This window comes from Micromonospora avicenniae, assembly GCF_900156065.1.
Lineage (GTDB): Bacteria > Actinomycetota > Actinomycetes > Mycobacteriales > Micromonosporaceae > Micromonospora > Micromonospora avicenniae.
Window position 1 is genome coordinate 400087 of record NZ_FTNF01000001.1, and the last position, 54678, is coordinate 454764.

The following is a 54678-nucleotide window of genomic DNA, read 5'->3' on the forward strand; positions in this document are numbered from 1 at the left end:
CCTTCTGCCGCACTACATCGACGCGCCACGTGGCGTCTGAGTCGTCTACCGTTGTGGGCGTGAACTTCGACGCGTACGCCCGGACCGGCGTTGACCTCGTCAACGCCCGCCTGGACGACCTCGACGACCTGCGGGCCCTCTTCCCCGAGACCAGCGCATGGATGCGCGAAGAGGTCGCGGAACGGGACCTGGCGATCTTCCGACGGGCGCAGAAGCGCCTACGTGACGTCTTCGACTACGGCACCTCCGGGCGGGACACCGACGCCGTGGCCGAACTCAACGCACTGCTCGAGGCCTTCCCCGTGCAACCACGCATCTCGGGCCACGACTCCAGCGACTGGCACATGCACGTGACCAGCCGGGGCGCCTCGGTGAGTTCCGAGTACCTGGCCGGCGCGGTCTGGGGTCTGTCGGTCTGGCTGTGCGAGTACGGCAGCGCGCGATTCGGGGTCTGCGCCGACCAGCGCTGCGGCAATGTCTACCTGGACACCTCGTCGAACTGCTGCCGGCGGTTCTGCTCCGAGCGCTGCGCCACCCGTTCACACGTGGCCGCGCACCGGGCCCGCAAGCGGGCCGCGATCGGCGAGCAGACCACCGTCGCCGCTCAGCCGGTACCGGCCGACTCACTGACGCCCGTCAGCTGACGTCACCGCCGTCCGCCCGGGCGCAGCGTCGCCGACGGTGCCCCGCGCGGACGGGTCAGGCGTCGACCGGGGACGGCGTGATCAGGTGCTGACGGGCGAAGTCCAACGCGGCGCGCAGGTCGGCCTCGCGTACCGCCCTGCTGCGCGCCCCGCGGGTCGACACCTCCACCGCCACCGAGCCGGTGAAGCCCCGCCCCGCCAGTGACCGCAGCACCTCGGCGCAGGGCTGGGTGCCCCGCCCCGGTACCAGGTGCTCGTCGCGCCCCTCGCCGGTGCCGTCGCCGAGGTGCACGTGCGCCAGCGCGTCGCCCATCCGGTCGGCCATCTCCAACGAGTCGGTGTGTGACGCGGCGCAGTGCGACAGGTCGAGGGTGTACGCGGGGTAGCCGGTCTCCGTCGGATCCCAGCCCGGCACGTACGGAACGAACTGCCGGCCGGCCATCCGGACCGGGTACATGTTCTCCAACGCGAAGCGCAGATCCGGATAGCGGTCGGCGATCTCGCCGAGCCCGTCGCGGAAGTTGCGGGCGTAGTCGCGCTGCCAGGTGAAGGGCGGATGCACCACCACCGTCGGCGCCTCCAGCGCCTCGGCCAGCTCGGCCGACCGGCGCAGCCGCTCCCACGGGTCGGGGCTCCACACCCGCTGGGTCACCAGCAGGCAGGGGGCGTGCACGGAGAGCACCGGCACCCCGTAGTGCTGGGCGAGGCCGCGCAAGGCGCCGGAGTCCTGGCTGACGGCGTCAGTCCAGACCATCACCTCGATCCCGTCGTAGCCGAGGGCCGCGGCCATCTGGAAGGCCGCCGCCGTCCGCTCCGGGAAGACCGAGGAGCTGGAGAGGAGCACCGGGACTCGGGACGTCACTCAGCCAGGGTAGCCCCGCGGCGCGCGCGACACATGGTGACGAGCGAGCACAAAGCGGCCGTACGGGTCCGGGTGGCGCTCAGTGCGGACCGAGCTGGTCGAGCCGGCGCAGGATGACCCCCTCCCGCAGCGCCCACGGGCAGATCGTCAGCTTCTCGACGTCCAGCTTGCGCATCACCGTCTCGGCCACGACCGCGCCGGCGAGCAGCTGGTGCGCCCGGCCGATGCTCACCCCTTCCAGTTCGGCGAGCTGCCCGGGCGGGATGTGCCGGATGAAGCCGATCACCTGGCGCAGCCCGGTACGGGTGAGGCTGCGCTTCGTCCAGACGCCCGCTCCGGAGGGCGCCGCTCCGGCCAGCCGGGCCAGTGTGCGGAACGTCTTCGACGTACCGACCGGCCGTTCCCAACCCACGTCGACGATCTCCTTGACCACGGGGTCAAGCTGACCGTCGACGTACTCCCGCAGCTCCTCCACCGCCTGGGCCGACGGCGGCGCCAGGTCCTCCGGCGACAACCGCAGCCGCTCCCGGGTCAGCCGGCCCGCGCCCAGCGGCAGCGAGACCGCGGCCGTCGGGTCCTCGTCGATCCCGGCGGCGATCTCCAGCGACCCGCCGCCGATGTCCAACAGCAGCAGCCGCCCCGCCGACCAGCCGAACCAGCGTCGGACCGCGAGGAACGTCATCCGCGCCTCGTCGGCGCCGGGGAGCACCTCCAGGCGTACGCCGGTCTCGTCACGGACCCGGGCCAGCACCTCGGCCGCGTTGGTGGCGTCCCGCACGGCGGAGGTGGCGAACGCGATCAGGTCGTCGGTGTTCAGGCCGGCGGCGGCCGCCTTGGCCATGCTCACCGCCCTGATCAGCATGTCGGCGCCGACCTCGGTCAGCGCGCCGTCGGGCCCGATCTGCTCGGCCAGCCGCAGCACCACCTTCTCGGAGTGCGCCGGCCAGGGGTGCGCGCCATGGTGCGCGTCCACCACCAGCAGGTGGACCGTGTTGGAACCGACGTCGAGGACCCCCAGTCGCATGGTTCGACCCTAGGGCAAGAGGTTTACGCGGCTCCCGGGCCCGGACGCCTGACCACGCGTACGCTGGTCCGGGTGACGATGGAGCTCCGCGTACTGGTGGACGACCCGGGCGACCCGCGCAGCCGCGAGGTGCCGCTGGACTTCCCCCGGGAATGGATCGAGTTCGCCGACCCCGCCGACGAGAGCCACCTGATCCGGGCCGACCTCACCTGGCTGCTCTCCCGCTGGACCTGCATCTTCGGCCAGGGCTGTCACGGCATCATCGCCGGTCGGGCCGCCGACGGCTGCTGCTCGCACGGCGCCTTCTTCACCGACTCCGACGACGAGACGCGGGTACGCGCGGCGGTCAAGCGGCTCACGCCGGAGACCTGGCAGTACTTCCGTCGCGGGTTCAAGAAGTGGACCGAGAACGACACTGTCGACGGCAAGACCCCGGCCCGTCGGACCGCCACCCGCGACACGGACGCGCCCTGCGTCTTCCTCAACGACCCGGACTTCCCGGGCGGAGGCGGCTGTGCACTCCACGCCCAGGCGCTGCGCGACGGGGTGCACCCGTTGGAGTACAAGCCGGACGTGTGCTGGCAACTTCCGATCCGCCGGGACCAGGACTGGGTCAAGCGGCCGGACAACACGAAGGTGCTGGTGTCCACCCTGTCGGAGTTCGACCGGCGCGGCTGGGGCGCCGGCGGGCACGACCTGGACTGGTGGTGCACCTCCTCGACGGACGCGCACGTCGGCACCGACCCGATGTACGTCTCCTACGGGCCGGAACTCACCGCGCTGATCGGCGCCCCGGCGTACGCGAAGCTGGCCGAACTCTGCGCGACCCGGTCCCGCCAGGGTCTGGTCGCCCCGCACCCGGCCGACCAGTCCTGATCACCCCGGTGCCCCGCCGGGGCCGTAGCCGCACCCCGCACGGTGGCCGCACCCCTCACGAGGCGTGATTCGTCAGGCCACCGGTTCCACCTTCTCCGCCATCCTTTGCTCTGCATACCTATACGCGCCACTCACGCTCCGCATCCGCTTCGGGCGTTCGGCGTGACCGGGGAAAGCACTGAGCGCCAGCTCAGGGCGGTGGTGCGTATATGGGTGCAGAGCAAAGGACATTGAACGGCACAGGGAGGCCCGCCGGCCCGACACACACGGTCACGCCGGGCGACCCGGAGCCTCACTTACTGAACGTGATGGCCCGCAGGCGGGCGAGCCGCCGCCCGCACCCCCGCCGCCCGCCGGTCACCGATCGCCGGTCACACCAGTCGCCGGCCGCCCGATCACGGCTCGAACTTGTAGCCCAGGCCGCGCACGGTGACGATGTAGCGCGGCGCGGACGGCTCCGGCTCGACCTTGGAGCGGAGCCGCTTGACGTGCACGTCCAGGGTCTTGGTGTCGCCGACGTAGTCGGCGCCCCAGACCCGGTCGATGAGCTGGCCCCGGGTGAGCACCCGTCCGGCGTTGCGCAGCAGCAGCTCCAGCAGCTCGAACTCCTTGAGCGGAAGCTGCACGGCGCCGCCGTCGACGGTCACCACGTGACGCTCGATGTCCATCCGGACCGGGCCGGCCGCCAGCGTCGGGGTACCCGACTCGGCCGCCTCGGGAGTCTGCCGGCGCAGCACGGCGCGGATCCGGGCCACCAGCTCGCGCGGCGAGTACGGCTTCGTGACGTAGTCGTCAGCCCCGATCTCCAGGCCGACGACCTTGTCGATCTCACTGTCCCGCGCGGTCACCATGATGATCGGCACGTGTGAACGTTGCCGGAGCTGACGGCAGACCTCGGTACCCGACATTTCGGGCAGCATCAGGTCGAGCAGCACGATGTCAGCCCCGGTCCGGTCGAACTCGGTCAGGGCCGACGGACCCGTCGCGGCGACCGAGACCTCGAAACCCTCCTTGCGGAGCATGTACGACAGGGCGTCGGAGAACGACTCCTCGTCCTCGACCACCAGAACGCGGCTCAACGGGTTTTCCTTTCCATTGCTGTCAGACCTGCCGAAGCTCGGCTGAACCGGGCTCGATCCCAGCGCCTGGCAGTGTCGTCAGGAGGTCTTCCGGGGGGCGAGCGGGCAACCGGAGGGTGAACGTCGACCCACCACCAAGAGTGCTCGACACATCGACCCGTCCGCCATGGTTGCTCGCGATGTGTTTCACGATGGCCAGCCCCAACCCCGTACCCCCGGTGGATCGGGAACGCGCCTGGTCGGCTCGGTAGAACCGCTCGAAGATCCGGTCGACGTCGGTGGGGGCGATGCCGATGCCCTGATCGGTGACCGCGATCTCGACGTGCTCCTCGCCACTACGGGCGGTGATCCGTACCTTCGTGCCATCGGCCGAGTAGTTGACGGCATTCTCGACCAGGTTGGCCACGGCGGTGGCGAGCTGACTGTCACTGCCGTAGACGGTCAGGCCACGCTGCCCCTCGACCACCACCTCGATCTCGCGGGCGGAAGCCGTGGTGCGCGTACGGTCGACCACCTCGGCGACCACCCAGTCCACCGAGACCGGCTCGGGAGCCGGTTGCGGCTCGGCCCCCTGCAGGCGGGTCAGTTCGAGCAGTTCCTGCACCAGCCGGCCCAGCCGGGTGGATTCGTGCTGTATGCGCTCGGCGAAACGACGGGCGGCGACCATGTCCTCGGACAGGTCCGGCGCGGCGTCGGTGGCCGGCTCCGTGGCGTCCAGCAGCGCTTCGGCCAGCAGTTGCAGGGCACCGATCGGCGTCTTCAGCTCGTGGCTCACATTTGCCACGAAGTCGCGCCGCACCCGGGCGAGCCGGTGCGACTCGGTCACGTCGGCGGCTTCCACGGCGATGTAGCCGGCACCCACGCCCATCGCCCTCAGGTGCACGCCGAGCGGATTGTCCCCGGCGTTGTCGCGGCCCCGGGGCAGGTCCAGCTCGATCTCGCGCCGGATGCCCGTGCGCCGCACCTGACCGGCGAGGGTACGGATCAGCGGGTGCGCCGCTATCGAGCCCGGGCTAGCACCGGTGCGCAGCAGACCCATCGCCCGGGCGGCGGGATTGACCAGGACGGGAACGTCGTCCGGATCCAGCACGACGACGCCGGCTCGGAGGGAGTCGATCGTACGGCGGCCGAGCCCAGCCTGCGGATCCTCGGCTATGGCGGGCCTCCCCCTGTTCACGTGGGAACTGCCGCTCCCCGTCGACTTGTCACGGCGGGCCCACCTCGACCGGATTCCGGGTAGCAGGATCCCGGCGACCAATCCGGCCACCAGCGCCACGGCCACTGCGACCGCCACCGCCCATTCCACCTGGCGATCGTAGGGTCATTGTTAACCTGGCTACCGCCCAGAAAGGGATGAAACCGGCTCGCTTCCCGCAAAATTAACGTAACCGTCGGGCGTCGTTCACCGTGATTCATTTCGGGTCCGCCCGTGCGCCCTACCGTGGTCGGCACACCGCTCAATCCTGCGCCGGCTCCGGCCGGCCACGACCCCCAACAGGACGTGACAATGCGCGACGAGTTCCGGGCCGATCTACACCTTGTGAGCCAACTGCTGGTGGACATGGCCGAGGGAGTCCGGTCCGCCATGCGGCAGGCTACTCGGGCCCTGCTCACCGCCGACCGGCAGGCCGCCGAGACGGTCATCGAGCGGGACGCCGAGATCGACGACCTCTACCGGCACGTCGAGGAGCGGGTCTGCGACCTGCTGGCGCGGCAGGCGCCGGTCGCCTCCGACCTGCGTGCCATGATCACCGCCCTGCACGTCGCGGCGGACCTCGAGCGGATGGGCGACCTGGCCGACCACGTGGCGAAGACCGCGCTGCGCAGGCACCCCTCGCCCGCCGTGCCGGCCGAGCTGCGCCAGATCTTCACCGACATGGCCGCGATCGCCGACCGGATGGCCGAGAAGATCGCCTCGGTGCTGGCCAAGCCCGACGCCGACATCGCCGCCGAGCTCGACCGCGACGACGACGCGATGGACGAGCTGCACAAGCACCTCTTCGGCGTGCTGCTCGGCGAGGACTGGCCGTACGGGGTGGAGACCGCGATCGACGCCACCCTCCTGGGCCGCTTCTACGAGCGCTTCGCCGACCACGCGGTGAACGCCGGCGAGCACGTGGTCTACCTGATCACCGGCGAACAGGCGCCGACGGCCGGCTGAGCCGCGCGCCTGAACTCCGCAGGGCCCTCGCCGCTTGCGCAGCGGGGGCCCTGCGCGGCGCCGGGAAGTGGCTCAGCGGCCCTGGTTGGCGACCGCGGCGGCAGCCGCCTTGGCAGCCTCCGGGTCGAGGTACGTCCCGCCGAGGACCTGCGGACGCAGGCTCGGGTCCAGGTCGTAACGCAGCGGGATGCCGGTCGGGATGTTCAGCTTGGCGATCGCCTCGTCGGAGATCTGGTCGAGGTGCTTGACCAAGGCACGCAGCGAGTTCCCGTGCGCGGCCACCAGCACCGTACGGCCGGCGAGGATGTCCGGCACGATCGAGTCGTACCAGTAGGGGAGCATCCGCTCCACCACGTCCTTGAGGCACTCGGTACGCGGCATCAGCTCGGTGGGCAGCAGCGCGTACCGGGGGTCGCCGCCCTGGGACCACTCGTCGTTGTCGTCGATGGGCGGCGGCGGGGTGTCGTACGAGCGCCGCCAGAGCATGAACTGCTCCTCGCCGTACTCGTCGAGGGTCTGCTTCTTGTTCTTGCCCTGCAGGGCACCGTAATGCCGCTCGTTGAGCCGCCACGACCGGCGCACCGCGATCCAGTGCCGGTCGGCGGCGCTCAGCGCCAGCTCCGCGGTGCGGATCGCGCGCCGCAGCACGCTCGTGTGCACCACGTCCGGCAGCAGGTTGTGTTCGCGGAGCAGCTCACCGCCGCGCCGCGCCTCGGCCTCCCCCTTGGCGGTCAGATCGACGTCCACCCAGCCGGTGAAGAGGTTCTTGGCGTTCCAGTCGCTCTCGCCGTGCCGCAACAGGACCAGCGTCCCGACGGTGGGCCCCTCACTCGCAGTCATGCGGATCATCCTGCCGTACGTCGTGGCCGGACATGCCGCGACCCGTCGTGACGACCACCACGTGGAAAAGCTGGTGACCGACCCTTCGGACGCCGACTAGTTTGTAAGGCGCTTCAGATACACCGGTCATTACAAAACGGGGGCGGTCGCGGATGCGGACGGTGCAGAGCTGGTTTCGGGACACGGCAGGCGGACTGCCGGCGCGGTTCTGGTACCTCTGGACCGGCACCCTGATCAACCGGCTCGGCTCGTTCGTGCTGGTGTTCCTCGCGATCTACCTCACCCAGGAGCGAGGCTTCTCGGCCTCCCAGGCGGGCCTGGTCATCGGCCTCTGGGGCGTCGGCGGCGCGGTCGGCACCACCATCGGCGGCACGCTCGCCGACCGCTGGGGCCGGCGGCCCACTCTGCTCACCGCCCAGCTCGGCGGGGCGGTCATGATGGTGGGACTCGGCCTGGCCCGGCCGCTCTGGGCGGTCGCGCTGGGCGCCCTGCTGCTCGGCGCGTTCGCCGAGGCGGCCCGCCCCGCGTTCGGCGCCATGATGATCGACGTGGTGCCGGAGAAGGACCGGTTGCGGGCCTTCTCCCTGAACTACTGGGCGATCAACCTCGGCTTCGCCTGCGCGGCCGTGCTGGCCGGTTTCGCCGCACAGGCCGGTTACCTGCTGCTCTTCGTGATCGACGCGGCGACCACGCTGATCACCGCATTGATCATCTTCACCCGGGTGGGCGAGACCCGGCGGGCCCGTCCGGTCAGCAAGGGCGCGGCCGCTCCGGCGGGCGCGCTGCGCACCATCCTCAGCGACCGGATCTTCCTCGGCTTCGTGGCGTTGAACCTCTTCGCCGCGCTGATCTTCCTCCAGCACATCTCGATGCTGCCGATCGCGATGGGCGACTCCGGCCTGAGCCCCGCGACGTACGGCTCGGTGATCGCGCTCAACGGCGTGCTGATCGTGGTGGGCCAGCTCTTCGTGCCACGGCTGATCCGAGGACGGAGCCGGTCCCACGTACTCGCACTGGCCGCCCTGGTGACCGGCGTCGGCTTCGGCCTCACCGCGTTCGCCCACGCCGCCTGGTTCTACGGGCTCACCGTGCTGATCTGGACGCTCGGCGAGATGCTCAACTCCCCGTCCAACGCGACCCTCATCGCCGAGCTGTCCCCCGCCGAACTCCGCGGTCGCTACCAGGGCGTCTTCTCGCTCTCCTGGCAGATCGCCGGTGCCGCCGCGCCGATCTTCGGCGGCCTGGTCCGCGAGCACGCCGGCAACAGCGCACTCTGGGTCGGCTGCGCGGTCCTCGGCGGGGTGATGGCCGTGGCCCACCTGCTCTCCGGCCCGGCCCGGGAACGGCGCGCCGTCGCGCTGCGGCGCACCGCCGCGCCGGCGATCACCGAACCGGCGACACCGCAGGTCGCCCCCGCGGTCGCTCCGGCCGCCGCGAACTGATCGGCCCGGGCCGGCCGGAGCGGACGACCCGCCGAGCGTCGTCCGGCCGGCTCCGCGGCCCGGGGTAACCGGGCCGACCGCGGGTCCGAGCTGCCGCCGGGACGCGCGTCGGGACGACTGTCGGTGTTCCGATACGGTCAGGCAGGAACGGTTAACAAACCGAACTGTCTGGAGGACGGGTGCGCGCCCTGCGGCGCTGGTGGCACGACACCGCGGGCGATCTCCCCGCCACCTTCTGGTACCTCTGGGCCGGCATCCTGATCAACCGGGCCGGCGCGTTCGCGATGCTCTTCCTGTCGCTCTACCTCACCGAGGCGCGGGGTGCCAGCGAGGCGCTCGCCGGCGCGGTGGTCGGGGCGTACGGCGCGGGCGGGGCGGTCGGCGTGCTGCTCGGCGGGGTCCTGGCCGACCGCTGGGGGCGACGCGCCACCCTGCTCACCGCCCACCTGGTCACCGCCGGCCTGATGGTCGCGCTGGCCCTGAGCCGGCACCTGCTGCTCATCGCGGTGCTCTCCGCGCTGGTCGGCGTGGTGCACTCGATGCCCAGCCCGGCGTTCGTGGCGTCGATCGTCGACATGGTCCCGGAGCAGCGCCGGTCACGCGCGTTCAACCTTCAGTTCTGGGCGTTCAACCTCGGCATGGCCGTCGCCTCACTCCTGGCCGGCGTACTCGCCGAGGCGAGCTACCTGGCGCTGTTCCTGGTCGACGCCGGGGCCACGCTCGCCACCGCCCTGGTGATCGCATGGAAGGTGCCCGAGACGCTACGCCGGCCCGCCCGGACGCCTCGGGGCGTTCCCCGGATCGGTTCGACGGCCCGCAGCGCCCGACGCCCCGGCCTGCTCACCGCGCTCACCGACCGGATCTTCCTGACCTTCGTCGGGCTCACCTTCGTGCTGGCCGTACTGACCATGCAGACGTCGACGATCATGCCGTTGGCCATGCGCGCGGACGGGCTCGAACCATCTGCGTACGGCCTGGTGGTGGCGCTCGGCGGCGCGCTGATCGTGCTCGGCCAACTCTTCGTACCCAGGCTGATCGACCGCCGCCGGAAGGGCTTCGTCCTCGCGACCTCCACCGGGCTGATGGCGGTCGGGTTCGGCGCGCTGGCCGTCGCCGACGAACTGGCGGTCTACCTGGGCGCCGCCGTGATCTGGACGGTCGGCTCGATGCTCGCGGCCCCACCGAACGCGCAGATCAACGCCGATCTGGCCCCGCCCGAACTGCGCGCCCGCTATCAGTCGGTCTTCTACCTGACCTTCCCCGCCGCGTCGTTCGTCGCGCCCACACTGGGCGGGGTGAGTCTGCAGTACCTGGGTTCCGCCCACTGGCTCGTCGTCGGCGGGCTCGGCCTGCTCGCCGCCGTCGGCCATCTCCTCGCCGGACCAGCCCGGGAACGCCGCGTCGCAGCACTGCTGCGGGGCACGAGAAACGGACGGCCGGCTACTTCGGCAAGCGGGCCGATGCCGGCCGGCGGACCGGAGGTGGCCACCGACCCGGTCAGGACCTGACGCCGGTCACTGATGTCACAGCAGACGCAGAGTGCCCACCACGCCCTCTGGCAGCGGTGGGCACTCGCGCACTGGTGGGGCCGGCGGCGGCGGGCAACACTCACCCCCGTAAGCGTCGCCCGCTCGCGCCGCCGGTCCAAACAGGTGGGCACCGTCCCCCAACGGTTGAACCACCCGTCCCCTCGCGCCTCGCCTGGTGCGCGGATCTGATCGATCCGCCGCTCCCCCGAACGTTTCCAAGCGTGGCGCGGCACAATAAAGTTAATTCGCCCGGATTACGGTTTCAACCCAGATCGGCTGTCTCGCCGGTCACAGCGCGTGAGTTGTCCCTGCTCCGGGCCACGCTGTGTGCCAACGGCGGATACCCGTGCGGCATTCCCGCAAACCGTCAAGCGTCCTCGCGATCAGGCGACTCGGTACGGAAGAAGTTGCTCTGCCGGCCGTCGCGCATCTGCTCCTGATAGATCAGGTTGAGCCGCCGTAGATCGAACGTGTGGAACCAGTCGTCCCAGGTGATCTCGCGGATCCGGCTGCTTTCCCGGTAACCCGGGATGTTGAACGTCAGCACCGACACCCGACCTTCCCGCTCGGTGCCCGCGATGGTGGCCGGCTTCGCCCCACGCTCCCGGGCCCAGCGCATGATCACCTCGTGGTTGCTGGTCACCAGGCTGCGGCCCGGTCGCTCCGGCCGGTCCGCCAGTGACGAGATGACCTGCGAGGAGCGCGCCGACCGGGCGGTTGCGCGTCCCGTACGGAGGCCGCTCACCGCCTTCGCAGCCGTACCACCGGGGCTCGTGCTCTTCCGCGCCGGCGCGGTCTTCCTGGCAGCGGCCGTCTTGCGCGCCGGTGCCGCCTTCTTCCCTGGCGCGGTCCTCGTCGCGGCCGCCGTCTTCCGTGCCGGCACGGCCCTCTTCGCGGCCGTCGTCTTCTTCGCCGCGGTCGTCCTCTTCGCCGCCGTCGTCCTCTTCGCCGCCGTCGTCTTCTTCGCGGCCGTCGTCTTCTTCGCCGCCGTCCTCTTCGCGGCGGCCTTCTTCGCCGGCGCGCTCTTGTTCGCCGGTACCGCCCTGGCCCGACCCGGAGCCGCCTTGGCCGCCCGCGCGGTGGCCGCCTTCTTCGTGGCCGAGGCGCGCCCCGCGGCGCGGGTCCCGGCGGCCCGGCCGGCCGGCCCGGTGGCCTTGCGCGCGGCCCCGCCACCACTGCGCATCGCCCGCGCGAGCTCCTTCACCAGTTCCGGCTTGCGCAGCGCGCTGATGCCCGAGACGCCGTACTTGCGGAGCCGACCACGAATGTCGTCCACCCGCATCCGGGAGATCTCCGACTCGGAGATCGACGGTGTGTTCGGGGTCTTGTTCCCCGCCCGTTGCCTGGTCCTGGTCGCAGTCCCGCCGCGACCCGAGCTGTTCCGCTGAGCCATGAGACGCTCACGCTCCTCGACAGATGGTCCTCGGCGCGCGGCGTGTCCCAACCTGCCGCACCGCGCGGGGCGGCATACCCGTCAGGACGGCTCCGAACCTCCGGACGGTTCGAAGAGGTGAGCGAACGCGGCGAGGTTCGCGGTGGATTCGCCGCGCTTGACCCGCCACTCCCATTCCCGGCGGATCGAGCTGCCGAAGCCGATCTCCAACATGGTGTCGAAGGACTCGTCGGCGTACGTCAGCACGGACCCGAGCAGCCGGTCGAGTTCCTCGGCGTCGACGCCCGCCGGGTTGACCCGTCCCGTCAGGTAGACGTCGCCTACCGCGTCGATCGAGAAGGAGACCCCGTACATCCGGGCGTTGCGCTGGAGCAGCCACGCCCACAGCTCTTCCCGCCGCTCATCGGGCTGCCGCATCACGAACGCCTCGATCCGCAACGCGTGTTCGCCGACGATCAGGTTGCAGACCGTCCTGAGCTTGTGGGTGCCGGGCAGGGTCACCACGTACGAGTGTGGCCCGGTCGGCTCCCAGTCGAGCTCCCGCTCGTCACAGACCGACTCGATCAGTGCCGCAAGATCGCTCTTCCCGCTCACCGGACCCACTCTACGGTCGGGCCGGCCGCCGCACCCGCCTCGCTACGCCGGGATCGGCGGCCTCACCAGGAGCAGGAGAAGGCCGAATCGTCGGCGAGCTGCGCGGCGAGGCGTTGCCGGTGCCCGGCGACCGCGTCGCCGTACACCTGGAGCAGGTTGGTGACCGTGCGGTCCCAGGAGAACTGACTCGCCTGCCGCTCGGCGCCGCGCGCGAGGGTTCGCCGCCGCACCTCGTCGGGCAGCAGCCGGGCGAGCGCCCGGGCCCAGTCGGCCGGGTCGTGCCCGTCGATGAGCACCCCGCTGACCTGGTCCCGGACCGCGGTCACCAGGCCACCGACCGCAGCGGCCAGCACCGGCGTACCGCACGCCTGAGCCTCCAGTGCGACCAGGCCGAACGACTCGTTGTGCGACGGCACCGCGACGAGGTCCGCCGCCCGGTAGAGGGCGGGCAGGTCGTCACCGGTCTGCGGCGGCAGGAAGTGGATCCGGTCGGCGATGCCGAGCGAGGCGGCGAGCTCGATCAGGGCGGTCGGACGGTCCAGTCCGCTCCCGCTCGGGCCGCCACAGATCACGACGGTCAGCTGCTCGGCCAGCGCGGGATCCCGCTCGCGCAGCGCGGCGGCGGCGCGTACCAGCACGTCCGGTGCCTTCAACGGCTGGATCCGGCCAACGAACGCCACCAGGTAGCCGCGGGCGGGCAGGCCGAGCCGGCGCCGGGCGGCGGCGACGACCGCGTCCCGGTCCCCGACGGCCGGACGGAACCGGTTCAGGTCGACGCCGGGCTGCACCACGGCGACCCGCGCCGGGTCGGCCGCGTACCGCTCGATCAGGTCGTGGGCCTCGACCCGCGTGTTCGCCACCAGCCGGTCGGCCTCGGCGACCACCTGCTCCTCGCCGATCACCCGCGCCTTGGGTTCCGGACGGTCCCCCGCCGCGATCTGCGCGTTCTTGACCTTCGCGAGCGTGTGCGCGGTGTGTACCAGCGGTACGCCCCAACGCTCCTTGGCCAACCAGCCGACCTGTCCGGAGAGCCAGTAGTGCGAGTGGATCAGGTCGTAGTGGCCCGGCGGACGGGCCGCCTCGGCTCGGAGCACCCCGGCGGTGAACGCGCAGAGCTGACCGGGCAGCTCCTCCTTGGTGAGCCCTTCCAGCGGACCGGCCATGATGTGCCGGACCGTCACGCCCGGCGCCATCTCGACGACCGGGGGCAGGTCCCCGGAGGTGGCCCGGGTGAAGATCTCCACCTCGACGTTCGCCTCGGCGAGCCGACGAGCGACCTCGAGGATGTAGACGTTCATACCGCCGGCGTCGCCCGTGCCCGGCTGGTGCATCGGCGAGGTGTGCACCGAGAGCGTGGCGATCCGCCGGGGCCGCATCCAGGTCTGTGCCCGTCGTTGACGCCCGACGCCGGTGCGAAGTTCCGCCACGTCCGCTCCCCTGCTCACGGTTGATGCCGTCTCGCCCGACCGGCGCTTGGGTCAACCTGTACGCCGGATGCCATCTTCCCGATCGAACGAGGGAAATGCGCGCGGACGGCCCGCCGGCGTGACGGACCTCATGGTGAGCGCGGACACGTCCGGGCGCATCGCACCCGCCGCCGGAGGTCACAATGTCCGGATGACCTCTGTCGCCATCGTCACCGGAGCGTCGAGCGGGATCGGCGCGGCAACGGCCCGGCGGCTCGCCGCCGAGGGGTTCCACGTGCTGGCCGCGGCCCGGCGTACCGACCGGTTGACCGAGCTGGTCGCCGAGATCGAGGCCGCCGGCGGCCGGGCCACCGCCGTCGCCTGCGACGTCACCTCGGACGAGTCGGTCGCCGCCCTGGCGGAGGCGGCCCAGGCCGCGCCGGGGCCGGTCACCCTGCTGGTGAACAACGCCGGCGGCGCGCGCGGGCTGGATCCGGTCGAGTCCGGCTCGGTCGACGACTGGCAGTGGATGTACGACGTCAACGTGCTCGGCACGCTCCGCGTCACCCAGGCCCTGCTGCCGGCGCTGGAGGCGTCCGGGGCCGGGACCATCGTGGTCGTCTCCTCGACGGCCGGATTCACCGTGTACGAGGGTGGCGGCGGCTACACCGCGGCCAAGCACGCGCAGACGGCGATTGCCGGCACGCTACGGCTGGAGCTCAGCGGCCGACCGGTGCGGGTCATCGAGATCGACCCGGGGATGGTGAAGACCGAGGAGTTCAGCCTGGTCCGGTTCGGCGGCGACGCGGAACGGGCGGCGGCGGTCTACGCCGGAGTCCCCGAGCCGCTGGTGGCCGAGGACGTGGCGGACTGCGTCGCGTGGTGTGCCACCCGCCCGCACCACGTCAATGTGGACCGTTTGGTGGTCCGCCCGCTCGCCCAGGCCGCCCAGCACAAGGTGCACCGGGTCGGCCAGGGGGGATGACGGGGGCGCGGCCGCGCCGCCCGTACGGCGTGATCACCCGGGGCACCACCAATCCGAATCGGTTGCGCCGGGTGGACAACTGGATCGTGGCGACCTGCGGTGACCTGCTCCGTGATGCGGCCGACCCGCTGGTGGTCGACCTCGGCTACGGCGCGACCCCGGTGACCGCCGTGGAGCTGCGCGCTCGGCTGGCCGCCGGCGTACGACCTGACGTTCGGCTGGTCGGTCTGGAGATCGATCCGGAGCGGGTGGCCGCGGCCGAGCCGGCCGCCGACCCACCGGGGCTCACCTTCGCCCGGGGCGGCTTCGAGCTGGCCGGTCTGCGTCCGGTGCTGGTACGCGCGCTGAACGTGCTGCGCCAGTACGACGAGAGCGCGGTGCCCGGGGCGTGGCAGACGATCACCGCGGCGCTCGCGCCGGGCGGGATGCTCGTGGAGGGCACCTGCGATGAACTGGGTCGACTGGGTGGCTGGCTGCTGATCGACGCCGACGGCCCGCGCTCACTGACGCTGGCCGCCCGGCTCGCCACCCTGGAGACTCCCGCCGAGTTGGCCGAGCGGCTGCCGAAGGCGCTGATCCACCGCAACGTGCCGGGTGAGCGGGTGCACGACCTGATCCGGGCGCTGGACGACGCGTGGCGTACGGCTGCCGGCTACGCCCCGTACGGCCCGCGGCAGCGCTGGTTGCACGCCGTCCAGTCGTTGAAGGATGCGGGCTGGCCGCTGCTGGACCGCCCCGCGCGCTGGCGCCTCGGCGAGCTCACCGTTCCGTGGTCCGTCGTCGCCCCGGCCTAGGCAGGTACCGGTTCGGGCCGTCGTGGCCACCGCTCTCCGAGGCGCCGCCAGTGGACCATCGCCTCACGTTGCGATCTTTCGCATCGCCGCGGCGAGCTCTTCGAGATCCAGACCCGCGAGGTGGTCGAGGAAGTGCCTGCGTGTGGCGGCCAGGTTGGTGGGCCAGGCCTGCTCCAGGCGGGCGAGCCCGGCGTCGGTGAGCACCGCGTTCCAGCCGCGGCCGTCCTGTTCGCACCTGATCCGTTGGACGAATCCCTGCGCTTCGAGCTTCTGCACGACGCGACTCATGCCGCTGAGCGACATCTCGCAGGCCGTGGCCAGTTCGCTCATACGCAGTCGCCGGCCTGGCGCTTCGGAGAGGTTCATCAAGGTCAGGTATTCGACGAGGGGAAGCCCCTGCTCGCGGACCAGTTCCGCGTCGATGGCCCGAGGTAGTGCGTGGATCAGGCGGTGAAGGGCACGCACGACGGCCTCTTCGCCCGGATTCAGTGGTTCGACCCGTTCAGGAGGGGCTGCGGGATTGGATGTGACGCTGGACATGCTCCAGTTTACTTGCTTGACGAAGCAATTGCACTTCGTATAGTTGCTTCGCCAAGCAAGGACTCCACCGGGGGTCCGCCAGCGGAGGAGACGAAGATGACCAGGATCGGAATCATCATCGGCAGCACCCGGCCCGGACGAAACGGCGCAGCCGTGGCGCAGTGGGTGTACGAGATCGCCAAGCAACGCACCGACGTCGAGTTCGAACTCGTCGACCTGCTCGACTACAAGCTGCCGCACCTGGACGAGGTCTACCCGCCGTCCATGGGTCAGTACCAGCAGCCGCACACGCTGGAGTGGGCGGACAAGATCGCCTCGTTCGACGGGTTCGTCATCGTCACTCCGGAGTACAACCACTCGACGTCCGGCGCCCTGAAGAACGCGATCGACTTCCTCTACAAGGAGTGGAACAACAAGGCCGTCGGGTTCGTCAGCTACGGCTCAGTGGGTGGCGCCCGGGCGGTGGAGCACCTGCGGCTGATCGCCGGCGAGCTCCAGATGGCCGACGTACGCTCTCAGGTCGCCCTGTCGCTCTTCACCGACTTCGAGAACTTCAGCACCTTCAGGCCCAACGTTTTCCAGCGGGACGCGCTGAACACGACCCTCGACCAGGTCGTGGCGTGGAGTGAGGCCCTCGCGCCGCTGGGCGGCAAGTGATCACACTGCCGCCCGACAGCGATCTTCTGCCAGGCCGCCAGGACCCTGGACCAGCCCAGGGTCCTGGCGGCGCGTTCGTCACCGACCGTCACGATCGCTCCGCCGCGCAGGTGATGGTCAGATCGTGCAGGTGATGGTCAGATCGTGCAGTTGATCAGGACCGGCTCGGGGTGCAGGGTGACGCCGAAGCGGGTGTGTACGCCGTCGCGGATCTGCCGGGCGAGGGCGACCAGGTCGGCGGTGGCGGCCCGGCCGCTGCGGTTGGTCAGCGCCAGCGTGTGCTTGCTGGAGATGGCGACCCCGCCCGGCCCCGGGTGGCTCTTGCCGAATCCGGCCTTGTCGATAAGCCAGGCCGCGCTCAGCTTGACCATGTCGCCGGGGCAGGGCCAGGAGGGCGCCTCGCCCAGGTCCGCGGCGCGCTCACGGAACAGCTCGTACGCCGCCCGGTCCAGCACCGGGTTCGTGAAGAACGAGCCCACCGAGCGGGTGTCGGGGTCCGCGGCGTCCAGCACCATGCCCTTGCCGGCGCGCAGGCGCAGCACCGTCGCCCGGGCGTCGGCCAGCGGCACCTGGTCCCCCACCTCGACGCCGAGCGCGCGCGCCAACTCGGCGTAGCGCACCGGACCCGAGAGCGGCGAGCGGGCGAGCCGGAAGTCGACCGAGAGCACCAGCCAGCGGTCGCTGTACTTGAAGATGCTGCCCCGGTACGCGAAACCGCAATCGGCGGCGTCGATCCGGCCGACGGTGCCGTCCGTCCGGTCGTAGACCTCGACGCCTGTGATCGTCTCCGCGACCTCCTGGCCGTACGCGCCGACGTTCTGGATAGGTGTGGCGCCGGTGGACCCGGGCACGCCGGAGAGGCACTCCAGGCCGGACCAGCCGTTCGCCACGGTGGCGGCGACCAGTTCGTCCCACGGCTCGCCGGCCTCGACCCGTACGGTCACGGTGTCGGTGTCCTCGGCGACCACCCGCAGCCCACGCGATCGGACGAGCACCACCGTGCCGGGGAAGCCCGCGTCGCCGATGACGACGTTGCTGCCACCCGCGAGGATCAGCACCGGCTCGTCCCGGATGCCGGCCTCGCGTACGGCTCGTACTATCTCCTCGGCGCTGTTGCCCGGCACGATCCGGCCGGCCGGCCCGCCCATGCGCAGGGTGGTGTAGCCGGCCAGGGCATTCATGTCGGTCGCGTCGACTCCGGTCGTCGGCTGGGCGTAGACGTCTGACACACCCTTCACCCTAGGCTGAGGGGTAGCCGCGGCACTCACTGGTAGCCGGGTCACCCCCGGGAGGATGGCGATGAGCAGACTGCATGGCACGAAGGATTTCTGGATCGGCGCTCTCCGGATGGAGGGACCGGCCTTCGCCGCGGCGGTGGCCGAGGCGCCGCCGGAGACACCCGTGCTCTCCTGCCCCGGCTGGACCGTCGCCGACCTGACGCTGCACGTCGGCGCCTTCTACCACTGGGTCTCCTCGTTCGCCGGCTCCGGGGTCACCAGCGCTCCGGCGGAGCGCCCGGCGCAGGGCGCGCCGGACCCGGGCGTCACCGCGCTGGAGTATTGGCGGCAGGGGTACGACAAGCTGGTGGCCGTTCTCGAAGGGCTGGACCCGGAGGCCCCGGCGTGGAACTGGGCGCCGCAGCCGAAGCGGGCCGGTTTCTGGCCGCGCCGGGCGGCGCACGAGACCGCGGTGCACCGTTGGGACGCCCAGCTCGCCATCGCCGCCGGTGAGCCGGTCGAGGCGAAGCTCGCGGCCGACGGGGTGAGCGAGGTGCTGGACACCTGGCTACCGGCGGGCAAGCGGCGTACCCCTGGACAGTGGCACGGCGTGGTTCAGCTGGTCGCGGCCGACGCCGCACAGCAGTGGTACCTGCGGCTGCGCGGTGAAGGTGTGGCACTGCTGGACACCGACACCATCCTCGACCACGACGATCACCGTGCGCGGGCGCTGGTCAGCGGCACCGCCAGCGATCTGCTGCTCGCCCTCTGGGGCCGGGTCAGCTTCGACACCCTGGACGTGACAGGCGACCGTGGCCTGCTGGAGGGCCTGCGGGTCAGCTGACCTCCGGCCGCACGGTTAATGAGTCGAGGGTCAGGCGGCTCGCCGGTAGCCTGCCCGGGTGACCGGACCCCTACGCCTGATCCCCGGCTCTGGCCTCTCCGACGTCGCCGAGCACGCCTACGCGGCCGCCGTCGAACCACCGGCCCGGCTGATCTTCACCGCGGCGGTGCGTCACCATGGCTGACTTCCAGATCCGCCACGCCACTGCCGATGACGCGCCGGCCGTGGTGGCGCTACGTGCCCTCGTCCACCCGTACCTGGTACGCGGGGAGGCGTCGACCCGGAAGATGCTCTCCGAGCCCCCGGCGGGCGAGGACTGGACGGCCTTCGTCGCCGAGGTCGACGACCAGGTGGTCGGCTGGGTGTCGGCGTTCCGGAACATCCGGACGTCCGAGCCCGACTTCGGTGAGCTGTCCCTGCTGCACACGCATCCCGAGCAACGCCGTCGAGGCATCGGCACCGCCCTGCTGGACGCGGCGCTGGGTCACCTCCGCCCGCTCGGCGTACGCCAGGTCCGCACCTGGGCGCAGCCGGAGGCCCTTCCCTTCGCCCGCCGGCACGGCTTCACGCCGAGTCGCGAGCTGCGCTACTCGGCGCTCGAGCTGCGTCCGGCACCGGCGATGCCGGTGGCGCCACCGGGCGTGCGGTGGCGGGCGCTGGCCGACCTGGACCCGAGGCTCGTGTACGCGGCCGAGGTCGCTGCGGCCGCGGACGAGCCGGGCGACGTGTCCTCCGACGCGTTCACCTACGAGTACTGGCTCTGGGACGTGTGGGAGAACCTCGGCCTGGACAAGGCGGCGAGCACGGCCGCCGAGTCTGACGGCGAGGTGGTGGCGTTGAGCCTGGTCAAGCGGGACGGAGACCGGATGTGGTCGGACTACACCGCGACCGTGCCGAGCCACCGTGGGCGCGGGCTGGCCCGGCTGACCAAGCAGGCGGCCCTGCATCGGGCCGCGGCCGGTGGGGTACGGGTCGCGTACACCTCGAACGACGAGGCGAACGCGCCGATGCTGGCGGTCAACGCCCGGCTCGGCTACCGGCCGGTGGCCGCCCAGTGGTCCTGCCTGCGCGAGTTGACCTGAGGCCGGCGAACAGGTCGTCCTCGGGCAGGCTCACCCGGATCCGCGCCTCGGCCAGTTCGTAGTCCTCGGTCGGCCAGACGCGCCGCTCGACGTCACGTGAATGCGCGAAGAAGGGATGGGCCGGGTCGGTCTGAGTGGCGTGCGCGAGCAGTGCCTGATCGCGGGTGGCGAACTGGTCGGCGCACCGGACCCGGGTGGTCACCCGGGGCTCCGGCAGCTCGTCGGGCAGTTCCCGCAGCACCTCGTCCATCGCGGAGGGCAGACCCGCGGCCCGGGTCGCGTCGTGCAGCGCCTGGAACCAGGCCCGGCTGAAGGACACCAGGTAGTAGAGCTTCGCCACGGCCCAGGCCGGGCCCGCTCCGGGGTGGGTGGTCGGGTCGGCCGCCGCGTCGAAGGCGTACCGCGCGATCCGGTGGGCCATCACGTGGTCGGGATGCGGATATCCGCCGGTCGGGTCGTACGTCACCATGACCTGTGGCCGGAACTCGCGGATCTCCGCGACCAGCGGAGCCGCCGCGTCGGCGACCGGCAGCCGGGCGAACGCGTCGACCGGTAGGTCGGCGCCGTCGGCGGGCAACCCGGAGTCGACGAAACCGAGGAACCGCTGCCGTACGCCGAGCAGCGCCGCCGCCCGGGCCATCTCCTCCCGGCGGACCCGACCCAGGTCGGCGCGTACCTCCGGCCGGTCCATCGCGGGGTTGAGCACGTCGCCGCGTTCGCCGCCGGTGCAGGTCACCACCAGTACGTCGACCCCCTCCGCCGCGTACCGGGCGAGGGTCGCGGCGCCCTTGCTGGACTCGTCGTCGGGGTGGGCGTGCACGGCCATCAGTCGCAGGGATTCCGCCATGTCACTTCACCCCCGAGGCGAGCAGGTCGAAGGCGCGCGACCCGGCCTGGGCGAGGGCCTCGGCCAGGTGTCCCTCGTCGTGCCCGCCGCGAACCAACCGGAACGCCTCGTGGAAGAGCACCCGGTACGCCCCGGCGAGCTGCGCGGCGAGCAGCCGTGCCGTCAGGTCGTCCCCGGCCGTCGCCGGCTCGCCGGCGAGCTGCGCGGCGAGCGCCCGTTCGCGCAGTTCGAACAGTTCGCGCAGGCGAGCGGTGAGCGCTGGGCTCTCCTCCACCAGCTGGACGAAGGGTGCGCCGGCGAAGCCGACCACCGCCTCACGCCGCGCCACCGCGTCCTGGTAACGCCGGCGGAGCGCGTCCGGCACCGGTTCCCCGGTGGGCCGGTCGGCGGCGGTACGGGCCAGCAGCGCGACGAACTCGTCGGCGATGTCGAGGACCAGGTCCTCCTTGCGGGGGAAGTAGTTCGTCACCGTCATCTTCGCCACGCCGGACGCCGCCGCGATCTCCGCGATGGTCACCCGGTCGTAGCCGCGCTCCAGGAACAGCCGGGTCGCCACGTCCGAGATGGACTGCCGGGTCTGCTGCTTCTTGCGTTCGCGAAGGCTGCCGTCGGTACTCACGCCGGAAGCATACATGGCACGGACCTAAAAATAGGATTGCCCTAACAATAGGCCGGACCTAGCGTGGGTGACCGACCGAGAGGAGGACAGCAATGAACCTGCGCATCACCTGGTGACGCACGCCCCTCGGCCCGCCCGTGCCGCCCTGGCGCGGCGCGGGCCGGGGCTCAGCCCGACGCGGCGACCCGCTCGGCGGTCGCGTACGTGCCCGCATCGAAGAGAACCAGCCGGGCCTCGGTGACCCGCGCCGGAGTGGCCCCGCGCAGCACGGTCAACGCCTGCCGGACCGCGTCCTCGACGGGCCAGCCGTAGACGCCCGCGGAGATCAGCGGGTACGCGACGGTGGCCGCGCCCAGTTCGTCGGCGACAGCGAGGCTGTTGGTGTAGCAGTCACGCAGCAGCGACGAGCGGTCCTCGCTCGCCGACCAGACCGGGCCCACGGTGTGGATCACCCAGCGGGCCGGCAACCGCCCGGCCGTGGTGGCAACCGCCCGGCCGGTGGGTAGCCCCCGGCCATAGCGGGACGCGCGCAGCGCCCGGCACTCCGCCAGGATCTCCGGTCCGCCCTTGCGGTGGATGGCGCCGTCGACGCCACCGCCGCCGAGCAGCGACGAGTTGGCGGCGTTGACGATCGCGTCGACCTGCTGGGCGGTGATGTCTCCCTGGACCAGGGTGAGCCGCACTTCATCCCCTCTCTGTGGACTGCCCGAGCGAGCGCCGGGCCAGCAGCGTGGCACCGGCCACGGCGGCCGGCATGACGAGCACCGCGCCGAGTGGGATCAGGAAGCAGAGGAAGACCGCCACCCCGAAACCGAGCGCGGTGGGCCGGTCCGCCTTCAGCAGCGCCCGGCGCTCGGGCAGCCGCATGCCGCGCCGGTAGAAGGCCGCGCCGACCAGCTCGACGGCGAGGAGCCAACCACCGACCGCGGCCCCGACGACCGGGACCACGGTCTGACCGACCAGCGGAATGAAGCCGGCGACGAACAGCGGGACGCCGACGACGGCGGAGAACGCCATCAGGCGTACGGAGTCGGCGAGGCTGCGGCGCAGCGACGACCAGAAGGACACCTCCACCGCGCCCGGCGTGCCGCCGAGCCCGGCCTCCACCCGCTCGGAGATCGCCTCGTAGAAGGGGTCGCCGATGACGAGGGTGACCGCCGTGAAGGTGACCACGCCGAGCAGGCCACCGAGCCCGAGGATCGCCGCCCCGGCAACCACCCGCAACACGTTGCGCCAGGCTGACGACCAGTCGTCGGCGAACGGGGTGACCAGCGCGGCGAGGTCGTCGACGAACCAGACGAGGGCGGCGAACGCGGCGAGGTAGAGCACGCCGGAGATCAGCGCCGGCACGATGCCGAGAAGCATCAGCTTCGGGCTGCGTACGTAGAGGCCGACACCTCGCAGCAGCAGCCCCGCCCCGGAGAAGAAGCGGCTGGCGGCCCCGGTCACCGGGCGGGCGATGCTGATCACGTCCACGAACGCAGAGCCTAATCGGCCACCGGCACATCAACCGGTTGGTGGACCGGGAAGGTCATCCTCCGCCGCTCCTGATCGTCCCCGGCCGGTCGATGCCCCGCCGGGCCCACGCCACGACCCTGGGAGGTGCGAGAACACGGAGAAGGGCGGTGCGATGCCGGTCATCGAGGTGACCAACCTGCACAAGCGGTACGGCGATCTGGTGGCGGTGCGGGACGTGTCGTTCACGGTCGAGGCCGGAGAGATCTTCGGCGTGCTCGGACCGAACGGCGCCGGCAAGACCACCACGGTGGAGTGCGTGGCCGGGCTGCGCACCCCGGACGGGGGCGGGGTGTCGGTCCTCGGGCTCGACCCCCGTCGGGACGGGGCCCGCCTCCGCCAACGACTCGGAGTGCAGCTCCAGGAGAGTCAGTTGCCGGACCGGCTGCGGGTGGCCGAGGCGCTGGAACTCTACGCCTCGTTCTACCGGAACCCGGCCGACCCGGCCCGGCTGATCGACGACCTGGGGCTCGGCGGCAAGCGGAACACGCCGTACAAGAAGCTGTCCGGCGGCCAGAAGCAGCGACTCTCCGTCGCGCTGGCACTCGTCGGCAACCCGGAGATCGCCGTCCTCGACGAGCTGACCACCGGGCTCGATCCGCAGGCCCGACGGGACACGTGGGGGCTCATCGAACGCGTCCGGGAGCGCGGCGTGACGATCGTGCTGGTCACCCACTTCATGGAGGAGGCCGAGCGGCTCTGCGACCGGGTGGCCGTCATCGACGGCGGCCGCGTCGTCGCGTTGGACAGCCCAGGCGGCCTCGTGTCGCGCGTCGTACCCGAGCAGCGGATCCGGTTCCGGCCGTCGAGCCCGGTGGAGGATCACGTCTTCACCGACCTGCCGGAGGTGAGCTCGGTGACCCGCAGCGGCGGCCAGCTGGTGGTGACCGGCACCGGCGACCTGCTGCACGCGGTCACGGCTGTCCTGGCCCGCAACCAGATCGTCGCCGCCGACCTGCGGCTCGAACAGTCCACCCTCGACGACGCCTTCGTCGAGCTGACCGGGCAGCGGCCCGCCGACTGAGGGAGAACCGACATGCACGCCTTCGGACAGATCCTCAAGATCGAAACGAGACTCTACCTACGGGACTTCGCCTCGCCGCTGATCACCATCGCGTTGCCGCTCGCGCTGCTGGTGGTGTTCGGGTTGATCCCGGCCGGGCGCGAGCGGAATCCGCAGTTCGGCGACCGGGCCTTCATCGAGTACTTCGCTCCCTCGCTGCTGGTGATCACGCTCGCCATGGCGGCGGTGAACATCCTGCCCGTCGTGCTGGCCACCTACCGGGAACGCGGCGTGCTGCGTCGACTGGCCACCACGCCGGCCAGTCCGGCCGCGCTGCTCGCCGCCCAGCTGGTCATCTCGCTCGCCACCATCCTGGTCGGCGCCGTGCTGCTCATCGGCGTCGGCTGGCTCGCCTTCGACGTGCCGCTGCCCCGGCACCCGCTGGGCTTCACGTTGGCCCTCGTCCTCGGCACGGCGGCCCTGCTCGCGCTGGGGCTGCTGGTGGCGGCGGTCGCCCGCACGGCAAAGGCGGCGCAGGGCATGGCCGTGCCGGTGTTCATGGTGACCATGTTCTTCGGCGGGGTCTATCTGCCTCGGTTCCTGCTGCCGGACTTCCTGGTCCGGATCGGTGACTACACCCCACCCGGCGTGCAGGCGCTCCTCGACGCCTGGACCGCCGATGCACCACAACCGCTGCACCTCGCGATAATGACGGTGATCGCCGTGATCGCAGGCGCCACCGCGGCGAAGCTGTTCCGCTGGGAGTGAGCGAGGGCCCGATGACCAGCACCGCCGAGCAGGTCGACCGGCTGTCGGCCTGGGAGGCCCGGGAGGCGCGCCTACACCGGGTACTCCCGTACGTCGGGCTGGCCGTCGGGGCGCTGCTCACCACGGCCGCGCCGGCACCGCTGGGCCTCCCACTCGCCCCGCACCTGCTCGTCGCCGCGATCGCCGCGTGCTGGATCGCCTGGTTCGTCAACCTGCACCCCGGTTGGGCAGCCCGCCGCACGCTGATGTTCGTCTACTACGTCGGGCTGCTCGTACTCAGCGCCGTGCTGGTGCTGATCAGTCCCTGGTACGGCTTCTTCAGCTGGGCCGGCTTCCTGCACTCGTTGTTGCTGCCCGGCATATGGCGGTTCGTCGGGGTGGCCCTCTCGGCTGTCCTGGCGGCCACCGCGCAGGGCGGCGGCATGCCGGCCTCCCTGTCGCACTTGCTGCTCTGGTGCGTGCTGGTGCTGTTCAACCTGGGCGCGGCCGGTGCGATGGTCTGGTTCAGCAGCATCGCCGAGCGGCAGCACGCCAACCGCAAGCGCCTCGTCGACGAGCTGGCCGAGACGAACCGCCGGTTGGCCGAGACGATGCGGGAGAACGAGGGCCTGCACGCCCAACTACTCACCCAGGCCCGCGAGGCCGGGGTCACCGACGAGCGGCAGCGGATGGCCCGGGAGATCCACGACACGCTGGCACAGGGCCTCACCGGCATCATCACCCAGCTGGAGGCGGCCGGGCAGGCCCGCGACCGGCGGACCGACTGGCAGCGGCACGTCGACACCGCGATCGGCCTGGCCCGAGAGAGCCTCAGCGAGGCGCGGCGTTCGGTGCAGGCGGTGCGCCCCGAGGCGCTGGAGTCCGCCCGGCTGCCCGACGCGCTCGGCGAGCTGACCCGGCGGTGGTCGGCGATCAACGAGGTGCGCACCGAGGTGAGCATCACCGGCCACGCCCAGCCGCTGCATCCCGAGGTCGAGGTGACGCTGCTGCGCGCCGCGCAGGAGGCACTGGCGAACGTGGCCCGGCACGCGGCCGCGACCCGGGTCGGGCTGACCCTGTCGTACATGGCGGACGTGGTCACCCTGGACGTCCGGGACGACGGGATCGGCTTCGACCCGGACGCCCGACCCGCGCCTCGGCAGCCGGACGGCGGGTACGGCCTCACCGCGATGCGACAGCGGGTGACCGGGGTCGGCGGCGAGCTGACAGTCGAGTCCGAGCCGGGCGGCGGTACCGCCGTCTCGGCGTCCGTGCCCGCGCTTCCCGGAGGTGCCGGTTGACCGTCCCGGTACGACTGCTCATCGTCGACGACCACCCGGTGGTGCGGGACGGGCTGCGCGGCATGTTCACCGGCGACCCGGGCTTCGAGGTGGTCGGCGAGGCCGGTGACGGCGCGGAGGCGCTCGCGCTGGCCGCCAACCTGACTCCGGACGTGGTGCTGATGGACCTGCGGATGCCCGGCATGGACGGGGTGACGGCGATCGGTCGGCTTGCCCGCTCCGGCAGCGCCGCCAAGGTCCTCGTGCTGACCACCTACGACACCGACGCCGACGTGCTGCCCGCGGTCGAGGCCGGCGCGACCGGCTACCTGCTCAAGGACGCACCCCGGGAAGAACTGGTCCGTGCGGTACGCGCGGCCGCCCGGGGCGAATCCGTGCTCTCACCCGCCGTGGCGGGTCGGCTGATGGGACGGCTACGGGCCCCGGCCGAGGAGCCGCTCAGCCAGCGCGAGCTGGAGGTGCTCACCCTGGTGGCCCGTGGCTCGTCCAATCGGGAGGCCGCGGCCCAGCTGTTCATCAGCGAGGCGACGGTCAAGACCCATCTGCTGCACGTCTACGCCAAGCTCGGCGTCAACGACCGGGCCGCCGCGGTGGCGGCCGCGTACGACCGGGGCCTGCTCACCCCCGGCGGTCGGTGAGGCCACCGGGGCAGGATGGACGGGTGCGCGCGTCCCGGTTGATCTCCCTGGTACTGCTGCTACAGGCACGGGAGACGATGACGGCGGCCGAGCTGGCCAGGGAACTGGAGGTCTCCGAGCGGACCGTCTACCGGGACGTGCTGGCGCTCTCGGCCGCCGGGGTGCCGGTCTACGCCGACCGGGGCCGGGCCGGCGGCTACCGCCTGCTCGGCGGCTACCGGACCCGGCTTACCGGGCTGACCCGGGGCGAGGCGGAGGCGCTCTTCCTCGCCGGGCTGCCCGGGCCGGCCGGCGACATGGGGCTCGCCGACGCGGTCGCGTCCGCCGAGCTGAAGCTGCTCGCCGCGCTCCCGGCGAGCCTGCGCGACGCACCCGCCCGCACCGGGCAGCGATTCCACCTGGACGTGCCGGGCTGGTTCCGGGAGGCCGGCCCACCGCCGTGGCTCACCGAGCTGGCGGGAGCCGTCTGGCAGGACCGCACGGTCCGGCTGCGCTACCGGCGCGGCGACCGGGAGGTCGTCCGGCAGCTGGCCCCGTACGGCCTGGTGCTCAAGAGCGGCACCTGGTATCTGGTCGGCCGGGCCGGCGACGACCACCGGACGTACCGGGTCGATCGGGTCACCGACGTCGAGGTCGACACCGGGACGTTCGACCGGGACGAGAGCTTCGACCTGGCCGCGTACTGGCGGGAGCAGGCCGAGGCGTTCCTGCGGAGCATGCTCCGGGCCGAGGTAACCGTGCGGTTGAGCGCCGCCGGCCTGCGCGCGCTCCGGCACCTCGTCGACGCTCCCTTCGTGTACGACGAGGCCGTCGCCGCCGCCGACGGCCCCGACGGGCAGGGCCGGGTGGTGCTGCGGCTGCCCGTCGAGTCCGTCGAGGTGGCGTACGCCCAACTGCTCGCACTCGGCCCGGAGGTGGAGGTGCTCGACCCGCCGGAGCTGCGCACCCGGATGGCCGGGGCCGCCGAGCAGATGAGCCGGCTCTACACCGATCCGGACCCGGCCCCGCCGAGCGCGGACGGTCGGCGGTAGCCGGGGCGTCGCCGGTCGGCGTTAGCCGGGGACGTCGCCGTTCAGCCGGTCAGCGGTAGCCGGTGACGTCGGCGGGCCTGCCGGCGTCGACCACCTCACTGATGTAGCGGAAGGCGTCCGGCCGGCTGCCGTCGACGTCGGTGAAGCCGTACACCTGGGACAGCTCGCCGGCGGAGAGGGACCGGCCGCTCCAGCGGACCCTGTCCTCGTCAGCGGCCAGGGCGGCCACCGCGCGACCGACGAACGCCGGCGTCTCCGAGATGAGGAAGTGCGGATCCTTGGCCGCCCCGTCGCGCCAGTTCTCCTCGGTGACCCCGAAGTGCTCAAGCATGGACTCCGAACGGATCCAGCCGGGCGTGAGCGCGACAGCGGTGCCGCCGTGGGGCTTCAACTCGTGGGACCAGACGAAGGCGAGCCGGTTCACCGAGACCTTCGCCAGGTCGTAGAAGACCGAGAGCCGGTAGTTCTCGTCGTTGTACGCCTTCGTCCCGTCGCCGATCTCGACCACCAGCCCGCCGGGCCGGCGGATCAACAGTGGCAGCACGAAGTGGCTGGTGATGATGTGGGTGTCGACGGCGAGCCGCAGCGTACGCAGACCGGTCTCCAGCGGCTGCTTCCAGACCGGCTCGTGCCAGGTGACGAATGGGTCACCGCCCCAGATGTCGTTGACCAGCACGTCGAGGCGGCCCTGCTCGGCGTCGATCCGGGCGGCCAGGTCCCGCACCTGCTCGGGGACCAGATGGTCGACCACCACGGCGATGCCCTCGCCGCCGGCGGCGGTGACCAGTTCGGCGGTCTCCTCGATCGTCTCCGGGCGGTCCATCTCCGATCGGCCGGCCCTGCTGCTGCGACCGGTGGCGTAGACGGTGGCCCCGGCCGCGCCGAGCTGGACGGCGATCTGCCGGCCTGCTCCGCGGGTCGCCCCGGCCACGAGAGCGACCTTTCCTGTCAGCGGTTTCGTCATACGGCGAGACTGTCACCGATACCTGACAGCAAAAGTCCGGTTTTCCGATCGGCTGCCGTCCGTCATGATCCCCGCATGCACCTGCTGCTCTCCGGCATCGTCGGCTCGGTCGCGTACGGGCTGGCCGGGCCGGGCTCGGACACCGACCGGATCGGGATCTTCGCCGCGCCCACTGTCGCCTTCCACGGCCTGCACCCGCCGCGCGATTCGGTGGTCACCACCGATCCCGACGTGACGCTGCACGAGGCCCGGAAGTGGTGCCGCCTCGCCCTGAGCGCCAACCCGACCGCCACCGAGCTGGCCTGGCTGCCCGAGGAGTGCTACGAGACGCGTACCGGGTTCGGCGAGCGGCTCGTCTCCATCCGGTCGGCGTTCCTCAGCGCGCCCCGGGTCCGCGACGCCTACCTCGGGTACGCGTCCCAGCAGTTCCGGAAGTTGGAGGCACGCGGCGACGGCACGTCCTCCGCCGAGGTGCGCCGCAGGACCGCCAAGCACGCCCGCCACCTGGCCCGGCTGGTGCACCAGGGGCGGAAGCTCTACGCGAGCGGCGTGCTGGAGATCCGGCTCGAGGACCCGCAGTGGTTCCGGACGTTCGGTGAACGGGTCGCCGGTGGCGAGCTGGACGCGGCCCGGGCGCTGCTCGCCGAGGCCGAGCAGGACTTCGCCCGCGTCCGCACCCCGCTGCCGGACCGTCCCGACGAGGCGACCGTGGAGCGTTGGCTGCTCGACGTCCGCGCCGCCCACCTGCCGCGCTGACGCCACGGCGTGCCGGGTCACTGCACGTCGAACTCGTTGCCCTCGGGGTCGGCCATGGTGGTGTGCCGGCTGCCGTACTCGTCGACCTCGCGCAGCACTGTCGCACCGAGCGCGGTCAGCCGTTTCACCGTCACCTCACGGTCGGCCGGGCCGGCGTGCAGGTCGATGTGCAGCCGGTTCTTCGTCTGCTTGGGCTCCGGCACGGCCTGGAACAACAGCCGGCGGCCGAGCCCGGTGCCGCTGGCCGGGTCGACCGGGTCGTCCGGGTGGCGCACGGCGGCGAGCTGACGAAAGGCACGCCGTCCGTCGATCTCGACGTACGTCTCGGGGCCTATCGCACCGGTCTCGACCAACCGGTCGACGAGGACGCTGTTGTCCTCCAGTTCGTAGTCGAGCGCCGCCGCCCAGAACCGGGCCAGCGCGATCGGGTCCGCGCAGTCGATGACGAGCTTCCAGTTCAGGGCCATCGCGTCCGCACCTCCGCTCGGCGACCCGCCCAGCGCGGATCGTCCACGTAACCCTTTATAGTGGTTACGTGACGGACGACACAAGCGGACTCACCCTCGTCTCCTGGAACGGCACCCGCTACCGCTTCGACCCGGGTGCGCTCTGCCTGGAGTTCCTCACGACCGGCGGGCCCGGCCCGGTGGGCCGCCGCTACGAGGCCCTGCACCTCCCCGGCGACCTGGCCGGCTGGCTCGCGCTGTCCCGGCTTCGCCTCGACCCCGACCGGCTGGAGATCGACCCCGAGGAGCTGAGCACGGCCCGCCGGCTACGGGACGCGCTGTGGCGCCTGGTGTGCGCGCGTACCGGCGGCGGGCCACCGACCGACGACCCCGCCGACTTCGCCGCCACCCCCGCCGACCTGGCCACGCTCAACCAGGTCGCGGCCGGGGCGCCCCTCGCCCCCGAACTGACCGCCGGAGGGTCCCGGCAGTGGTCGCTCCCGGCGCGGGGCGGGCAGGCCCTCGCCACCATCGCCCGGGACGCGATCGACCTCTTCACCGGCCCGCACGCCGGGCGGATCCGCGAGTGCGGCGCCCACAACTGCTACCTCGTCTTCGTGGACACCTCGCGCCCCGGCCAGCGTCGCTGGTGCTCGATGGAACGCTGCGGCAACCGCCACAAGGTCAGGTCACTGCGCGCCCGCCGCGCCGCCGACTGAACGCCCGAAGGACCAGGTCAGTCGACGAGCCGGATGCGTACGCGCCGGTTCGCCCGGCCCTTGCTCTCCACCTTGACCACTTGCACCTTCCCGATGTGCCCGGTGGAGGCGACGTGGGTGCCGCCGTCGGCCTGCACGTCCAACCCGACGATGTCCACGATCCGCACCTCCTGCTCGTCCGGCGGAATGAGGTTGGACTGGGTACGGATGATGTCCGGCAGCGCCAGCGCCTCCACCCGGGGCAGCACCCGGACGACCACCGACCGGTCGGCGGCCACCTCGGCGTTGACCAGTTCCTCGATCCGCGCCTTGAAGTCCGCCGGCACCTCGGGAAGGTTGAAGTCCATCCGGGCCTCGCCGGGTTCCATGTTGCCGCCGGTGACCAGCGCGCCGAAGTCTCGGAACACCACACCGCAGAGCACGTGCAGGCCGGAGTGGGTGCGCATCAGCCGGGTACGCCGCTCGTCCTCCACCGCGCCGGTGACCGTGCTGCCCACCGGCGGCAGCGGATCACCCTCGGCGGGGATCAGCCAGAGGTCGTCGCCCTTGCGGGTCCCGACGATCCGGGTCTGTACGCCCTGCCAGAGCAGCACTCCGTGGTCGGGCGGCTGACCACCTCCGCCGGGGTAGAAGGCCGAGCGGTCGAGCACGATGCCCTGCTCCGGGTCGGCGTGCAGCACCGTGCACTCCCACTCGCGCAGGGTCGGGTCGGCGAGGTCCAGCCGGTGCGTCCGGCCGTGATGTGTGACACCCATGCCAGGGCAGGTTACCCGTTGAGAAAGCCGGAGATCCGCTCACGCAGATCGGCGCGTTCGGTCCAGAGAATGTTCGGCCGGTCGTACACGTGCAGGGTGGCCTGCGGGAGCGCGGCCGCGAGCTGCTCGGCGACCTCCACCGGGTGCAGGTCGTCGCCTGCGCAGGCGATCACCAACGCGGGCGCGGCGACCGCCGACAGGACCGCAGCGTCAGGCAGGGCGACCTGCTCCGGGAGGCTCGCCAGCCCGGGAGCGAGCCCGTCGCGGAGCAGCTGGTCCAGCCGCTGACGCAGGTACGCCCACCCGGCAGGCGTGTTACGGATCGCGGCCGGCAGCTCGACGCTGACCGCCTCCGCGACCGCCGAGGCGTCCCCGCTCTCGACCGCGTCGAGCAACGCGGTGAGCCGCTGCCGGGCCACCTCGCCGCGCGGACGGTCGAGCACGGCGGGCAGGAAGAACACCAGCCGCTCGAAGCGCTCCGGGCTCTGCGAGAGCAACCGGCAGAGCGCGCCGGCGCCGAGGCTGGCACCGAAGGCGCGGGTGGCGCCACTGAGATCGGCGATCGCCCGGACGTCCCGGGCCAGGTCGGCGTAACTCCACGTCCCGGGCGGCGCGTCCGAACGGCCGTGCCCGCGGAACTGGAAGAAGACCTTGCGGCCGGTGACTCCGCTGCCGAACGGCCTGGTGGTGGCGATGCCGTTGCCCAGCCCGTGCGCGAACACGGTGACCGGATCACCGGCGCCGGTGACCAGCCGCTCCAGCCGTACGCCGTGCGGCGTGGCGACCAGTTCGGTGTCCGGTTCGGGCAGGGCGGGACGGCCGGTCCGCGGAGCACCGGGACCGGGGCCCCACGTGCGCGGGCCGCCGTCCGGTGGCGGGGGCCAGCGGAAACCTCTCACCAAGACCCTCTGCCGTCGCTGATGTCACGCAGCCCGCCCCGTACGTCGAGCAGGTAGATGAGCGCGGCCGCGATGCCGATCAGTCCGAAGAGGCTGATCGGACCGAAGCCGAGCAGGGTGAGCACCAGACAGACCGCCAGGATCGCGATCCAGCCGCCCTTGGGCAGCGTGCCGATGGCGTTGAAGGCGTCGGACCGCTGGGTGATGGCGTGCACCAGGGCGACGCCTTGAATGATCAGCGCGAAGACGAGCAGAACGAGCTCGATCACGGTGCGGACTTCGAAGGCGAAGATCGGCGCGGCGTAGGCCATGACGGCAAGCTTATGTCGGCGACCCCGGATACGTCCGACAAGGACGCCTCCGGGGTCGCCGGCGCAGTGGATTACTCGGCGGCCGGGCGGGTCCGCTTGGTGGCCCGGGGCAGCTTCGCCGACGGCGTCTCGGCCGGCTTCGCCGCCTTGGTGGCCCGGGGCTTCCTGACCGGAGCGCCCTTGGCCTCGGTCTCGACGGCGGCCGGCTCACCCTCGACGATCTTCGCCACGTCGGCCGGGCTGGGCACCTCGGCCGGGGCGGTGACCTCGGTGGAGTTCGCCTCGGCGGGCCTTGCGGCGACCCGGGCCGGCTCGGTGTCGGACTCGGTCGCCTCGATGTCGGCGTTGACCGTCTCGGCGGCCTCCAGCACGCCGGCGCCTACCACGCGCTCACCTCGGGCGACCAGCGCGCCGTACGCGGCGAGCGCCCGCTCCTGCGCGACCTGCGCGCCGGCCAGGACGGCTGCCGCGTTGCGGGTGGCCGCCGCACGCAGCTTGTCCGGGTCGACCGCCGCACGCAGCTTCTCCAGGTCGGCCACCGCACGCAGCTTCTCCAGGTCGGCCACCTCACGCAGCCGGTTCAGGTCGAGGTCGCCCGCGGCGGCCTTCTCCCGGAGGGCGCTGGCGGTACGCAGCGTCTCGTTGGCTTTCTCGCGCAGCTCGAACCCGGTGACGACGGCCTTGCCGCCGAGATCGGCGACGACCCGGGTGCCGAGGTCGCTCACCACGGTGGGCAGCTTGCGCAGGTGCTGGAGCGCCAGCTCGCCCGCACCGGCGGCGGCGTAGATCGGGGCCGGAATGCGGTTGGTCTTCGGCTCTGTCATGACGTCTCCTCCTCGGCCGACTCCGCGGCCTTCTTCTCGGGGATGCTCGGCGGGGCGGGTGCGGGACCGGCCTCGGTGACCGTGACCGACTCGAGGACAGCCTCGGTAGGGGTGCCCTCCGATGTGGTGGGTCCGGTGGCGGCGGGGTTGACCAGTGCCGCCGACTCCGTCGGGGTGGCCGGCTGCCCCGCGGCGGGGGGTGGCTCGTTGGCCGCGGCGGCGGTCGCCTCGGCGAGGCGGACGTTCTCCCGGCGGAAGGTTTCGTAGATCTGGCTGAGGGACTGCTTCTGAGCCATCGTCAGGTCGGGGTCCACGGCGATGGCGGCGAGCACACCGTGCCCCTCCTTGTCGTCCAACAGCCCGGCCCGCAGGTACATCGCCGGGGTCGAGACCCGCAGGGCGCTGGCGAGCTGCTGCAGCACCTCGGCACTCGGCTTGCGCAGGCCGCGTTCGATCTGGCTGAGGTACGGGTTGCTGACTCCCGCCTGCTCGGCGAGCTGACGCAGCGAGATCTTCGCGTTGCGCCGCAGGTCGCGAATGAACCCGCCGATGTCGGGAAGGTCCTTGCCGGTGGCCATGACCCGACGGTAGCCCGGAGTGCTAGCTACTGCAAGCAAAACGCTTGCCGAAGTTAGCGGCATCTCAGCAATCAGCTTGCCTGATCGACCGCCTCCTGCCTACGGTGCTCCGATGACCAAGATCGAAGTGAACGGCGCCATGCTGGCGTACGACGACGCGGGCGCCGGCAACCCGGTGGTGCTGCTGCACGCCGGCATCGCGGATCGGCGGATGTGGCGGGCGCAGATCGACGCGCTGTCCACCCGGTACCGGGTGCTGGCCGTGGACCTGCGCGGCTACGGCGAGTCCGAGTTGCCGCCGGCGCCGTTCGCCCACCACGACGACGTGGCGGGCCTGCTGGACGCGCTCGGCCTGCCCCGCGCCGCGCTCGTCGGCTGCTCGTTCGGCGGCCGGGTCGCCGTGGACACCGCGCTCGCCCACCCCGACCGGGTCTCCGCGCTGGCACTCTTCGGCGCGCCCGTCTCCGGCAACGAATGGTCCGAGGAGACCGAGCAGCTCTGGGAGGACCTGGTCGGCGACGTCGACCCGGAGGACTTCGCGGCCACCGCCGCCGGCGAGGTGCGGTTCTGGGTGGTGGGCCCGACCCGCCGACCGGAGGACGTCGACCCCGAGCTGATCCGTTTCGCCGAGGAGATGGACCAGCGCGCCCTCGCGGCCGAACAGGCGCTCAGCGCCGTCGAGGTGGGCGAGCTGGACCCACCGGCGATCGACCGGTTCGCCGAGCTGGCCGTACCCGTGCTGGTCGGCACCGGCACCCATGACGTCGCGGACCTCCGCCGGCTCGCCGACCGCATCGCCGCCGAGGCACCGCAGGGCGTACGGATGCCGGACGTGCCGGACGCCGCCCACCTGGCCCCACTGGAGCGTCCGGAGCCGATCAACAAGGCGTTGCTCGACTTCCTGGCCTGACGCGCGCACACGCCGGCACCGCGCCCCTCGACCGGTACGCGGTCAGGGCACGCCAGTCCCGGTGACGCCAGCACCCCCGGCCGGTGAGCACCCCGGCTCAGAGCGAGCAACACCGCTCGCCCGGCCCGGCCGACGCTGCGCGCAACGCCCAGCACGGCTCGGCACGGCGCGCAACGCCCAGCACGGACGTGGCCCGGACGGCCCAGCGCGACGCGGCCGGCCCAGCGCGGCACGGCACGGCGCGGCCCGGCACGGCCGGCACGGCACGGCCGGCAGGGCACGGCCGGCACGGCACGGCCGGCCCAGCGCGGCACGGCACGGCCGGCACGGCACGGCGGGGCCGGCACGGCACGGCGGGGGAAGGCAGGCCAGATAGCAGTCGAGCGTGATACCCGAGAGGCATAAATATGCCTCTCGGGTATCACGCTTTCACGGACCTATGTATGTGTGTCGGGCCGAGCCGAACCTGGCCAAGCCGTGCCGGGCCAAGTGGGGGCCGGTCAAGCCAAGCCGGGTCAAGCGGGTCCGCGCCGAGCGGGCCAGGCCGAGCCGGGCCGGGCCGAGTCGAGCCGGGCCGAGCCGAGCCGAGCCAGGCCAGGCGGAGCCGAGCCGAGCCGGGCCGAGCCAGGCCAGGCCGAGCCAGGCCAGGCCGAGCCAGGCCAGGCCGAGCCAGGCCAGGCCGAGCCAGGGCGGGCCAGGCCGGGCCGGGCTCGCCGAACAACGCGGAGCCCATCGAAACCGCGCCGAGCCGGAGTGTGGCCTGCGGTTTCCGGTGCTACCAGACCGGACGGACCGCACCGACCGGCACGCCCCCGCCGAAGAGCGGCACCTCGGCGTACTCGGTGAGCACCGGCGCGTCGACGCCGAGCCGGCGCAGCGCGGAGACCAGCACCGGCATTCGGGCGCGGGCGGCACCGTCGTCGATCTTCAGGGCGACCGCACCCACGCCGGGAAGCGCCGCGGCGATCACGCCCTCCGCGCCGACCTTGGCGAGCAGACCCGGGATGCCACGCATCAGCCGGGTGTCGTCGGCCTGCGTACCGCCGACGATCTCCGGGTACGCCCGCATGGCGTCGGCCACCGTGCGCGGCAGCGAGCCGACCTCGGCAGAGACGACCCGGAGGAACGCCCCGGCCAGTCCGGTCAGCGAGACCGCGAGCACCGGCGCGCCGCACCCGTCGACGCCGACGGCCGCCACCTCCTCGCCGGTGAACTCCTCGATCGACTCCCGCAGCCGCTGCTGGAGCGGATGCTCCGGCCGCCAGTAACCGTCCAGCGGCCATCCCGCGGCGAGGCAGGTGAGCAGCATCCCGCTGTGCTTGCCGGAGCAGTTCATCTGGATCCGGGTGGGCCCGCCCCCGGCGCGTAGCACCGCCTCCCGGGCCGCCTCCCCGACCGGCAGGTCGGGCGGACAGTGCAGCGCCGACTCGTCCAGCCCGGCCCGGGCTAGCAACGCGCCGACCCGCTCCAGGTGGAACTCCTCACCCGCGTGGCTCGCCGAGACGAGCGCCAGATCGGCGGGGTCACTCAGCGACAGACCGGCGCGGAGCATTCCGATCGCCTGCATGGGCTTGCTGGAGGAGCGGGGGAAGATCGCCGAGGTGACGTCCCCGGCGGCGGCGACTGTCGCCCCCGACGCGTCGAGCACCACGACCGACCCGCGGTGCACCCCCTCAACGAACTCCGACCGGATCACCTCGGCGAGCGGCGCGCCGCCCTCGTACGTCTTTGCCACGCTGTGGACGGTACCGACGCGACGGTGGCCTCCGACGCCCGGGTGACCAGGTCGTCCGGCAATCTGTGACAGGAGTGCCGAACGGGGCTGGCCTTACAGGCCGAGTAGCTCGCGGGCCTCGACGGTGGTGAGCGGCGGGCGCTGGGCGAGCTGCGCGAAGCCGACCGCCCGGGCGACCAGCTGCATGTTGGACTCCACCGGCCGCCCCTTGGCGTACGTGACCGTGTCCTCCATGCCGACGCGCAGGTGCCCACCAGCGGAGAGCGAGGCGAGCAGGACCGGGAGGGTGCTGCGACCGATGCCGGTGGCCGAGAAGGTGGTGCCCTCCGGCAGGTCCCGCAGCATCTGCCGCGCGGCGACCAGCGTCTCGGTGTTGCCCGGCATCCCCCCGGGCACGCCCATCACGAAGTCGACGTGCACGTGCCCGCCGTGCGGCAGGCCGTACTTGCCGAGCAGGCGCTGGAGCGCGGTCAGGTGGCCGAGATCGAAGATCTCGTACTCCGGCACGATGCCGCGCTCCTGCATGCGGGTGTGCAGGTCGACGATGAACTCCCAGCGGTTGAGGAAGACGTCGTCACCGAAGTTGACGGTGCCCATCGTGCAGGAGGCCATGTCGGGTGCGGCGTCGAGCACCGCGAGCCGGTCCGACTCCGGGTCGGTGACCGCGCCACCGGAGGAGAGCTGGACGATCAGATCGGTGCGCTCCCGCAGCGCCGCCACCGTGTCGCGCAGCCGGCCCAGGTCGAGGGTCGGCTTCGCCTCGCCGTCCCGGATGTGGACGTGGATCACGGCGGCCCCGAGCGCCTCGCACTCCTTCGCGGTGAGCAGCAACTCGTCGAGAGTCACCGGCAGCGCCGGAACCTCCGCCTTGGCCGACTCCGCGCCGGTCGGGGCAACCGTGATCAACGTCCCTGTGGTCATGCCGGGATCGTAGACGCCGAGGTCAGTCCGGGTCGATGGCGGTCGCGATGTTTCCGATCATGAGGCGGGCATCCTCGGGGACGTTGCGCTTGACCACCGCGAGGGCGATCTGACCCAGCTCGTAGTGGTGCACGGCGGTGCCGACGAAGCCGACCGCACGGTCGTCGAGCGTCACCGGGGTGCCGGCGGCCGGCGGCTGGTCGGTGCTCACCCCGTCCAGATGCAGCAGGACGAGGCGACGCGGCGGCCGCCCCAGGTTGTGTACCCGGGCCACCGTCTCCTGGCCCCGGTAGCAGCCCTTGTCCAGGTGCACCGCCGGGCCGATCAGGTTCACCTCGGCGGGAATCGTCCGGTGGTCGGTGTCCACCCCGACCCGGGGCCGCCGGGCGGCCACCCGGATCGCCTCGTACGCCCACAGCCCGGCGACCGGCACGCCCGCTCCACGCAGCTCGGCGACCACCTGGTCCATCGTCTCCCGAGGTACGAGCAGGTCCACCCCGAGCGGCACCCGGCGGGCCCAGCCACCGGCGGGCAGCGGCCGCACCGCGTACCGTGCGGTGGGCCGTGGAGGCACCTCGCCGCGACGGAACTTCGGACCGGGTACCGCGACCGCGTCGGGTGCCGCCAGTCCGGTCACGCCGAGCGTCTCGAGCGCCCCGGACGCCTCCGGCCCGACCAGGGAGAGCAGCGCGTGATCCGCTGTCGCGTCACGCGGCTCGACCTTGCTGAAGAAGCGCATCCGCTCCAGGTACGACAGCAGCCCGGTGGTGGCGCCGGGCTCGGTGTCCAGCCAGGTGGTCACACCGTCCTCGGCGACCAGGGCGTGCTGCTCGATGTGCCCGTGCGGGGAGAGCACCAGCAGTTCCGTCCCCTCACCGGCGGCGAGGTCGGCTAGGTGCTGCGAGGTCAGCGTGTGCAGCCAGCTCGCCCGCTCCTCGCCGGGCACCGCGATCACCCCGCGATGCGACCGGTCCACCAGGCCCACGGCGGTGTCCAGCGCACGTTGCTCCCGCATCGGATCGCCGTAGTGCGCGGCGACCCCGCGCACCCCGGCCGCGGCGTGCGCCGGCTCGGGCTGGTCGCGGCTGGCCTCGTCGATGCTCTCGACGGCCACCGCGCCCGCGATGTCGATCATCCCTGGTCCCCGTTCTCGCAGCTGCCGCAGACACCGAAGAGTGACACGTGCCCGATGTCCACCCGAAAACCACGTTGCCTGGCGAGTTGGTCGGCGAGCGGCCGGATCAACTCGGGGTCGAACTCGTCGATCCCGCCGCAGTTGCGGCAGACGAGGTGGACGTGCTGGTGCTCACCAGCCGTGTGGTAGGTCGGCGAGCCGTGCGAGAGGTGCGTGTGGGTCACCAGGCCGAGCCGTTCCAGCAGCTCCAGCGTGCGGTAGATGGTGGTGATGTTCACCCCCGCGGCCACCTCGCGGACCGCGGTGTGCACCTGCTCCGGCGTGGCGTGCCCGAGGTCCAGCACCGCCTGCAGGACGAGCTGCCGCTGCGCCGTCAGCCGCAGGCCGCGGGAGCGGAGCATTTCCGCGAGGGAGGACTCGGACACCGTCCGATCATAGTTCGCCGTCAGGCCGATCCCGGCTCACCTGTTCCGCCGCTACGCTCGGCGGTCATGGTGGCATCCAGGATCGCGGTGCTGGGGCGCAACGCCATGTCCGTCGATGATCCGGTACTGCGCGGCGACGACCTGGGCGTGCTGCACGGCGACGGGCTCTTCGAGACGATGCACCTCCGCGACGGGATGCCGTGGCTGCGGGACGAGCACCTGCACCGGATGTTCCGGGCCGCCTCGGCCGTCGAGTTGACGCTGCCGCCTCGGGCCGTCCTGGTCGGGCTGCTCGACGCGGTCCGGGCGGGCTGGCCGGCCGGGGTGGAGGGCGCACTGCGGCTGGTCTGCACCCGGGGTCCGGAAAGCGGCGGTCCGCCGACCGTGTACGCCACGCTCACCGAGGTCCCGGCGGCGGCCCGCCGCGCCCGGGTGACCGGAATCACGGTGGCCAGCCTGCCGCTCGGCGTGCCCGCGGCATCCCGTACCGCGCTGGACTGGCTGCCCGCGGGCATCAAGTCGACGTCGTTCGCGGCGAGCACGGCCGCCCGGCGCTGGGCGCGCCGGGCCGGTGTGCAGGACGTTCTCTGGATCTCCTCCGACGGGTACGCCCTGGAGGGACCGACCGCGAACCTGGTGTGGCTGGTCGGCCGCACTCTCCGCACGGTGCCGGCCGCCAGCACCGGCATCCTGCCCGGCACCACCGCCGGCTGGCTGCTGGCGCACGCGGCCGACCTGGATCTCACCGCCGACGAACGGCTGGTCACCCCGGCCGAGCTGCACGCCGCCGACGGCGTCTGGTTCACCTCGTCGGTACGCGGCCTCGTCGAGGTGACCGCGCTGGACGGCAACCCCCGTCCCCCGTCCCCGAACACGCGCGCCCTCCAGGAACTCCTGGGATTCCCCGTCGAGCAGACGTGATCACGAGGTTGACGGGCGCCTCCGCTGCCGGCGGGCCCGTCACCCTCGTGATCGACGGAGGTGGGGGTCAGCCGCCGACGCGGACGAGACGGGCGGAGAGGTGCGGGTTGAGCCCCTGGCCGACGGCCGCCATCTCCTGGGCGTAGAGCAGCGCGCCCTCGACGATGCCGAAGAGGCGGTGACCGGCGGTGACCTCCTTGGCGGTCGACGTCCGCACCACCGCGTCGGTGACCAGCTCGACCTGGGTCCCGTTACGCCGCCCGAGGTACAGCTCCATCACCCCGGTCGGGTTCGTCATCAGCACCTCGAGCTCGTCGGTGGCCCGCTCACCGTCGAGCACCGGGCGCCACCAGCCCACCTCCCGGCCGGCCGGGCGCACCGGGCGGCTCTGCTCGTCGAGGACCCACGCGCGCGACTCGTAGAACAGGAACGGACGCCCGTCGTGGCTGATCCGGATCTCCTGCGCGAAGTCGAAGTCCTCGATGGTGGGGTAACCGCCCCGCCCGCGGCCCCGCCACACCCCGATGTACGGCAGCAGGCCGTCCAGCGTCGGGTGCAGCTTCGGGCCGACCCGCAGGTCGTGGCTCTCCTCGTACGGGTACGGGTCGACCGGCGGCGCGTTCAGCCACGGCGGCGGCGCCAGCGGGTTGTCGTCCGACGGGTTCGCGCTCACCGGATCTCCTTCGCTCGCGACTGCGGGGCTCGCAAACCCGGCTCACTCCTCGCGCTCACCAGTTACCTCTCGAAATGCGTACGGCCAAGTAGATGAGGCCACCGGCGAGCGCGCCCAGGCCGGCGACCAGCAGGCTGACGAACCCGATCTCGGTAACCATCGCGGCCATCCTATGCTGGGCCCCATGGCCCGTACTCTCGTCGTCAAGGCCACCGCGGGTGCGGACGCGCCGGAGCGGTGCGCCCAGGCGTTCACGGTCGCTGCCGCGGCTGCCGCGTCCGGGGTGGAGGTCTCGCTCTGGCTGACCGGCGAATCGACCTGGTTCGCGCTGCCCGGCCGCGCCGAGGAGTTCGAGCTGCCGCACTCGGCCCCGCTGGCCGAACTGCTGCACGTGGTGCTCACCACCGGCACGGTGACCGCCTGCACCCAGTGCGCCGCCCGGCGGGAGATCGGCCCCGACGACGTGCTGCCGGGCGTACGGATCGCCGGCGCGGCGGTCTTCGTCGAGGAGGCGATGGCGGAGGGCGCGCAGGCGCTCGTCTACTGACCGCGCCCCGCAAGACCGTTCTCCCGTCACCGGCTCGGTGACCAGATCTGATACCCGCCCGAAATGCCGGGTTGCTGCCTACGCTTCTGCTGTGAGCGAGGCCATCGAGCGGTTCTTCGAATCGCTGCCGGCGCGCGCTCCCGAGATCCTGCGCGGGCTGGTGAGCGGCACCCTCCAGATCGATCTCTCCGTGACCGGAGGCGTGACCGAACACTGGCTGGTCATGATGCGGCCCGGCGCGGTGATGGTGAGCCGCCAGCGCGGCCCGGCCGACGCCATCTGGTACAGCAGCGCGGACCTCTTCGAGCGGATGGTGCGGGGGCAGGCACAGGGCATCGCCGCGGTGCTGCGCAACGAGAGCACGTTCAGCGGGAACGTCGTGCTCTTCCTCGTCTTCCGCAGGTTCTTCCCCGACCCCCCGGGCACCCGTGACCCCCGCGAGGTGGCTCGGCAGCAGGCTGGGCGGCCGGCGTGAACGACCTGGTCAGCATCCTGGACGGCAACACCTTCCTGGTGACTGACCAGCGCGGCGACGTCGAACCCTCCTTCGACTTCCCCACCGGCCTGTTCTCGTTCGACACCCGCTTCCTCTCCACCTGGCTGCTCACCCTCGACGGGGAACGCCTGCACCCACTCTCGATCGACGACGCCCGGTCCTACCGCACCCGGTTCTTCCTGGCCCCCGGCGAGCCGACCCACTACCTGGACGCCAAGGTGTCGGTGATCCGCAGCCGTGCCATCGGTGGCAGCTTCAACGAGGAACTGACAGTGCTCAACCACTCGGGAGAGCAGGTCGAGTTCCGGCTGCGGCTCGACATCGGCGCCGACTTCGCCGACCTCTTCGAGGTCAAGAGTCCCCGGCAGAAGAAGGGCCGGGCGACGGCGATGGTGAACGGCGACGAACTCCGCCTGATCTATCGCCGCGAGGCGTTCCACCGGGAAACAGTGATCACCACCAGCGAACCGGCCGACATCGACGTGGCCGGCATGACCTTCCACGTCCGCGTCGACCGGCACGGCGAGTGGACCACGCGGCTGCACGTGGCGACCGTCGTGTACGGCGCACGCGGCGAGGACATTCGGGCCAGCCTGCGGTACGGCGGCAGCCGGGACATGGCCGCCATCGAGGCCGAACAGAGCGAGCTCATCGAACGGGCACCGAAACTCGGCTGCGACTGCGAGCCGCTCGCCACCGCGTACCGGCAGAGCCTCGACGACCTCGCCGCCCTGCGCTACGAGTCGATCGCTCTCGGCGTCCGCCTGCTCGCCGCCGGGCTGCCCTGGTTCATGACCCTCTTCGGCCGGGACAGCATGTTCACCTCGCTCCAGGTGCTGCCGTTCCTGCCCGAGCTGGTCCCGCCCACCCTCCAGATCCTGGCCGGTCTACAGGGGCATCGGGTGGACGATTTCCGGGACGAGGAGCCGGGGAAGATCCTGCACGAGCTCCGGTACGGCGAGTCGGCCGGCTTCGAGGAGCAGCCCCACTCCCCGTACTACGGTTCCGCCGACGCCACGCCGCTCTTCGTCATCCTGCTCGACGAGTACGAACGGTGGACCGGCGACAGCCAGCTCGTGCTGCTGCTCGAATCGGCGGCCCGGGCGGCGTTGGGCTGGATCGACACCTACGGCGACCTGCTCGGCACCGGCTACATCTGGTTCCAGACCCGCAACCCGCAGACCGGTTTGCAGAACCAGTGCTGGAAGGACTCCCCGGACTCGATCTCGTTCTCGGACGGGCGGCTGCCCGGCTTCCCCCGGGCCACCTGCGAGCTCCAGGGCTACGCCTACGACGCGAAGATGCGGGGAGCCCGGCTCGCCCGCAAGTTCTGGAACGACCCGGAGTACGCCGACCGGCTCGAACGCGAGGCGGCGCAGCTCAAGGAGCGGTTCAACCGTGACTTCTGGATCCCGGAGAAGGAGTACTTCGCGCTCGCGCTCGACGGCGACGGCCGCCAGGTGGACGCCCTCTCCTCCAACATCGGCCACCTGCTCTGGAGCGGCATCGTGGACGAGACGCGAGCCGGGCGGATCGTCGACCACCTGCTCGGGCCGCGGCTCTTCTCCGGCTGGGGCGTCCGTACCCTCGCCGACGACCAGGGGCGTTACAACCCCATCGGCTACCACGTGGGCACGGTCTGGCCGTTCGACAACTCGATCATCGCTTGGGGACTGCACCGGTACGGCTACCGGGAGGAGGCAGGTCGGATCTGCGACGCGATGCTCGCCGCCTCCCGCTACTTCAACGGCCGGCTGCCCGAGGCGTTCGCCGGGTACGAGCGCAGCCTCACCGACTTCCCGGTGCGGTACCCGACCGCGTCCAGCCCGCAGGCCTGGTCGACCGGCACGCCGCTGTTGCTGCTGCGGGTCATGCTCGGCCTCGAACCGCAGGGCGAGCATCTCGTGATCGACCCGGCCGTTCCGGAGGGCATGGGCCGCATCGAGCTGCTCGACATCCCGGGGCGCTGGGGCACGGTCGACGCCCTCGGTCGTAGTCGCACCCCGCTGGACGGCCGCCGTCCCTGACCTCGTTCGCCGGGCGACTCGCCCGTCGACCGGGAGGCACCGCCACCTGGGCGACGAACTCGTGGTCACCCGGCAGCCGACGGGAGGGTCAGGGGCAGCCGGTGGTGGCGGCCAGATGCGGGTCGTCGGCTGCGGCGTCGGCCAGGACGACGGTCCGGCCCGTGCGGTAGGCGTACGCCTCCACGGTTTCGAGCATCGGGCCGCCCGTGGCGAGCGGGGCGAGTGCGGTGGCCGGGACCGCCGGGCCGGGCTCGCCGGCGGAGCGGGCGGTACGGGCGAGGCCACCGCCGGGGCAGGGCGCGGTCACCAGCTCGGGGGCCGCCTCGACGGAGCCATTGAGGGCGCGCTGAGCGTCGGCGAGCGCGGCCACCTCGGCCCCGGGCGTCGTGGTGCTCGCCTCGCCGGCGTCGCCCCCGGTGGGCGGGTATCCGGCACCGACCAACCGGCAGCCGGTGTCGACGGTCAGCTGGAACCGCCGCTCGCCCGCGGCGCGTCCCGTGACGGCGACGAACTCGCCGGCATCGGCGCGCAGCCGCAGCCCGTCCGGCGTCGTCCGCACCCCGGCCCGCCAGCCGGCCGGCAGGCGATCGGCGATCCCCTCCAGCAGCTGCCGCTCGTCACCTTCGGTCGCGGCCACCGACACGCTCCGGGTCAGGGTCGCGCCTTCGGCCAACGGGGTGACCCGGCAGCCCCGCTCGACCTGCGGCGGCGCCAGCTCCAGCACGTTGGCGCCGGCGGCCGCGACCAGCTCACCCACGACCCGGTCGACCAGTGCGCCCGCCTCGGAGAGGGTGCGCTGTTCGCGCACCGTCGGCGGGTCGTCGTGCACCGACGTCCAAGCGAGCGCGGCGAGCAGCAGCGCCCACGCGACGGTCGCCGCCAGCAGCCAGCGGCGACGATTGGGGGCCGGCGCGTCAGGACCGGTCGGCGGGGCGTACCCCGTCTGGACAGCACCGCTCACCGAGCCATCGTGTCACGCGGTGCCCGACGATCCGGACCCGCGTCGATGGTGGGACCGCCCGGCGGCCGGTAGTGGCCCGGGTACGGCCGGGGCCGGCCACCCGCGTGGGTGACCGGCCCCGGACGATCAGAGCGCGGGTCAGGAGGCGACGGCGACGGACACCTCGGTGATGCCCCGGCCGACGGTCACGGTGGTGTCACCGTTGCCGTGCCGGGAGAGCGCACGCAGGGTCCAGGTGCCCGGCGCCGCGAAGAAGCGGAACTGCCCGGCCGCCGAGGTCACCACCTCGGCGGTGAACTCGCCGGTCGAGTCGAGCAGCCGGACGTACGCGCCGGGCACGACCTCACCCTCGGCGGCGCGGACGACGCCGCTGATCACGGTCTCCTTCTCCAGGTCCAGGTTGGCCGGCAGGGGCGCGGCCTGGTCGGGTGCGGCGCAGCCCGCAGCGGTGGAAGCAACAGGAGCAGTCACGTCTCACACCTCCCCCGGCTCGTCGCCGAGCGCGACCGGCACGCCGACCAGCGAGCCGTACTCGGTCCAGGAGCCGTCGTAGTTCTTCACGTTGCGATGCCCGAGCAGCTCCTGCAGCACGAACCAGGTGTGCGAGGAGCGCTCGCCGATCCGGCAGTACGCGATGGTCTCCTTGCCGTCGTCCAGCCCCGCGTCGGCGTAGATCTTGCGCAGTTCGTCGTCCGACTTGAAGGTGCCGTCCTCGTTGGCCGCCTTCGACCACGGCACGCTGAGCGCGGTCGGGATGTGCCCGGCCCGCTGCGCCTGCTCCTGCGGCAGGTGGGCGGGGGCGAGCAGCCGGCCCGCGTACTCGTCGGGGGACCGCACGTCGACCAGGTTCTTGGTGCCGATGGCGGCGACCACCTCGTCGCGGAAGGCGCGGATCGAGGTGTCCGGCTCCTGCGCGACGTACCGGGTGGCGGGACGGGTCGCCACGTCCTTGACCAGCGGGCGGGCGTCCAGTTCCCACTTCTTGCGACCACCGTCGAGCAGCTTGACCTCGCGGTGACCGTAGAGCTTGAAGTACCAGTAGGCGTACGCGGCGAACCAGTTGTTGTTGCCGCCGTACAGCACGACGATGTCGTCGTTTCCGATCCCACGCTCGGAGAGCAGCGCTTCGAACTGGTTCTTGTTCACGAAGTCCCGGCGTACCGGATCCTGCAGGTCGGTCTTCCAGTCCAGCTTGATCGCCCCGGCGAGGTGGCCGGTGTCGTAGGCGGAGGTGTCCTCGTCGACCTCGACGAAGACGACTCCCGGGGTGTCGAGGTTCTTCTCGGCCCAATCGGCCGACACGAGTGCGGTGTCGCGACTCATCAGATCACTCCCTGGTGAGGATGGGTGGTGAGCCAGCGCGAAGAGCGAAGGTTGTCGATGTCGCACCACGCGCGGGACCCACGGTTAGGACGGATCACGGGTTCGTGCGACGGCGCCGCTGCCGGGCGGATGGGGTGGGAGCACCGGAGGGTACGCGGACCCTGCGGGCCGATGGCCGCGTCAGGCGGCCGAGGACAGCCCCGCCGTCAGATGACGGGACGACACAGGCAGGTGGCCACGCGGCACAGGTCGACCGCGCGCCGTTTGGTGAGGAGAGTCCCCATGGACAGCGAGCCTATCAGCCATCTTTCCGGACGCCAGGGCACCGACCAGCATCCGGGAACCGGCCGCCGTGCACGTCCCGCGGGGTCAGCCCGCGGAGTTGATGGGCACGTTTGTCGCGTCGGCGGTGACCGCCAGCCCGTCCGGCGTCGGCCGGACCTCGCGAACGGCAAGCTGGAACGGCAGCTCGGGCAGGGGCACGTCGATCGAGATGCTGCGGGCGTAGTTGTTCAGCAACGTACGCGCCACCGGGACGTTCGGCAGCCCCTCGGCGTTCAGGTCGTTGAAGCGGAGGCTGACCTTGCCCTGCTCGCTGATCGCCACGTCGGCGGTGCCGGTGACGGTGAGCTGCTGGCCGAGGACGTCCACCGGCGCGGTGACGCCCAGCTTCCCGCCCTTCTCGCTGAGCTTGAGCCCGGGCCGGTCGAGCAGGGCGGCCAGGCTGTCGTAGCTGACGGTGGCGGTGCCGTGCACCGTCTCGGCGACCACCTCACCCTGCCCGGAGCGGATGGTGTCCAGCGAGGCGCTGACCTGACGGGCGTCCACGTCGAGCTTCGGCAGGCTGATCGCGTCGCCCTGCACCGAGCCGCGGACCTCGCGCAGCACGATCGAGATGCGCTCGTACCGGCCGTTCAGCACCTGGGTGAGGAACGGGAAGCCGCCGACCTCCACCTCCGGCGGCGCGGACTGGGCGCCCTGCTTGGCCACCTCCTGGCGGACCTGATCGGTGATGGCGCGCTCGGCCACCCCGACGGCCACCCGGTCGGCGACCACCAGGATCCCGACCAGCAGCAGGAGCAGGACGACGAGCACGACGAGCGCCCGGCGACCCCGTCGCCGGGGACGTTCCACATACGCCGGTTGGGCCTGGGCCACGCCGCCTCCTGTCGGTACGCCGCTTCGCGGCTCGTCCTGTCACGCCCGCGAAGTCGCGACGGCTCGTCGTCACCGGTGCCGCGCCGCGGCGCCCGCTTGGTACCCGGGCGGCATCGAACTCAACCGTACGTTCAGAGGAAGAGCATGCACATCGCGTACGCGGCCGGGGCGGCCAACGCGAAGCCGCCCAACGGGCCCTGCATGTGCCGGGCGACCCACATCGTCGGCGCCTCACCGGCCATCAGCCGGCCCGCTTCCGCGTAACCCACGGCGAGGTCGGCCAGCACCGCGGCGACGGCCGCGACCAGGCCGATGATCGCGGCCTTGGTCGGCGTGAAGGGGGTGACGAGGTAGCTGCCGAGCACCGCGCTTACCAGCGTACCGACCATCGCGCCGCCGACCACGCCGGCGGCGCCCCTGGGCACCTGCGGGGCGAGCCGGGGCCAGGGCGCCACCGCGTCGACGGCCCGGGCGACGGTGAGCGCGACGCCGCTGGCGGTCAGGCAGACGGTGATGGCCTGGGTGCCCGCCGGGACCCGGCTCAGGACGATCAGCGTGCCGAAGGCGACCACGCCGACCACGATCAGCAGGGTGCTGCCGAGCGAGTCGGTGACCCGCACCCGATCGACCCGGCGCACCAACTGGCCGAGCACGCCGAGGATGAAACCGCCGGCCGCGACGTAGCCGAGCGGCGCCAGCCCGGCGACCCCGGACTGCACCGCCGCGGCGTCGGCCGCCACCGCGACCCCGACACTGACCAGGGCGACCAGCAGCAGCGCGGGCGGCCGCATGGCCATCGTCCAGGCCAGCACGAAGAGCAGCTGGACGCCGAGAATGATGATCGCGAAGGGCAGCCGGTGCCCCGGCCCGGAGGTCTGCGCCCCGAGCACCAGGCCGATCCCGAGTAGCAGCGAGAAGCCAGCGGTGGCGAGCGAGAGCGGCCGCCGGACCTCGACCGGCGGCAGCTCCTCCTCGTCCGGCTCGACCGTCGCGTCGTCCGGTCTCCGGGCCGGCTCACCGCCGCGGCGGATCCGGCGGGGGCCACGGCGCTCGCGGCGCTCACCGCCGTCGACGTCCGGCGCGCTACGCGGCTCCGGCGGCGGACCGTAGGGCGACCCGGGCCGGGGCCCGTCGGACCACGAGTCACGGCCGGTCTCGGGCGAGGTGGAGGGAAACACGTCCCGATCGTGCCAGACCGGCCGCGCGGAGCCGAGGCCCCGCCCGGGGTACGGCGGTCACGGTTTCGGCAACGTTAAAACCTAAGCCCCTAACGCGGGCAAACCGAACAAACGGAAAACTTTCCAGAGGGTGCGGGAAGACCGATCGGTTAGGCTCGTGCCGTTACCCCGCCCGTCAGAGACGCCGGGACCCACGCTAGTTCTCAGCACACCCGTCGGCCGGAGTGTCGCTGGTCGCGCGCGGCCACGAGGCCGCCGGGACGGAGGTGATCGTGGAGATCCTGCTGCTCGTGGGCGCACGCGCAGGTGAGCCGTCCGCCGTGTTGCCGGCACTCGACCTCTTGCCGCACTCGGTACGCACCGCGCCGCGCGACGTACGCACGCTGGTCGCCGGTCCGAGCCCGGACGCGGTCCTGGTGGACGCCCGCTCCGAGCTGACCGAGGCCCGGGCGACCTGCCGGATGCTGCACGCCACCGGCCTCGGCGTACCGCTGGTCGCGGTGGTCACCGAGGCCGGGCTGATCGCGCTGAACGCCGACTGGGGCGTCGACGACGTCATCCTCGCGTCGGCCGGCCCGGCCGAGGTGGAGGCTCGCTTGCGGCTCGCCGTGGGGCGGCACAACAACGCGGTCGCCGGCACGGGTGGCTCGATCCGGGCCGGGGAGCTGACGATCGACCCGGACACCTACGCCGCGAAGCTCAAGGGACGTCCGCTCGACCTCACGTACAAGGAGTTCGAGCTGCTGAAGTTCCTCGCCCAGCACCCGGGCCGGGTGTTCACCCGTGACCAGCTTCTGCGTGAGGTCTGGGGATACGACTACTTCGGCGGCACCCGCACGGTGGACGTGCACGTCCGGCGACTGCGGGCCAAGCTCGGCTCGGAGTACGAGTCGATGATCGGCACGGTGCGCCAGGTGGGCTACAAGTTCGTGGTGCCGCCGTCCCGCCCGCTGCCCGAGTCGGAGCCCGCGCCGCTACCGGCCTGATCCGGGTTCCTCCGGGCTTTCCCATATGCCCTTTTTGCGCAGCTCGCCGGTTTTATTCTGACTGCGAGTTTGTCAGCGAAAAGGGACGGCGGTACGCGCGATGAACACGGGGGGCGGCAGCCGGCTGAGCGGCCGGGTACGAGCGCTGTTGCGGCCCGGCTCAACCGGACGCGCGGCCGCGATCGTCGTCCTGGTGGTGGCCGCGCTGCTCGGTTCGGCGTACGTGTTGGGCCGGAGCCTCATCCCGGAGCGGCCGCGGCACGGCGCCGCCGGGGTCACCAGCGACCTGAACGGCGGCAACTACGCCGACCAGCCCCCGGCCGAGCCCACCGTCAGCGAGCAGGCCGAGCAGGACGGCACCGAACCGCCCAAGCCGACCGAGGCCGGACAGGACGGCTCGTCGCGCGACGCCACCGGGAACAACCTCTTCGGGGCGCACGCCACCACCGGCGACGACCGGGTCGCCCTGACCTTCGACGACGGCCCGGATCCGCAGTACACCCCGCAGGTCCTCGCCGCACTGCGGGAGTTCGGCGTCCGGGCCACGTTCTGCCTGGTGGGCGAGATGGCCGAGAGCCACCCCGACCTGGTCCGGGCGATCGTGGCCGACGGACACACCCTCTGCAACCACTCCTGGAACCACGACGTCACGCTCGGCAACCGGTCCCCGGACGCGATCCGCGCCGACCTGCTCCGCACCAACCAGGCCATCCGGGCCGCTGCCCCCAACGCGCCGATCGTCTGGTACCGCCAGCCCGGCGGCGCCTGGACCTACCCGGTCGTCTCCGTGGCGCACGCGCTGGGAATGACACCGCTGCACTGGACCGTGGACCCGTCGGACTGGGAGGCACCGGGGGCCGCGAAGATCGCCACGACCGTTTCCTCCCAGGTCGAACCCGGTTCCGTGGTGCTGATGCACGATGCCGGCGGGAACCGGCAGGGCACCGTGGAGGCCCTCTGGCAGCTCCTTCCGGAACTGACCGCGCGGTTCGACCTGGAGGCCCTGCCCACCGATCGGACGTGAGCCGATCGCACCGGGGGCCGGCGACCGCCGGAACGGACCGGGCTACGGTGAACGGATGAGCAGCGCCGAGCCCACCGTCGACCAGGTGACCCGTGCCGACCGGCTCTCCCCCACGGAGATCGCCGACGTGCTGGCCCTGGCCCGGGCCGCCGGCGACACCGACGGAGCCGACCCCTTCGACGAGCACACCCTGCTGCGCCTGCGCGACCCCGAGGCGCCCGCAGTGCACCTGATCGCCCGGGCCGGCGACGGCACGCTGAGCGGGTACGCCCACCTGGACACCACCGACCCTGCCGCCGGTGTCGGAGTCGAGCTGGTGACGCATCCCGCGCGCCGGCGGAACGGCGTCGGGCGGGCGCTGGCCCGGGGCGCGGTGGCCGCGGCCACCGGCCCGCTGCGCGCCTGGGCGCACGGCGACCACCCCTCCGCCGCCGCGCTCGCGGTCGACCTCGGGTTCACCCGGGCCCGGGTGCTCTGGCAGCTGCGCCGCTCGCTCACCGCCCCGGTGACCGAGCCCCGCCTGCCCGACGGGGTCACGCTGCGCGCCTTCCAGCCGGGGGTCGACGACGACTCCTGGCTGGCGCTCAACGCCCGGGCCTTCGCCGAACATCCCGAGCAGGGCCGGTGGACGGCCGAAGACCTGCGCGTACGGCTGGCGGAACCCTGGTTCGACCCGGCCGGTTTCCTGCTCGCCGTGGAGGAGTCGACCGGCCAACTGCTCGGGTTCCACTGGACCAAGGTGCACGAGCGCCCGGGATCGGCCCGCATCGGTGAGGTGTACGTGCTGGGGGTGGACCCGGCGGCGCACCGCGGCGGGCTGGGCCGGGCGCTGACCGCGGCCGGGCTCGCGTACCTGCGTGACCGGCGCGGGCTGGACCGGGTGATGCTCTACGTCGACGAGTCGAACAGCCCGGCCGTCGCCCTCTACGAGCGGCTCGGGTTCCTGCGCTGGTCGGCGCACGTCAACTACCACCTGGGCTGAATCGAGCGGCGCATTCCGCCCGGCCGGACGAACGCGGAGGCGGGGCCCGCCGAGCCTCTCCACCGACCCGACGCCGGAGGCGCCGTTGGCGTCTCCGGCGGATAACGGGGGCGCCTCGGTGAGATAACGCAGCACCGGAAAAATACCCATACTTCCGACACGCGCCCGCGAGTTCACTTAACGGACAACCCACCCTCAGTGATCGGTCACCTCGTCTGCCGAACCTGTTCACCCTTCGTTCACTTACGACCGGCAAGCCGGTCACCTGGCGCTCCTAGCTTGTGGAATCGGCCGGTCACTACCGGTTCCCCCGGGCGACTACCGGGGCGCCAAGTCAGACGTGAAGGGAAACCCCTCAGGTGAAGCTCCAGCGGTATGGCACGATCGCCTGCCTCGCTGTTACTGCGGCGCTCGCTCTCAGTGCATGCGGCTCGGACAACAACGAGCCCGCGACCGGCGCCAGCGCCTCCGGCTCGGCCGCCGCGGTCGACTGCGCCACCGGCACGGTCAACGCCCAGGGTTCCTCGGCCCAGAAGAACGCCATGGCCGAGTGGATCAAGGCGTACCAGCAGAAGTGCCAGGGCAGCACCATCAACTACGAGCCGACCGGCTCCGGCGCGGGCATCCAGGCCTTCATCGCCGGCACCGCCGACTTCGCCGGCTCCGACTCCGCACTCAAGCCGGAGGAGCAGCCGCAGGCCGACGCCAAGTGCGCCGGCGGCACCGCCATCCACCTGCCGATGGTCATCGGTCCGGTGGCCGTCGCCTACAACGTGAGCGGTGTGGACAACCTCCAGCTCAAGCCGGCCACCCTGGCGAAGATCTTCGCCGGCAAGGTCACCAAGTGGGACGACCCGGCCATCAAGGCCGACAACCCGAGCGCCACCCTGCCGTCGACCACCATCCAGACGGTGCACCGCTCGGACGAGTCCGGCACCACCGACAACTTCACCAACTACCTGAGCAAGACCGCCGAGGCGGACTGGACCTTCGGCAAGGCCAAGGCCTGGAAGGCCCCGGGCGGCACCGGCTCCAAGGGTTCGGACGGTGTGGCCACCTCGGTCAAGGGCGCGGACGGCTCGATCGGCTACATGGAGTGGTCCTTCGCCGAGAACGCCGGCCTCAAGATGGCCAAGATCGGTAACGGCGCCGGCGAGTTCGCCGAGCTGACCGCCGAGAACGCCGGCAAGACCATCGCCGGAGCCACCATCGAGGGCCAGGGCGACGACCTGAAGCTGTCGATCGACTACAACACCAAGGAGGCCGGGGCCTACCCGATCGTCCTGGCGACGTACGAGATCGTCTGCGGCAAGGGCCTCGCCGCCGACAAGCTGCCGCTGGTCAAGGGCCTGCTCGGCTACGCGGCCAGCACCGAGGGCCAGAACTCCTTGACCGAGCTGGGCTACGCGCCGCTGCCGGAGAGCGTCCGCACCAAGGTCGAGGCCGCGGTCAAGAACATCTCCTGACCTGACCCCACACCTCCGCAATCGAATCGAGCGAGCAGATGGGTGAAACCCCCCACCGCTCGGCCGACGCCGGCACCGGCGGGACTCGCGTGACCGAAAGTCACGAGTGGCCCGCCGGTGCCTCGGCGCGTGTGGCCGAGGCACCAGTCAGCACCCGTACCCCGGGCGGCACCGGGCTGGGCGGCGGCGGCGCGCTGCCCCGGGCCCGGGCATTCGGCGCCGAGCGGGCCTTCCGCGGCCTCACCCTGGCTGCCGGCACCGCCGTCCTGGTCATCATCGCGGCGATCGCGGTCTTCCTGGTCGCCAAGGCGGTACCGGCGCTGCGCGCCGACACCGCGAACTTCTGGACCTACGAGGGCTGGTCGCCCAACGAGGCGCAGCCGAAGTTCGGCATCGGCACGCTCGCGTTCGGTACCGTGCTCAGCGCGGCACTGGGCCTGCTGATCGCGGTCCCCGTGGCACTGGGCATCGCGCTCTACCTCTCCCACTACGCGCCGCGCCGCGTCGGCACCACGCTCGGTTTCCTGATCGACCTGCTCGCCGCGGTGCCGAGCGTCGTCTTCGGCCTGTGGGGCCGGGAAATCTTCATCAACCCCGTCCGGGACTTCTCGGTCTGGCTGAACAAGTACTTCAGCTGGATCCCGCTCTTCGGGGGCGAGGGGCCCTTCGGCAAGTCCATCCTGCTCGGCGCGCTGGTCCTCGCGATCATGGTGCTGCCGATCGTCACCTCGCTCTCCCGCGAGGTGTTCCTGCAGACCCCGACCGCCAACGAGGAGGCCGCCCTCGCCCTGGGCGCCACCCGCTGGGAGATGATCCGCACGGCGGTGCTGCCGTACGGCCGCCCCGGCATCATCGCCGCGGTCATGCTCGGCCTGGGCCGGGCGCTCGGCGAGACGATCGCCCTCGCGATGACCCTCGGCATCACCTTCGGCATCTCGTTCAACCTGATCCAGAACGGCGGCAACACGATCGCCGCGAACATCGCCAACGCGTTCGGCGAGGCGAACGAGACCGGACGGGGCGCGCTGATCGCCTCCGGCCTGGTGCTCTTCGCGATCACGCTGATCGTCAACATCACCGCGCGGGTGATCATCTACCGCCGCCGGGAGTTCACGGAGTCGGCCGCATGACCACCACCGTCACCAGCCACCGCCCCCGCCCGGCCACCACGCCGGACACCCTGCGCACGAAGCGACTGCCGCGGTACGCCGCGCCGGCCATCGCGCTCGCCGCCCTGCTGGTCGCGGCGGCGGTGGTGCTCGGCGCCGGCATCGGCAACTGGGTGCTCGTCGTGGTCCTCGGCGCGTTGCTCTACCTGATCGGGCTCTACCTCGCGGCGAAGGCCGTGGAGGGGGCGCGCTCGGCCCGCAACCGCACCTGGAGCGCACTGATCCACTCGGCGTTCGTGCTCGCCGTACTGCCGCTCGCGTCGGTGGTCTGGACGCTGCTCAGCAAGGGCGTCGAGCGGCTCGACGGCGACTTCTTCCTCACCTCGATGAACAACATCGGGGCCAGGGACGCGAACGGTGGGGCGTACCACGCGATCATCGGCACGCTGGAGCAGGTCGGCATCGCTACCCTGATCACCGTCCCGCTCGGCATCCTCTGCGCCGTCTACATCGTCGAGTACGGCCGGGGCAAGTTCGCGTTCGCGATCCGGTTCTTCGTCGACGTCATGACCGGTATCCCGTCGATCGTCTCCGGCCTCTTCGTACTGGCCTTCTGGGTGCTGATCGTCTCCCCGTGGTTCAACGACGGCCGGCCCAGCTTCTCCGGGTTCGCCGCCGCGCTCGCGCTGAGCGTGCTGATGCTCCCCACGGTGGTCCGCTCCACGGAGGAGATGCTCCGGCTCGTCCCGGCGCCGCTGCGCGAAGGCGCGTACGCCCTG

62 protein-coding genes (1 of these 62 only partly in view) are annotated in these 54678 nt (G+C 72.0%); 29 read left to right on the forward strand and 33 right to left on the reverse strand.

Annotation, left to right across the window (positions count from 1 at the left end; translation table 11 throughout):
• Positions 1–59: 59 nt before the first annotated feature.
• Positions 60–644, forward strand: a complete 585-nt coding sequence (locus BXA10_RS01870; RefSeq protein WP_076467330.1) for a CGNR zinc finger domain-containing protein — start codon at positions 60–62, stop codon at positions 642–644.
• A 55-nt stretch (positions 645–699) separates the two neighbouring features.
• Here BXA10_RS01870 and BXA10_RS01875 read toward each other — a convergent pair whose 3' ends face one another.
• Positions 700–1506, reverse strand: a complete 807-nt coding sequence (locus BXA10_RS01875) for a sugar phosphate isomerase/epimerase family protein (RefSeq protein ID WP_076466803.1) — start codon at positions 1504–1506, stop codon at positions 700–702.
• A gap of 79 nt (positions 1507–1585) precedes the next feature.
• Complete coding sequence (locus tag BXA10_RS01880; protein ID WP_076466805.1) at positions 1586–2530, reverse strand: Ppx/GppA phosphatase family protein; 945 nt, start codon at positions 2528–2530, stop codon at positions 1586–1588.
• A gap of 78 nt (positions 2531–2608) precedes the next feature.
• Here BXA10_RS01880 and BXA10_RS01885 point away from each other — a divergent pair, with 78 nt between their 5' ends.
• Entirely contained in the window at positions 2609–3406 is a 798-nt protein-coding gene (locus BXA10_RS01885) for a DUF3109 family protein (protein ID WP_076467333.1), read from the forward strand.
• 395 nt (positions 3407–3801) lie between these two features.
• Here the strand turns inward: BXA10_RS01885 and BXA10_RS01890 are convergent, their stop codons facing one another.
• Positions 3802–4485, reverse strand: coding sequence for a response regulator transcription factor (locus tag BXA10_RS01890; RefSeq protein WP_076466807.1), 684 nt, complete (start codon positions 4483–4485; stop codon positions 3802–3804).
• Positions 4486–4507: 22 nt separating this feature from the next.
• Complete coding sequence (locus tag BXA10_RS01895; RefSeq protein WP_076466809.1) at positions 4508–5791, reverse strand: sensor histidine kinase; 1284 nt, start codon at positions 5789–5791, stop codon at positions 4508–4510.
• Positions 5792–5992: 201 nt separating this feature from the next.
• Between BXA10_RS01895 and phoU the strand changes: the two genes are divergently transcribed.
• The gene (gene phoU / locus BXA10_RS01900) at positions 5993–6646 is read left to right on the forward strand and encodes a phosphate signaling complex protein PhoU (protein ID WP_076466811.1); all 654 of its coding nucleotides are present in this window, start codon (positions 5993–5995) and stop codon (positions 6644–6646) included.
• A 72-nt stretch (positions 6647–6718) separates the two neighbouring features.
• Here phoU and BXA10_RS01905 read toward each other — a convergent pair whose 3' ends face one another.
• Positions 6719–7486: a phosphoglyceromutase gene (locus BXA10_RS01905; RefSeq protein WP_076466813.1), complete on the reverse strand. Its 768-nt coding sequence runs from the start codon at positions 7484–7486 to the stop codon at positions 6719–6721.
• A gap of 152 nt (positions 7487–7638) precedes the next feature.
• On the opposite strand from BXA10_RS01905, the gene BXA10_RS01910 reads away from it, so the two are divergent.
• Positions 7639–8928, forward strand: a complete 1290-nt coding sequence (locus BXA10_RS01910) for an MDR family MFS transporter (protein ID WP_076466815.1) — start codon at positions 7639–7641, stop codon at positions 8926–8928.
• A 179-nt stretch (positions 8929–9107) separates the two neighbouring features.
• Positions 9108–10436, forward strand: a complete 1329-nt coding sequence (locus tag BXA10_RS01915; protein WP_076466817.1) for an MFS transporter — start codon at positions 9108–9110, stop codon at positions 10434–10436.
• A 388-nt stretch (positions 10437–10824) separates the two neighbouring features.
• Here the strand turns inward: BXA10_RS01915 and BXA10_RS32520 are convergent, their stop codons facing one another.
• The 3 genes from BXA10_RS32520 to mshA all read right to left on the reverse strand — a co-directional run bounded on the left by BXA10_RS32520 (position 10825) and on the right by mshA (position 13871).
• The gene (locus tag BXA10_RS32520) at positions 10825–11640 is read right to left on the reverse strand and encodes a hypothetical protein (protein WP_425436017.1); all 816 of its coding nucleotides are present in this window, start codon (positions 11638–11640) and stop codon (positions 10825–10827) included.
• Positions 11641–11931: 291 nt separating this feature from the next.
• Positions 11932–12444 (reverse strand): type III secretion system chaperone family protein, encoded by a 513-nt coding sequence (locus BXA10_RS01925; protein ID WP_076467336.1) that lies wholly within the window; start codon positions 12442–12444, stop codon positions 11932–11934.
• 62 nt (positions 12445–12506) lie between these two features.
• A complete protein-coding gene (gene mshA / locus BXA10_RS01930) occupies positions 12507–13871 on the reverse strand; it encodes a D-inositol-3-phosphate glycosyltransferase (RefSeq protein WP_076466821.1) in 1365 nt (454 codons plus the stop codon).
• A gap of 190 nt (positions 13872–14061) precedes the next feature.
• Between mshA and BXA10_RS01935 the strand changes: the two genes are divergently transcribed.
• Entirely contained in the window at positions 14062–14835 is a 774-nt protein-coding gene (locus BXA10_RS01935) for an SDR family NAD(P)-dependent oxidoreductase (RefSeq protein WP_076467339.1), read from the forward strand.
• A complete protein-coding gene (locus tag BXA10_RS01940; RefSeq protein WP_076466823.1) occupies positions 14832–15629 on the forward strand; it encodes an O-methyltransferase in 798 nt (265 codons plus the stop codon). Before BXA10_RS01935 ends, BXA10_RS01940 begins: the two co-directional genes overlap by 4 nt.
• Positions 15630–15692: 63 nt before the next feature.
• Here the strand turns inward: BXA10_RS01940 and BXA10_RS01945 are convergent, their stop codons facing one another.
• Complete coding sequence (locus BXA10_RS01945) at positions 15693–16169, reverse strand: MarR family winged helix-turn-helix transcriptional regulator (RefSeq protein ID WP_076466825.1); 477 nt, start codon at positions 16167–16169, stop codon at positions 15693–15695.
• A gap of 96 nt (positions 16170–16265) precedes the next feature.
• On the opposite strand from BXA10_RS01945, the gene BXA10_RS01950 reads away from it, so the two are divergent.
• Positions 16266–16826 (forward strand): NADPH-dependent FMN reductase, encoded by a 561-nt coding sequence (locus BXA10_RS01950; RefSeq protein ID WP_076466827.1) that lies wholly within the window; start codon positions 16266–16268, stop codon positions 16824–16826.
• Positions 16827–16963: 137 nt separating this feature from the next.
• Here the strand turns inward: BXA10_RS01950 and BXA10_RS01955 are convergent, their stop codons facing one another.
• A complete protein-coding gene (locus BXA10_RS01955) occupies positions 16964–18055 on the reverse strand; it encodes a UDP-N-acetylmuramate dehydrogenase (RefSeq protein WP_076466830.1) in 1092 nt (363 codons plus the stop codon).
• Between the two features lie 70 nt (positions 18056–18125).
• Here BXA10_RS01955 and BXA10_RS01960 point away from each other — a divergent pair, with 70 nt between their 5' ends.
• Genes BXA10_RS01960 through BXA10_RS01965 form a run of 3 tightly spaced genes read left to right on the forward strand, consistent with a single transcriptional unit; the run spans position 18126 to position 19969 of the window.
• Entirely contained in the window at positions 18126–18887 is a 762-nt protein-coding gene (locus BXA10_RS01960; protein ID WP_076466833.1) for a maleylpyruvate isomerase family mycothiol-dependent enzyme, read from the forward strand.
• Between the two features lie 58 nt (positions 18888–18945).
• A complete protein-coding gene (locus BXA10_RS32380) occupies positions 18946–19071 on the forward strand; it encodes a hypothetical protein (RefSeq protein WP_281251404.1) in 126 nt (41 codons plus the stop codon).
• Positions 19064–19969, forward strand: a complete 906-nt coding sequence (locus tag BXA10_RS01965; protein WP_076466835.1) for a GNAT family N-acetyltransferase — start codon at positions 19064–19066, stop codon at positions 19967–19969. Before BXA10_RS32380 ends, BXA10_RS01965 begins: the two co-directional genes overlap by 8 nt.
• Here BXA10_RS01965 and mca read toward each other — a convergent pair.
• From mca to BXA10_RS01985, 4 genes are all read right to left on the reverse strand, one after another.
• Positions 19905–20816 carry a mycothiol conjugate amidase Mca gene (gene mca, locus BXA10_RS01970; RefSeq protein ID WP_175649079.1) on the reverse strand — a complete coding sequence of 304 codons (912 nt, stop codon included), beginning with the start codon at positions 20814–20816 and terminating at the stop codon, positions 19905–19907. The two genes, BXA10_RS01965 and mca, sit on opposite strands and share 65 nt — an antisense overlap.
• Before the next feature lies 1 nt (position 20817).
• Positions 20818–21435 (reverse strand): TetR/AcrR family transcriptional regulator, encoded by a 618-nt coding sequence (locus BXA10_RS01975; protein ID WP_217696717.1) that lies wholly within the window; start codon positions 21433–21435, stop codon positions 20818–20820.
• A 167-nt stretch (positions 21436–21602) separates the two neighbouring features.
• Positions 21603–22118, reverse strand: coding sequence for an O-acetyl-ADP-ribose deacetylase (locus BXA10_RS01980; RefSeq protein ID WP_076466839.1), 516 nt, complete (start codon positions 22116–22118; stop codon positions 21603–21605).
• Position 22119: 1 nt separating this feature from the next.
• Positions 22120–22911, reverse strand: coding sequence for an EI24 domain-containing protein (locus BXA10_RS01985; RefSeq protein WP_076466841.1), 792 nt, complete (start codon positions 22909–22911; stop codon positions 22120–22122).
• A 154-nt stretch (positions 22912–23065) separates the two neighbouring features.
• On the opposite strand from BXA10_RS01985, the gene BXA10_RS01990 reads away from it, so the two are divergent.
• From BXA10_RS01990 to BXA10_RS02010, 5 genes are read left to right on the forward strand one after another with little or no spacing between them, the layout of a single operon-like run.
• Positions 23066–23974 carry an ABC transporter ATP-binding protein gene (locus BXA10_RS01990; protein ID WP_076466843.1) on the forward strand — a complete coding sequence of 303 codons (909 nt, stop codon included), beginning with the start codon at positions 23066–23068 and terminating at the stop codon, positions 23972–23974.
• A 12-nt stretch (positions 23975–23986) separates the two neighbouring features.
• Positions 23987–24721: an ABC transporter permease gene (locus tag BXA10_RS01995; RefSeq protein WP_076466845.1), complete on the forward strand. Its 735-nt coding sequence runs from the start codon at positions 23987–23989 to the stop codon at positions 24719–24721.
• Positions 24722–24732: 11 nt separating this feature from the next.
• The gene (locus tag BXA10_RS02000) at positions 24733–26001 is read left to right on the forward strand and encodes a sensor histidine kinase (protein ID WP_076467344.1); all 1269 of its coding nucleotides are present in this window, start codon (positions 24733–24735) and stop codon (positions 25999–26001) included.
• Complete coding sequence (locus tag BXA10_RS02005; protein ID WP_076466847.1) at positions 25998–26639, forward strand: response regulator; 642 nt, start codon at positions 25998–26000, stop codon at positions 26637–26639. The genes BXA10_RS02000 and BXA10_RS02005 overlap by 4 nt, the downstream gene beginning before the upstream one ends.
• A gap of 23 nt (positions 26640–26662) precedes the next feature.
• The gene (locus tag BXA10_RS02010; RefSeq protein ID WP_076466849.1) at positions 26663–27670 is read left to right on the forward strand and encodes a helix-turn-helix transcriptional regulator; all 1008 of its coding nucleotides are present in this window, start codon (positions 26663–26665) and stop codon (positions 27668–27670) included.
• A 49-nt stretch (positions 27671–27719) separates the two neighbouring features.
• Here the strand turns inward: BXA10_RS02010 and BXA10_RS02015 are convergent, their stop codons facing one another.
• The gene (locus BXA10_RS02015; protein WP_076466851.1) at positions 27720–28634 is read right to left on the reverse strand and encodes an SDR family oxidoreductase; all 915 of its coding nucleotides are present in this window, start codon (positions 28632–28634) and stop codon (positions 27720–27722) included.
• Between the two features lie 75 nt (positions 28635–28709).
• Between BXA10_RS02015 and BXA10_RS02020 the strand changes: the two genes are divergently transcribed.
• Positions 28710–29390, forward strand: coding sequence for a nucleotidyltransferase domain-containing protein (locus BXA10_RS02020; RefSeq protein WP_076466852.1), 681 nt, complete (start codon positions 28710–28712; stop codon positions 29388–29390).
• A gap of 17 nt (positions 29391–29407) precedes the next feature.
• Here the strand turns inward: BXA10_RS02020 and BXA10_RS02025 are convergent, their stop codons facing one another.
• Complete coding sequence (locus BXA10_RS02025) at positions 29408–29857, reverse strand: VOC family protein (RefSeq protein ID WP_076466854.1); 450 nt, start codon at positions 29855–29857, stop codon at positions 29408–29410.
• A gap of 68 nt (positions 29858–29925) precedes the next feature.
• On the opposite strand from BXA10_RS02025, the gene BXA10_RS02030 reads away from it, so the two are divergent.
• Positions 29926–30555, forward strand: a complete 630-nt coding sequence (locus tag BXA10_RS02030) for a CGNR zinc finger domain-containing protein (RefSeq protein WP_076466857.1) — start codon at positions 29926–29928, stop codon at positions 30553–30555.
• A gap of 17 nt (positions 30556–30572) precedes the next feature.
• Here the strand turns inward: BXA10_RS02030 and BXA10_RS02035 are convergent, their stop codons facing one another.
• From BXA10_RS02035 to BXA10_RS02055, 5 genes are all read right to left on the reverse strand, one after another.
• Positions 30573–31310, reverse strand: a complete 738-nt coding sequence (locus BXA10_RS02035; protein WP_076466859.1) for an alanyl-tRNA editing protein — start codon at positions 31308–31310, stop codon at positions 30573–30575.
• Between the two features lie 11 nt (positions 31311–31321).
• Positions 31322–32209, reverse strand: a complete 888-nt coding sequence (locus tag BXA10_RS02040; RefSeq protein WP_076466862.1) for an alpha/beta fold hydrolase — start codon at positions 32207–32209, stop codon at positions 31322–31324.
• The gene (locus BXA10_RS02045; protein ID WP_076466865.1) at positions 32206–32520 is read right to left on the reverse strand and encodes a DUF2516 family protein; all 315 of its coding nucleotides are present in this window, start codon (positions 32518–32520) and stop codon (positions 32206–32208) included. Before BXA10_RS02045 ends, BXA10_RS02040 begins: the two co-directional genes overlap by 4 nt.
• Before the next feature lie 71 nt (positions 32521–32591).
• Positions 32592–33344 carry a hypothetical protein gene (locus BXA10_RS02050; protein WP_076466868.1) on the reverse strand — a complete coding sequence of 251 codons (753 nt, stop codon included), beginning with the start codon at positions 33342–33344 and terminating at the stop codon, positions 32592–32594.
• A complete protein-coding gene (locus BXA10_RS02055; RefSeq protein WP_076466870.1) occupies positions 33341–33922 on the reverse strand; it encodes a helix-turn-helix domain-containing protein in 582 nt (193 codons plus the stop codon). The genes BXA10_RS02050 and BXA10_RS02055 overlap by 4 nt, the downstream gene beginning before the upstream one ends.
• 112 nt (positions 33923–34034) lie before the next feature.
• Between BXA10_RS02055 and BXA10_RS02060 the strand changes: the two genes are divergently transcribed.
• Positions 34035–34832 (forward strand): alpha/beta fold hydrolase, encoded by a 798-nt coding sequence (locus BXA10_RS02060; RefSeq protein WP_076466872.1) that lies wholly within the window; start codon positions 34035–34037, stop codon positions 34830–34832.
• Positions 34833–35607: 775 nt separating this feature from the next.
• Here BXA10_RS02060 and BXA10_RS02065 read toward each other — a convergent pair.
• The 4 genes from BXA10_RS02065 to BXA10_RS02080 all read right to left on the reverse strand — a co-directional run bounded on the left by BXA10_RS02065 (position 35608) and on the right by BXA10_RS02080 (position 39024).
• Positions 35608–36567 (reverse strand): asparaginase, encoded by a 960-nt coding sequence (locus BXA10_RS02065; protein ID WP_175649080.1) that lies wholly within the window; start codon positions 36565–36567, stop codon positions 35608–35610.
• A gap of 93 nt (positions 36568–36660) precedes the next feature.
• Positions 36661–37488 (reverse strand): beta-keto acid cleavage family enzyme, encoded by an 828-nt coding sequence (locus tag BXA10_RS02070; protein WP_076466876.1) that lies wholly within the window; start codon positions 37486–37488, stop codon positions 36661–36663.
• Between the two features lie 22 nt (positions 37489–37510).
• A complete protein-coding gene (gene ygfZ / locus BXA10_RS02075) occupies positions 37511–38623 on the reverse strand; it encodes a CAF17-like 4Fe-4S cluster assembly/insertion protein YgfZ (protein WP_076466879.1) in 1113 nt (370 codons plus the stop codon).
• The gene (locus tag BXA10_RS02080) at positions 38620–39024 is read right to left on the reverse strand and encodes a Fur family transcriptional regulator (protein ID WP_076466881.1); all 405 of its coding nucleotides are present in this window, start codon (positions 39022–39024) and stop codon (positions 38620–38622) included. The genes ygfZ and BXA10_RS02080 overlap by 4 nt, the downstream gene beginning before the upstream one ends.
• 90 nt (positions 39025–39114) lie before the next feature.
• Here BXA10_RS02080 and BXA10_RS02085 point away from each other — a divergent pair, with 90 nt between their 5' ends.
• A complete protein-coding gene (locus tag BXA10_RS02085) occupies positions 39115–39969 on the forward strand; it encodes an aminotransferase class IV (protein WP_076466883.1) in 855 nt (284 codons plus the stop codon).
• Positions 39970–40036: 67 nt separating this feature from the next.
• Here BXA10_RS02085 and BXA10_RS02090 read toward each other — a convergent pair whose 3' ends face one another.
• Positions 40037–40642, reverse strand: a complete 606-nt coding sequence (locus BXA10_RS02090; RefSeq protein WP_076466885.1) for a heme-binding beta-barrel domain-containing protein — start codon at positions 40640–40642, stop codon at positions 40037–40039.
• Positions 40643–40697: 55 nt separating this feature from the next.
• Complete coding sequence (gene mtfM, locus BXA10_RS32385; protein WP_267900765.1) at positions 40698–40802, reverse strand: small membrane protein MtfM; 105 nt, start codon at positions 40800–40802, stop codon at positions 40698–40700.
• Positions 40803–40814: 12 nt separating this feature from the next.
• On the opposite strand from mtfM, the gene BXA10_RS02095 reads away from it, so the two are divergent.
• The 3 genes from BXA10_RS02095 to BXA10_RS02105 all read left to right on the forward strand — a co-directional run bounded on the left by BXA10_RS02095 (position 40815) and on the right by BXA10_RS02105 (position 43712).
• Complete coding sequence (locus BXA10_RS02095) at positions 40815–41189, forward strand: DsrE family protein (RefSeq protein ID WP_076466888.1); 375 nt, start codon at positions 40815–40817, stop codon at positions 41187–41189.
• 91 nt (positions 41190–41280) lie between these two features.
• Positions 41281–41664 carry an SCP2 sterol-binding domain-containing protein gene (locus BXA10_RS02100; protein ID WP_076466892.1) on the forward strand — a complete coding sequence of 128 codons (384 nt, stop codon included), beginning with the start codon at positions 41281–41283 and terminating at the stop codon, positions 41662–41664.
• A complete protein-coding gene (locus BXA10_RS02105; RefSeq protein ID WP_076466894.1) occupies positions 41661–43712 on the forward strand; it encodes an amylo-alpha-1,6-glucosidase in 2052 nt (683 codons plus the stop codon). The genes BXA10_RS02100 and BXA10_RS02105 overlap by 4 nt, the downstream gene beginning before the upstream one ends.
• Before the next feature lie 88 nt (positions 43713–43800).
• Here the strand turns inward: BXA10_RS02105 and BXA10_RS02110 are convergent, their stop codons facing one another.
• The 6 genes from BXA10_RS02110 to BXA10_RS02130 all read right to left on the reverse strand — a co-directional run bounded on the left by BXA10_RS02110 (position 43801) and on the right by BXA10_RS02130 (position 48332).
• Positions 43801–44673, reverse strand: coding sequence for a hypothetical protein (locus tag BXA10_RS02110; protein WP_076466896.1), 873 nt, complete (start codon positions 44671–44673; stop codon positions 43801–43803).
• Positions 44674–44811: 138 nt separating this feature from the next.
• A complete protein-coding gene (locus tag BXA10_RS02115; RefSeq protein ID WP_076466898.1) occupies positions 44812–45144 on the reverse strand; it encodes a DUF1416 domain-containing protein in 333 nt (110 codons plus the stop codon).
• A 3-nt stretch (positions 45145–45147) separates the two neighbouring features.
• Positions 45148–45996: a sulfurtransferase gene (locus tag BXA10_RS02120; RefSeq protein WP_076466900.1), complete on the reverse strand. Its 849-nt coding sequence runs from the start codon at positions 45994–45996 to the stop codon at positions 45148–45150.
• 206 nt (positions 45997–46202) lie between these two features.
• Positions 46203–46280, reverse strand: coding sequence for an Ms5788A family Cys-rich leader peptide (locus BXA10_RS32525; protein WP_311202345.1), 78 nt, complete (start codon positions 46278–46280; stop codon positions 46203–46205).
• A gap of 85 nt (positions 46281–46365) precedes the next feature.
• Entirely contained in the window at positions 46366–47154 is a 789-nt protein-coding gene (locus BXA10_RS02125) for an LmeA family phospholipid-binding protein (protein ID WP_076466902.1), read from the reverse strand.
• Positions 47155–47285: 131 nt separating this feature from the next.
• Positions 47286–48332, reverse strand: a complete 1047-nt coding sequence (locus BXA10_RS02130) for a hypothetical protein (RefSeq protein ID WP_076466904.1) — start codon at positions 48330–48332, stop codon at positions 47286–47288.
• Between the two features lie 266 nt (positions 48333–48598).
• Here BXA10_RS02130 and BXA10_RS02135 point away from each other — a divergent pair, with 266 nt between their 5' ends.
• The 6 genes from BXA10_RS02135 to pstA all read left to right on the forward strand — a co-directional run.
• Positions 48599–49318, forward strand: a complete 720-nt coding sequence (locus BXA10_RS02135; RefSeq protein ID WP_217696720.1) for a winged helix-turn-helix transcriptional regulator — start codon at positions 48599–48601, stop codon at positions 49316–49318.
• A 124-nt stretch (positions 49319–49442) separates the two neighbouring features.
• Positions 49443–50342 carry a polysaccharide deacetylase family protein gene (locus BXA10_RS02140; protein ID WP_425436018.1) on the forward strand — a complete coding sequence of 300 codons (900 nt, stop codon included), beginning with the start codon at positions 49443–49445 and terminating at the stop codon, positions 50340–50342.
• Between the two features lie 55 nt (positions 50343–50397).
• On the forward strand, positions 50398–51324 hold the full coding sequence (gene mshD / locus BXA10_RS02145; protein WP_076466908.1) for a mycothiol synthase: 927 nt from the start codon (positions 50398–50400) through the stop codon (positions 51322–51324).
• Between the two features lie 359 nt (positions 51325–51683).
• Positions 51684–52790, forward strand: a complete 1107-nt coding sequence (gene pstS, locus BXA10_RS02150; RefSeq protein ID WP_076466910.1) for a phosphate ABC transporter substrate-binding protein PstS — start codon at positions 51684–51686, stop codon at positions 52788–52790.
• 38 nt (positions 52791–52828) lie between these two features.
• A complete protein-coding gene (gene pstC / locus BXA10_RS02155) occupies positions 52829–53920 on the forward strand; it encodes a phosphate ABC transporter permease subunit PstC (protein ID WP_076466912.1) in 1092 nt (363 codons plus the stop codon).
• On the forward strand, positions 53917–54678 hold the 5' portion of the coding sequence (gene pstA / locus BXA10_RS02160; RefSeq protein ID WP_076466914.1) for a phosphate ABC transporter permease PstA. Its footprint extends 327 nt past the window's final position; 762 of the gene's 1089 nt are visible here — the first part of the coding sequence; the start codon lies at positions 53917–53919; its stop codon lies off the right edge, out of view. The genes pstC and pstA overlap by 4 nt, the downstream gene beginning before the upstream one ends.

Bases quoted from the DNA above. Each gene is read 5' to 3' on its own strand.
- BXA10_RS01880 (WP_076466805.1), bottom strand. From the start codon at position 2,530: ATGCGACTGGGGGTCCTCGACGTCGGTTCCAACACGGTCCACCTGCTG.
- BXA10_RS01885 (WP_076467333.1), top strand. From the start codon at position 2,609: ATGGAGCTCCGCGTACTGGTGGACGACCCGGGCGACCCGCGCAGCCGC.
- phoU (WP_076466811.1), top strand. From the start codon at position 5,993: ATGCGCGACGAGTTCCGGGCCGATCTACACCTTGTGAGCCAACTGCTG.
- BXA10_RS01905 (WP_076466813.1), bottom strand. From the start codon at position 7,486: ATGACTGCGAGTGAGGGGCCCACCGTCGGGACGCTGGTCCTGTTGCGG.
- BXA10_RS01910 (WP_076466815.1), top strand. From the start codon at position 7,639: ATGCGGACGGTGCAGAGCTGGTTTCGGGACACGGCAGGCGGACTGCCG.
- BXA10_RS32520 (WP_425436017.1), bottom strand. From the start codon at position 11,640: ATGCGCAGTGGTGGCGGGGCCGCGCGCAAGGCCACCGGGCCGGCCGGC.
- BXA10_RS01935 (WP_076467339.1), top strand. From the start codon at position 14,062: ATGACCTCTGTCGCCATCGTCACCGGAGCGTCGAGCGGGATCGGCGCG.
- BXA10_RS01940 (WP_076466823.1), top strand. From the start codon at position 14,832: ATGACGGGGGCGCGGCCGCGCCGCCCGTACGGCGTGATCACCCGGGGC.
- BXA10_RS01945 (WP_076466825.1), bottom strand. From the start codon at position 16,169: ATGTCCAGCGTCACATCCAATCCCGCAGCCCCTCCTGAACGGGTCGAA.
- BXA10_RS01950 (WP_076466827.1), top strand. From the start codon at position 16,266: ATGACCAGGATCGGAATCATCATCGGCAGCACCCGGCCCGGACGAAAC.
- BXA10_RS01960 (WP_076466833.1), top strand. From the start codon at position 18,126: ATGAGCAGACTGCATGGCACGAAGGATTTCTGGATCGGCGCTCTCCGG.
- BXA10_RS01965 (WP_076466835.1), top strand. From the start codon at position 19,064: ATGGCTGACTTCCAGATCCGCCACGCCACTGCCGATGACGCGCCGGCC.
- mca (WP_175649079.1), bottom strand. From the start codon at position 20,816: ATGGCGGAATCCCTGCGACTGATGGCCGTGCACGCCCACCCCGACGAC.
- BXA10_RS01990 (WP_076466843.1), top strand. From the start codon at position 23,066: ATGCCGGTCATCGAGGTGACCAACCTGCACAAGCGGTACGGCGATCTG.
- BXA10_RS01995 (WP_076466845.1), top strand. From the start codon at position 23,987: ATGCACGCCTTCGGACAGATCCTCAAGATCGAAACGAGACTCTACCTA.
- BXA10_RS02000 (WP_076467344.1), top strand. From the start codon at position 24,733: ATGACCAGCACCGCCGAGCAGGTCGACCGGCTGTCGGCCTGGGAGGCC.
- BXA10_RS02015 (WP_076466851.1), bottom strand. From the start codon at position 28,634: ATGACGAAACCGCTGACAGGAAAGGTCGCTCTCGTGGCCGGGGCGACC.
- BXA10_RS02020 (WP_076466852.1), top strand. From the start codon at position 28,710: ATGCACCTGCTGCTCTCCGGCATCGTCGGCTCGGTCGCGTACGGGCTG.
- BXA10_RS02025 (WP_076466854.1), bottom strand. From the start codon at position 29,857: ATGGCCCTGAACTGGAAGCTCGTCATCGACTGCGCGGACCCGATCGCG.
- BXA10_RS02035 (WP_076466859.1), bottom strand. From the start codon at position 31,310: ATGGGTGTCACACATCACGGCCGGACGCACCGGCTGGACCTCGCCGAC.
- BXA10_RS02045 (WP_076466865.1), bottom strand. From the start codon at position 32,520: ATGGCCTACGCCGCGCCGATCTTCGCCTTCGAAGTCCGCACCGTGATC.
- BXA10_RS02050 (WP_076466868.1), bottom strand. From the start codon at position 33,344: ATGACAGAGCCGAAGACCAACCGCATTCCGGCCCCGATCTACGCCGCC.
- BXA10_RS02055 (WP_076466870.1), bottom strand. From the start codon at position 33,922: ATGGCCACCGGCAAGGACCTTCCCGACATCGGCGGGTTCATTCGCGAC.
- BXA10_RS02060 (WP_076466872.1), top strand. From the start codon at position 34,035: ATGACCAAGATCGAAGTGAACGGCGCCATGCTGGCGTACGACGACGCG.
- BXA10_RS02070 (WP_076466876.1), bottom strand. From the start codon at position 37,488: ATGACCACAGGGACGTTGATCACGGTTGCCCCGACCGGCGCGGAGTCG.
- ygfZ (WP_076466879.1), bottom strand. From the start codon at position 38,623: ATGATCGACATCGCGGGCGCGGTGGCCGTCGAGAGCATCGACGAGGCC.
- BXA10_RS02080 (WP_076466881.1), bottom strand. From the start codon at position 39,024: ATGCTCCGCTCCCGCGGCCTGCGGCTGACGGCGCAGCGGCAGCTCGTC.
- BXA10_RS02085 (WP_076466883.1), top strand. From the start codon at position 39,115: ATGGTGGCATCCAGGATCGCGGTGCTGGGGCGCAACGCCATGTCCGTC.
- mtfM (WP_267900765.1), bottom strand. From the start codon at position 40,802: ATGGTTACCGAGATCGGGTTCGTCAGCCTGCTGGTCGCCGGCCTGGGC.
- BXA10_RS02095 (WP_076466888.1), top strand. From the start codon at position 40,815: ATGCTGGGCCCCATGGCCCGTACTCTCGTCGTCAAGGCCACCGCGGGT.
- BXA10_RS02120 (WP_076466900.1), bottom strand. From the start codon at position 45,996: ATGAGTCGCGACACCGCACTCGTGTCGGCCGATTGGGCCGAGAAGAAC.
- BXA10_RS32525 (WP_311202345.1), bottom strand. From the start codon at position 46,280: ATGGGGACTCTCCTCACCAAACGGCGCGCGGTCGACCTGTGCCGCGTG.
- mshD (WP_076466908.1), top strand. From the start codon at position 50,398: ATGAGCAGCGCCGAGCCCACCGTCGACCAGGTGACCCGTGCCGACCGG.
- pstC (WP_076466912.1), top strand. From the start codon at position 52,829: ATGGGTGAAACCCCCCACCGCTCGGCCGACGCCGGCACCGGCGGGACT.